The organism is Adhaeribacter rhizoryzae (genome assembly GCF_008629685.1).
Lineage (GTDB): Bacteria > Bacteroidota > Bacteroidia > Cytophagales > Hymenobacteraceae > Adhaeribacter > Adhaeribacter rhizoryzae.
This window is the reverse complement of the sequence record NZ_VWSF01000002.1, coordinates 318,043-375,713: the sequence shown is the minus strand read 5'-3', so window position 1 is coordinate 375,713 and position 57,671 is coordinate 318,043. Positions and strand designations below refer to the sequence as shown.

Sequence of the window (57,671 nt, the reverse complement as noted above, 5' to 3'; positions counted from 1 at the left end):
AAAAAGTTAGCGCACTTTACTCTTTAACTAAATATTCATACTCCGGGTGCTTTTGCAGGTAATTTTGCATATATGGGCATAGTGGCACCAGCTTCAACTTTTGGTCGGCAATATATTCTAATACAAATTTCGATAATGCTGCAGCTATTCCGCGACCTTCCAGTTCTTTGGGTACTTCGGTGTGCAGCACCGTTATTACGTGTGGCCGCAATTTATAATGTACAAAAGCAGTTTTGCCATCTATGGTAGTTTCAAACCGCTGATTTTCCGGGTTATTGATAATTTCTAACTCCACTATATTCAGGCTTAGCTTAAAGGCATTATTCAAATATGGTTCCTTTGGTAAATATTTGCCGGGCCAAGTTAATTTCTTGGGGCAGAATGGTATGGGGCCGACCTTTATAAATTTTTTTCGTTACGGCAGCGCCCATCTCTTCCATAATTCTTTCGGTTTCGTTTACCCGGCTTACCGGTACGTGCGGGTCAGGGTCGCCGGTAGTTATTAATACGGGTGTATTATTAAAATTACCCTGGTAATTGGTGTTATCGAGTTGCTGCCCGATTAAGCCGCCCGTAAACAATAGCAAACCGCCGTACGGTTGGGCATGCCGCGTAGCATATTCTGAGGCAAGACAAGCCCCCTGCGAGAATCCCAATAAATATATTTGTTCGCTGCGAATACCTTGTTCCTGAATCTTTTTAATTACTTCGTCCAGTACGGCTAACGCCGAATCTAAGGCTGGTTGGTTATGGGCTGCTGGCGCCATAAAGCTGTAGGGGTACCAGCTGTGGTTGGTAGCCTGCGGTGCAAAAAGCGTAAAATCAGCCACCGGCAAGTTATTTGCCAACGACAAAATGCTTTCGGCGGTGGCGCCCCGGCCGTGTACCATCACTAAAGCCTTTCGGGTTTCGGTTAAAGGCTGCCCTTGGGTAATTACTTTTTTTTGATGGGTGTACATAAATCAGGTTTTAGTTATTAGGGGTAACTTTTTAAGTTTAATAATAAGATTAAGCTTTTTCTTTTAGCGTAACGAAAATGGATTTCCGGACGGCGGACAATAAATTGCGGGTTCGGTGGCCTTTGCCGGTAGTATCTTCTACTAGCAAAATATCGCCGGCTTTAAATATTTGTTTCTCGCCCAAAGAAGTTTGAATTTCTATTTCGCCGTCGAGCAAAATAATATATTGTCGGGCCGGTGCCCGATGAAAGTCATAGTCATAAGTCGGCAGCACCTTCCTAAAAATAATACTTTCTACGGCTTCGGGCTCCGACAAAAAGCCAATATCGCCGGCTGCAGCCAAAGGTTTGCTAATATTTTCGAAATGGCTTTCACCGTTTTCGTCGGCGAAAACGCGGGTAATACTAAATTCTTCCATAGTGGCAAACTGGTTATATTACTTTAAAAACAAGCCAGATTTCAACTTGTTAAAGCATCTTGCCGGCCCAAATACCGGCAAGTTTTGCTTAAATAGTTTAATAATCCTTCGCAGAAAACAATTTTATTTATTGCTTAATCCAGTTTAGGCAACACGGCTTCAATCTGGGCGCGGCGTGGTTCGTACTGTGGCGGCAGTAATAAACCAGAACCTAATTTATCCCAAGGTTCATCAATGCCGAAGCCCGGATTATCGGTAGCAATTTCGAATAACACGCCACCCGGCTCCCGGAAATACAGCGAGTAAAAATAATTACGATCGATTTTTTGCGTGATGCTATGGCCGGCCTGGGCCACTTTCTGTTGGAACTGCATCAGCACGTCTTCGTTTTTTACCCGGAAAGCAATGTGGTGATTGGTACCAGCCCCGCCAATACCACGCGCTTCGTTTGGTAACTGCACCAAATCTACAATGCCCGCCGAATCAACAGCATCGGTAATGTAGCGGTAGCGGTTACCACTTTGTTCCAGCAACTGGTAACCAAAAATATCGGTCAGGATAGCGGCCGTAGCCGCAATATCTTTCAGGGTTAAGGTAACGCCGTGAAATCCTTTGATGGCTACCTCGGCTTTTATTTCATCAGTTTCCCAAGGCACCCGGTTATCGGCATTTTTGGGCACTACCAATTCCAGCTTTAAACCGTCCGGGTCAAGGAAAGTTAAATACGGCTCGCCAAATTTTTCGGAAGGCTTGTTGTAAATAACGTTATACTTTTCGAACCGGTTAATCCAGAAATCGAAACTGTTGGCGGGCACGGCATAAGCAATATTTGTAGCCATACCAGTACCGGCGCTGCCCCGGCGGGCGCCTTCGTACGGAAAAAACGTTAAAATAGTGCCCGCGCTACCTTTTTTATCACCATAATATAAATGGTAAGTACCCGGGTCGTCGAAGTTAACGGTTTTTTTCAGCAGCCGCAGGCCCAATACTTTGGTATAAAAATCTAAATTTTTTTTGGCCATACCGGCTATTGCCGTAATATGATGCAGGCCTAATATGTTGTTTTCCATGATTTCCAGATTTATATTTTATCAATTTTGTTTTACAAGCTGAACTTCAGCCTGAATTTTAATCTCGTTGCTTACTACTACGCTGCCGGCTTCGGTAACGGCATTCCAGGTTAAGCCAAATTCTTTGCGGCTGATTTTGCCAGTTACGGTAAAGCCGGCTTTGGTTTGGCCATAAGGGTCTACCACAATGCCGCCAAACTCAACCTTAACAGTTACGGGTTTAGTAATGCCCCTAATAGTTAAATCGCCGTGTAACTTATAATCACTGCCACCTACATTTTCGTACTTTCTGCCTTCAAACCGCAGTTTGCCGTGGTTTTCAGCATCAAAGAAGTCAGCCGATTTTAAATGGGTATCGCGCTGGTCGTTATTGGTGTTAATAGAGTTTACATCGGCGGTAAACACGACGCTTTCGGCGCTGGTAAACTGGTCATCGGCCGTTTCGGCTTCTACGGTAAATTGCTGAAAATACCCGGTTACGGTGGTAATCATCAGGTGTTTAACTTTAAACTGAACTTCGCTGTGTGTGGGATCTGCTACCCATTTTATAGTTGCCATAATATTTATTTCTTTTTGGTTTTACGTTCTATTTAATTTTCAATTCAAATGTACATACATTTAATGTATATACATATATTATTCCAAAAAAGTTTAAAATAATTTTTTATTCGTTTAAATCAGACTTGAATGCCGTTAACTACCGGCAAACCAAAGCGGTGCTTCGGGCTTATATACCCCACACATATTCTGGTAATACCGAAATAGAAATTTTATCGCCGCTTGTAAATTGGTTAGTATGGGTTTTTACCTTAATTATTGCATTCTCCGCCTCTATTTCGAGTTCATAGTAAGAGCCAAAAAATATTGCCTGGGTTATTTTTGCCGGCAGGCCTACTCCCCCATTTTCGGAAATCTGAATATGCTCCGGGCGAACTAAGATATTTTGCTTTGCGGTTGGCAGGTCTGTTAACCCGGTGAGCGGCAAAGTTAAAGCAGCGGGTAATAAATTGTAGTCGCCGAATAACGAAGCTACATATTCATTAGTAGGCCGGTAATAAATTTCTTGGGGCGAGCCTTGTTGTATTAATTGCCCGTCTTTCATTACCAGAATATCATCGGCCCACGATAAGGTATCCAGCGGGTCGTGCGAAATTAAGACCAGGGTAATGCCTAATTTTTCGCCAATATTCCGGATAACTTTTTTTAAGATTTGTTTATGGCCAATATCCAGGTTCGAAAAAGGCTCATCTAGTAATAACAATTTAGGCGCAGTTAATAATAATTTAGCCAGGGCAATGCGTTGACGTTCGCCGCCCGATAGTTGGTTGGTTTGCCGGGGCAGCAAATAATCGATGTGGCAAACCTGGTACAAGGTACTGGCTTCGGTGGCCGATAATTTATTGGCGTAACTTAAAACCTGCTCTACCCGCAAAAAAGGCGGCAATTCAAACTGCTGCGATAAATACGCAATGCCCGGATGGCCTGGCACCAAGGTTTCGGCCGGTCCCCATACTTTTTTGCCCTGGAACCGCACTTCGCCGGTATCGGGCTGCACCAGGCCCGCAATAATTTGCAGCAAAGTACTTTTGCCCGAACCAGTTTCGCCGGCAACGGCAATTTTTTGCAGCGGTTGCTGGGTAAAGCTAATTTCTTTTAAAGCAAAACTTCTTTCTTCGCGAATACTGATTTGGGATACGGTTAATAAACTCATAGGCAGCCGAAAGTAGTAATTGTGTTTTTACCGGCGCCGAATTTACCTAAATCTGCCCAAATGCAGTTATAAATAATTTATCTGTTCTGTATCCGGCATAGCAGTTTACTTTCTTCGAGAAAGAAAACGAATAGAAGGCTTTCCTAAATTTGCCAGGCAGGCATAAAGCAAACGGGTAAGAAGTAAGGCGGCAATTGCTTGGGGTTAAACTTTAAGGCGGTAATATTTTCTGCCGGCAACAGCAGTTCTACCCCGGAAGCCAAAAGCACCAGATTTGAGCTATTTTGCCAATATAAATATTGCTTAAAGCTGTTTTTTTAGTGCTATCCTCTACTTTGAATAAATTTTACTTTAACTTGCTAGCTATCAATTATTCGCATTTTAGAATATTTTATTAACCAATAATTATCTTAAAACTATGAACATTACCTTAGACCAAGCAAAAAACGCCATTAAGGCCGCCATGGCAAAAGCCGACGAATTAGGCGTAAAAATGAATATTGCCGTGGTAGATTCCGGCGCAAACCTTACGGCTTTTGCCCGCATGGACGGCGCTTGGCTGGGCTCCGTGGATATTTCCATTAAAAAAGCCCGTACTGCCCGCTTCTTTGATATGAACACCGGCGAAATAGGCAACCTCTCGCAACCCGGTGGCTCTTTGTATAATATTGAACACTCCAACAACGGCCTGATTACTTTTCCGGGCGGCATTCCCATCCGTGCTGGTTCCGGTGAAATTATAGGTGCCATTGGCGTTTCCGGCAGTACCGTAGAAGATGACCACGCGGTGGCCGAAGCCGGTATAAAGGCAATCAGCTAAATAATTACCTACAAAACCAACTGCACCTTCAGCGCAAATAATAGAACTTTGAGTCGAAAGGCCTGCGCCGCTAATTTATAATTAGAAACCGGCAAAGAAGCTTGAGTTAAGTCTTCTTTGCCGGTCTGAGCGCTTTTGCCAGGTACATTTCATTACTTAATTAATTATGCTAATGCTCCTTAACGATATTCCATAAATAATCTGGTCTTGCTGTTTATCTTTTGAAAGATTCCATCTTTCAATGCTGGGGTGCTAACTGTTAGTTGCTGTTTAAGTTTGCTCAAGGCCGCGAGGCCCCGTTTGGTCATTCGGGCTGCTCATCTTTCCTTTCCTCCTCCGTCGGAATGCTGCGCACCGGAAACCCAGAAGAGCATCTTCCAGAAGGCCCTCATCGCCCAAACTGATGTAGTTTGCTCCGTAGCTACGGCTTTTCTATAAATCATTATTAAAGATTAAACCTTACCAACAAAGCAAATCCGCACCTTTCCGGTTCGGCCGAACACCTTTCCTAATTTAGGGAAGGTGCCCGGAGGGCGGAAGGGTTAATCTGCCTTAGAAGAAAAACCGCACCGGCACAAGCTAAACAGGACGAAAAAGTACCACTCAATACCAAAGAACTCTGAATGCACAACAAAGAACCTTGATTTTAAAATAATGCCATAACAACCTTCCTATGGAATATTGATTATAGGAATTGGTATTACCTAAACGCGGTGGCTAGCTCTAGCAGGGCAAAAATATTTACTTAAACCAGTGCCAGCACACCTTAATTACTTAGCTGGTAGTTCATAAAGACTTACGTTTACATCTAAGCCATTGTACGTAAGTAACTCCTTGCCCATGCCCGAAAATTTATGCTGTAGCTTAACACCATCTACCAAATCGGCATAATAATAAGCTGGGGTACCTACTATTTCCCCTATTTTATTGGCGTAAAACTTATTATATACTACCCAAACTCTTTTATTCTTTTTTAGCCTGTCAAAATCAGGTTCTAACTTACGGAAATACTCTTCTGTACTCCCCGACTGATAACGCACATCTTTTCCTATGATGGCACTATATTTTAAGTTGCAGAAATCTTTGTAAAACTTATAAGTATGTTGGGCATTCCAGTAAATATAAACTACATCGCCGGGCTGGAAATGTTCGTTAATATACAGAAAAGCTTCGCGATGGTAAGCCTTTTTGTAGCCCCCAAATAAATGCGGGTTTATAACCTGATTAACAGAACTTATTAGGGGAATAACAAATAATAAAAATGGCAGACTATATAGTACCGTTTTGCGCGCCGGTAAAAGAGAAAGTAAGTAAGTTACCCCCGCAGCAATAAAAAGCACGAACAGCGGCGCCAGAAACACAACCAGCCTTTCGTAAAAAGGATAAATTTTGAGCCCGGATGCCAGGAGTGTTAAAAACAACGGCAGCAGCAGCACCCACAATAATTTTTGGTTTTGTTTATAAAAGGCCAATACGCCGGCTCCTAAAAATAAAAGCGGCAAAACCGGCAATCTGGCAACAAAATTTAGTATTGGGTTATGGAGGTGCGGTGCTTGCCATAATAACCCTAAAGGATAAAAAAGCATTTTGTATAAAGTACTGCCAAACCATTCTAAATCGGCCAGAGAAGTTGGCGGCAATGGCATAAAACCACCTTCATTCTGAAACCAGATTACCAACCACTCCGAATTGGCGTGTTCGTTGGTAAACAAGTAATAATTAAGGGCAAAACTGAGTAGCCAGATAATGCCGGTAGCTACGGTGCGGAAAAGCGCCCGCCAGTTTTTTTGGCTTAGGTAATAAATACCCATACCGCCAGCCATGCCGGCTAAAATAAATATAGCCGCATACGAAAACCAAATAAGAACAGCACCCCAACAACCCCACCACAAAGCAGCTTTTATATGTTGCCTGTAATGGTATTGGTTATACAAGTGCAGGGCTATAATGGTGGCCAGCAACTCTGTGCTGTATTGCTTTATTTCTACGGCATGGTAAACCAGTGGTGGCGCCAAAGCCAATATACCCACTGCCACTGCTACCCCCACGGGCTTAAGCAATTTCCGGCAAACCGATACAAACAAGAACAAAGACGCTATACCCGCCAATAATGGTACCAGGCGCAGCGCCATTTCGTGTTTACCCAAAATTACTACACAAAGCCGTACCAGCCACAAAAATCCAATAGGCGCTTTTTGTTCGTAATCCAGAGCCGGCGCGGTTAATTCCCAGAAACTCATCCGGGTTAGGCTGCTGGCCAGGTAAATTTCATCAACCCATAAAGATCGATTATCCAGAAAATGAAAAAGGCGTAAGCCAACGCCAAGAGCTAACCAAATTAGTACCAGGTATTTCCATTTACCCAACCAGGCATAAATTTTACTTTGCATGTATCGCACCAATGGTTCCTTTTATTCTCTTCCGGAACGGATAACGCGCGTATTTCTTGCCCTAAGTAATATTAAATTTATATTACTAAATCAGTAAATATTTAAAATTCAGTTAATTAACAGAAATATAAAGGCTGTTAAGTTCAGGCAAATACGGGGCTGTAGTTGCTGTTACGGCAATAAAGGAGCACAATAATTAAGGCAATAAGTACGTGCTGTGCCTGTAAATATAATAGGTTATAAATATGGGGTAAGTGGGTAACAAGCCACCGGGTTAAGCCGCTAATAATAAAAAAAACGCAATAAGCTTTAGGACTTAGACTTGAATTTCAAGGTAAGTTTAGATTTCTGCAGGGTAATGTAATCTAGTAAAGCATAAATAAAAATTACAATGCTTACCATTTCCAAGGACTCTTCAATGGTAGTAAATAGGTTGTAAACTAAATTCCTGCCGTAAAACTTTTCAATATAACCTTCTATTAATTCGCATCCAATCGCCCCAGAAACAAAAAGAAATCCTGCTAAAAAAAATAAATTCCTGGTTTTTACGGGTAAGGCCAGTACAAAACGGAAACAGTATACCACTACGCCTAAAAATAAAACAGAATACGGTATAACCCAGGCATAATACAGAAAACCAGGTAAATCAGGCACCCTGCTCCGGATAGTTAGAATTATTTCTTCGTGAATTTGCGTGGCTTCATCAAAGCACAGAAAAACGAAAATACAGCCTAATACAAACCAAAACCTTTTATTATTTCTGCTGGCCGTATTTTCAGAAATTCTGCGAATATAAAAAATAAGGCCGGCCGCAGCTAACAGATTTATAGCCGATATAAAAGAAGGAAAGTTGGCTTCGTTATTAAAATTAAAGTATTTATCTAATAAAATAACCACCCGATTGCTCTCCGGAATAGTAAAATTTAAGGTAAGCGCAACCACATGGGCAATAAACAATAACAAAATTATTAGAAGAAGAAATTTAGCAACTGCCTTCGGCGTTAAACTATACTTATCTTTTTTAGTTGCTTTAGCGGTATCTAAATCTGAAGCACTAATTAAATGAACCGAATCGAGTAAATTATTCTTCATACACAGGCACATTAAAATAATATGAATTTAAAAAATTTATTCTAATAAAAAATAAAAAATTCATATTTTACAAATATAGCTAATTAAATATATTTATTAACTATAAACAGGATTTTAATTTAGAAGTAGCTTAATACTAAGTTGGCTAAAGGTATATTACTATATAAAAGTATATAACCCTGCTTACCAAAACAACTTTTTCTGTTATTCCAAAGCTTTTCGGCGGTGTAGTTATTGGTACATTTACTTAAAACAACCTAACAACAGACATTTTGTTACAAGCATAAAATTATGCCTTTCAGCAGCTTATAACCAACATAACAACTTTCGCATAAGCAGGCTAATAACTTTAAACAGAATAAATATTATTTAAAACACTTCAGGTTTACAGTTAATATTTAACTTTTGAATGAAGCTAAAATTGCCATTACTATTCGCCCATATAAATTTAAAATAAATGCTGCTGTTCCGGCAAAAACCAACCAATGCCAATTATTATATAGGCAATAATTGACTAAATATTTAACTACAGGCATTTCTATTAAATATTGTGAACCCCACGCCGTTAATATTCGTTTTGTTCTCTTTGCCTGTAAGTACCCAAAATGAATCGAAAACAACATATAATTATAATACTGATTTTAGGAGCGCTTTCTACTATCAGCCCTTTTTCTATTGACATGTATTTGCCGGGCTTTCCGGCCATTGCCGCCGACCTGAATACAACCATTGATCAGGTGCAGTTATCGCTTACCAGTTACCTGATTGGCATTGCGGCCGGTCAGTTGTTGTATGGACCGCTGCTAGATAGGTTTGGACGTAAACGGCCGCTTTACGCCGGAATGGCTTTGTATATTTTATCTTCGTTAGGTTGTGCTTTAACCACCTCTGCCGAAACCTTAATATTAATGCGCTTTTTACAAGCAATTGGCGGCTGTGCCGGTATGGTAGCTGCCATGGCGCTGGTGCGCGATTTATTTCCGGTAACCGAAACGGCTAAGGTATTATCGCTGCTAACACTAGTAATCGCGGTTTCGCCAATGATAGCACCTACCTTGGGCGCTTATGTGACTGCTACGGCAGGCTGGCACTACGTTTTTATAATATTGGCGGTTATTGCGGCTTTAATTGTGGTGGGCATTTATACCGCTTTGCCCAACGGCGTTCAGCCGGATACTTCTTTATCGTTGCGACCCAAAGCCGTATTAACTAACTTTTACAGTGTCATAAAAAATCCGCAGTTCCTAACGTATACCTTGGCGGGCGGCATTGGCTCAGCGGCCCCTTTTGCCTACATTGCCGGTTCGCCGGATGTTTTCCTGAATATTTATAAAGTAAGCGAACAGGAATACGGTTGGATATTTGCTTTTCTGGCGGCAGCCATGATTGGTTCTACCCAGGTTAATACCTTGTTGCTGCGGCGTTTTACGAGCGAACAATTAATAAAAGTTGCTTTAACCGGCCAAACCATTATTGGCACTTTACTGGTTATAGGAACCATAGGCGGGTGGTACCAGCAATACAGCTTAATTCTGCTGCTTTTTTTGTTTTTATGCGGACAAGGTTTAAACGTACCGAACGCCTCGGCATTATCGCTGGCGCCATTTGCTAAACAAGCCGGTAGCGCCTCGGCATTAATGGGCAGTACCCGTATGGGTATGGGCGCGCTGGCATCGGCAACGGTAAGCTTTTTACACAATGGCACTACCCTGCCCATGGTTGGAGTAATGGCTTTTTGTGTTATTGCGGGCTTAATAATATTGCTAATTGGCCTTAAGCTTTCTGCTGCTGCTCCCGAAATAGTGGCCCAGATTGGTCCGCCGGAAATTAAAGAAGCAACGGCTTTAGGCGAAGTAAAATTATAAAGTAAGCGCCGGAAATTAATCTAGTTTAGTTTCTGCTGAACTCAACTAATTTAATTTCCGGCCCTAATTACTAATTAATTAAATGCCTTTCCGGTTAAGTTTTTCATCGTGGAGGTTATCCAGAGAAATAGCCTTTGCCTTCCAGAGAAGGTATTTGGTAATTTGGAGTACATAATAGCCGGCTATTGTACCAATGGTATTGTACATTAAATCATCTACATCGGCAATGCCCAGCGTAAACACAAATTGAATTACCTCGGCCAAAAAGCTGATTAAAAACCCGGATATTGCTACTTTTTTTAAGGTATTTAATTTATTAAAAACCAGCGGCGCTAGAAATCCCCAGGGCATTAACAGCACCAGGTTACCCAATACGTTCATTAAAAATATATCCCGAAATTCGCCACCGTGCGGGGTGTACCGGTACGTGAAATATTTTTTAAACATATCAAACGTACTGTGAAATGGCACGATATGGTCATCTGGATTAACAAAATAGGTGTCCCGGTCGGTGGTACCTACCTGAAAAAAAAGCACCCAAACAAGCGCTATTAAATAAAGGCACAAACTTACGGCAAAGAAAAACTTAAGCTGGTAATTACTTAATCCGGAATTAATCATTTTACTTACTTATAATATTTTCAGGCATTTGCCGGTGCTACCCTTTAAAATACCTGGCTGAAACAAAGCTGCCCGTAACCTTACCGGCAACAGTTGGCGCTGCTTTAAACCAAAACAGTTTAGTACTTATTATTTGGCTGCTTGGTTTTATTTTTTTACTGCTGATGCGGGTTAAAGTTGTGGCTGCGCGGGCCCAGCACGGTTTAGATTATACCTGCCCTATTCGCCCAAAAACCTGCTATTTTTAATAAACAGCCTATATTTTGCTGGCCAACAAAGGCATTGCTAAGCTTTTATGGTTTCGGGGAAGGCTTTGCGTTTAATTAACCCGAATATAACGGAGATAGAAGGCAATAAAACTTTTTCGGAATACAGAATATTGAAGGCTTTGTTTAATACCTGCCAGTTTTCTTTTTTTACCAGCCGCGGAATAACTTTTAAAATAACCTTTACGCAATCAGCCGCTTTTCTTTTAATTAAGGCATCTATATCAATTTCAGAAAAATCGAGCTTATAAAGGTTTTGCTTTTTAATGCCTTTGTAGAAATAATAATCTTCGAAATAATTGCTTAGGTTTTTCATTACCGAGGCCGTAGTCTGATTTTCGTGCACCCGGAAATAAGAAAGCGCTTCGGGAATAATGTAGCAATCTCCTACCGATAGTTGCCGCAGCCACATATCCCAATCGGTTAGGTAAGTAAATTCTGAACGGAAACCGCCTACAACTGGTAAGTTAGCCCGCCGGAACATAACCGAAGTAGGTTCACCTATCCAGTTTACATCGTTAAGCGAGTGGTAAGCAACCGTTTTACCTTTTTGCAGGTGCGTAAGCGGCAATTGCCAAATATAATTTTTGAATCCAAATATTGCCCGGTTAGACGTAACCAAGGCCACATTCGGGTATTGGTCCATAACTTGCACGTATTGTGCTAATAAAGCCGGATGAAATTTATCATCGGAACACAAATATTTAATGTATTCGCCCTGCGCATATTCCAAGCACTTATTAAAATTACCTACCAGCCCAATATTGGTTTTATTTTTATAGTAGGTAATCCGCTTGTCGCTTAAATAGGCAGCAATTACTTGTTCACTGTTATCGGTCGAGCAGTTATCTACAATTATTAATTCAAAATCAGTGTAGGTCTGATTTAATACACTTTGTATTGCTTCATCCAGAAAATGAGCTGAATTGTAGGTTGGGATTAAAACCGATACTTTGGGCGAAACACGCATTATTTTTTCTTATTATTTATAATATAAATAACATACTGTATAACTAAATTAATAAAAATCAATTTAAATATATAGTATATAGTTTAATTTATTAGCCGTTAAATTAAAACACCCTAATACTGGCCTGGTAAGAGCCTAATGGTAAGTTTATTAAATTAGCCGGTGCTCTTTACCCGGAGCAATATTTTACCACTTTTGGCATAAATATTAGCAACAGCTTTCCAGGCCATAAATTATTGGCTATTTTTTTCCTGTAAATTTTTAATAAAGCAGTTATTACCGTTTGTTTGCTTTTAGGTTATTAGCAAGCGCTTATTTTGGCAGCAGGTTGCGGCCGTAAAGCAACCCTTTAAGCTTTAATTTTAAACCATTGACAGGCTCTTCTATTTACTGCCGGCAATTACTTTGTAACCAGGGCCCAGGCTTTGTCTTTATCCGAAAGGATGGGGTTCTTTTCCAGCCAATTAATATTTAACGCCGGATCGTTCCACAATAATCCGCCTTCGGTACTTACATTATAGTCGTTGTCGGCCAGGTACAGCATAACGGTGTTATTGGTTAAGGTAAGGTAACCGGTAGCAAAACCGCGGGGTATAGCAACGGCTCTTTTGGGGTTATCGAGTACTACCGTGCTGGCTTGCAGATAAGTCGGCGAATCGGGTCTGACATCGACAAAAGCTACTTGTGCTGCCCCGTTTATTACCCGGAATACTTTAGACTCGGCATTATCGCCGTGCTGAAAATGCAAGCCCCGCAAAGTATGTTTCTCGGCGGAGGTTACATAATTAATCTGCTTTACCGTGTAATCGCTTAAAAAGCTGTTATCGGTATTAAATACTTTTAAAAATACTCCGCGTTCGTCTTCGAAATAATGCGATTCGAATAAAAAAGCACCGCCGGGAAATAGATCTAATTTTTTCATAACAAGCTAAAACGGTATTGGTAAATACTGTGGTTGCTTTACTGTCATCAGCAAACTAACTAGGATTTATACAGCAATTTCGTTCTAATATTTAGTAAGGTTAATTAATGTATCAGGTTGCTCGTGCCTTATTTCACACCGGGTAAAACAGCAGGAATTCTATCCTAAACTGACAAATCCGGCTTAAATTATTACCCATAAACCAGGCCGCACCGCTTTTGTAAAAAATTATTTGTAGCTGATGCAGCCTGGTAGTTATATGGCAATTATTTCAGGCAAAATCTTCAATAGAACGGGGTTAAGCCCGTTCTATAATTAAAGAATATTACCCTTCGATTAAGCAGTCAGGGTATCGGCTACCGGGGCGCTGGGCAATTCGGCAAAAGCGTAGCGGAAATCGAACAAACGTTTGCTGGTAATTAAAGCTTTGTTTTGCTTAAACTCGGCCCAACTGGTTAATAATACCAGTTCGTCGGCTTGTTCTACCAATTCGGGCAGGGTATCTACGTAAGTAATGGGTAAGTTATATTCTTTCGCAAATACTTCGTTGGCCATTGGGTCGTAAGCCAGAATTTCGGTGTAGCCTTTTTCCAGTAATTTCTCGATGATGAATTTACTTGGGCTCAGGCGCACATCGTCGGAACCGCTTTTGAAGGCTAAACCCAGAATACCAATTTTCCTGCTGGTTGGTACCACTGCCGCAATTTTATCGGCCACAAAATCTTTAATTTCTTCGTTAATCTGCAGGTTGCCTTCCAATATTTTTGGCATAAAACCGTGCTCCTGGGCAATGCTGCTGAGGGCAGCGGTATCTTTAGGCAGGCAGTAACCACCGTAACCGCAACCTGGGTATACGTAGCTGGCCATAGCCGCCGGCTGACCGCTCCAGCGCTTGTCCTGGTGCAAAATTTTAAAAGCACCCGGCACATCAATATCACCAATATGCTCGGCAATCATAGCCATCTCGTTCGAGAAGCTGATGAGCGTAGAAAGCAGCGTATTAGATAAATATTTAATAAACTCAGCAGAGTTGTAAGTAACGTAATGTACCGGTGCGTTGAAAGGCAGATACAACTGGTTCAGAATTTCTTTCGAACGCTCGTCTTCTACCCCAATTACCACGCGATCCGGGTTCATAAAATCGTCCCAGGCGTAACCTTCGCGCAAAAACTCCGGGTTAGAAGCCAAGCCGATTGGTTTGTTGTATTGGCTGTTTAACTCGTCTACGTAAGGTTTAACTTTTTTAGAAACCGTAGAAGGCGGAACGGTAGATTTGGTTACGATTACCTTAAAATCGCCCTGGCTTACTTCAAAAATGCTTTTAACGGCGTCTAACAAGTAAGTTAAGTTTGCGCTGCCATCGGGGTTGCCCGGCGTACCCACGCAAATAATAACGGCTTTGCTGTCGTTAACGGCCTCAGCCAAAGAAGCATCTACAATAAAATTCTGGCCCAGTTCGTCGCGCAATACTTCATCTAAGTGCGGTTCGTAAAACGGCACTTCGTATTTTTTAATGCTGTTTACCCGCTCCTGGTTTACATCAATTCCGTAAACTTTGAAGCCTTTTTTGCTGAAGCCTAAAGCGGTAGTTAAGCCAACAAATCCTAATCCTAATACTGTGATCATACTAATTTACCGTTGTTAATGTGCAAAAATTCTAAGTAACGCTTAATACCGTCTTCAACCAGCACGGCTGGGCTATAATTTAAGATCGTTCTGGCTTTGGTAATATCCGGACAGCGGCGGTTCGGGTTATCGGTTAAATATTCTTTATCAGCGGATTGGCTGAAAGAAATCTGGCCCTGGTAATCGAAAATTTCTTTACCGTTGCGGTTGAATATTTCGGCAAACTCGCGCACCGATAATTCCGGGTTGTCCATGCCAATATTAAATACATCAAACTCGCCGTGCAGCAACACTTTTAAATAACCGTTAATGGCATCGGAAATGTAGCAGAAAGTACGGGTTGGGGTACCATCCGATAATATTTCTAAGTCACGTCCTTCAATTACAGCTTTGGCAAAATCAGCGGGCAGGCGTTTATCGTTGATGTTCATTCCAGGACCGTAGTTGTTAAATGGCCGCGCAATGCCGATTGGCATGTTGTATTTCTGGGCGAACAGGTAGCAAAGGGTTTCGCCGAAACGCTTGGCTTCGTCGTAACAAGCCCGTGGCCCGATTGAGGCTACGTTACCGCGGTAATCTTCTTTGGTCGGAATAAATTCCGGGAACGGATCGCCGTAAATTTCGCTGCTGGAGAAGAACAGGAAGCCTCTTAATTGCTTTTCGGCATAAAAATCAAGTAAACGACGCAAGCCGGTAATATTGGCATCTACGGTTTCAATCGGATAAATCCGGTAGAAAGTAGGCGAAGCAATAGAAGCCATGTGAATCACAATATCGGCTTCGGCGGCACCCGGTACGTTTTCTACCGAATCGGTGATAACGTTAAATTCATAAAGTTTTATCAGGTCCGGATTGCTGTCTACTAAATTATCTAACCAATCTTTGGTGCCGGTCAGGAAGTTTTCGAGGGCGATAATTTGCTTAATCTGCAGTTCTTCGGCAAAATGCGAAAAGAAGTGCATGAAATAATAGCCCAGGAAACCACCGCACCCGGTTAACAGAATAGTGGAATTCCGCAGCTTGTCCTTTTCAGGCCCCGATAGCTTTTCGTAAATAGCTACCATGTCTTCTTGCAGGATCCGGTTATCGGTTCCGGCTTTTGTAGTTTGTATCATTTTTAAAGTGCTAATTTTTAATGTGCTGTTTTGTGAGTGGGATTCTGTTTTTGAGAATATTAACGGATAAGATATAGTCGCTTTAAAACCGCAACCAATTACCCGTTAAATTTTCAGAAAAAACATGGCCCTAAATAAAGTTTATGTTAAATGTTAAGCTTCTACGGTTTTGGCCTGATATTCTGGGAAAAATAATTGGGTTTGTTCGCGGTATAAGCGCTGTACCAGGTTATCGGCCGGCAATTCTATATCGTCGAAGGTAATTACATCGTCGCGCGATAAATCGCGTTTCAGGGTAGCGCCTTCTGCTAAACCAACCGGCAATAAATTTTCCTGGCGCGCGGTAGTGGCATTTTCGCATTGGCCATAAGTATCGTAACCGCCTAAACCATCCAGTACTTTACCGGCTTTTAGATCGGTTTTGGCAAAGGTTACTACTTCTACTACCGGACCAGCAATTGGCGCCATAATAATATCCTGGAACAATACCATGCGGGCAATTGAAATCGGAATTTCGAAGTAAATCAGGTGATACGGGGTATAGAAGCTATAAAGCGGACCAGGACCTAATTTGCCGTACTCTAAATAATGCTTGGTTTTAGGGTCGTCGGTAGTAGCAAACACGAATACGCCGGGTCCGGGTTTCGGACCAACTACGTAATCTACCACGCCGCCTTTACTTTTTAAATCTTCTATATCGTACATGGTTACCATGTCGTCGATGTGGCCGTTGTAGTTCAGGCCAATCATGCCGCGTTTGGCAACACCCATGCCGGTAGCATTGGCTACGCAGGCCTGCTCGATAGATATTTTAGTACCGTCGGCAAACTGGGTTACCATTTCGGGAGTAAGTTGCCAGCGGGCGGCAAAACTAGCCTGGGTAGTGGGGTTGCGGTAAAAATCCTGCAAGCCTTTAATATTACCGCAAATCAGCGGCGTTAAACCCAATCCTTTTACAAACCGGAATAAATTCATAATTACACCCGGCTGGTCACCGTCGGCGCCGCTCAGCATTACACTGGCTTTATCGGCGTAAACTTTCAAAATTGGTCCTACCAACGCATCAACCTCGGGGTTAAACAGCAATACGTGCTTTTTGTTTTCGATGGCTTTCATTACCAAGTTAGCCGCATAATGCACGGTACCGGTACATTCTACCAATAAATCAAGCCCTTCGAGTTCGCACAGCAGTTCGCCGTTTTCGGTTACGGCTAAACCGCCCGCCGAAACAACGGCCTGCAAATCGGCTAAATTATCGCAAACCTGGGCCGTATGGCCGGTATATTCGTAAGCTTCCTGGGCTTTGCTTAAGGTACGGTTGGCAATAACAGCAATCTCCATACCGGGGGTATAGCGCATTACCTGGTTTACCAGCCCTTTGGCCATTTCGCCGGCACCCCACAACCCTACCCGGATTGGCTTGCCTGCTTTTTCGCGTTCCTGTAAATATTTATCTACTATTATCATTCTATAAAGCGTTAATGCGTATGGTTAGGAAATGTATATTTTGTATGCGTAACTTCTAAATAATTTAAACTTAACTAAAGCTGTAGCCGCGTTTAATAGCCCGTAATGGTTTTTAAAATTACTTTCTCCGAAAAAGCAATAGAAACCCCTTGCCTCAGCAACGACCAATTTTTCTTTTGCTTGAGCTTTGGAATAAGCCGGTAAATAGCTCGCCCGCATTTAAAAGCCTTTTTCTTAATTAAGCTGTCAACATCAAGCTCCTGAAAATTCACTTTGTAGTCGTTCTGCTTTTTAATGGCTTTAAACAAGTAATATTCCTCAAACAAGTTCGATGAATTCTGCATAACCAATGCTGTTACCTGGTTGGCATGCAGCCTAAAGTAAGACAACACTTCCGGAATCATGTAGCAGTCGCCGGTGGTTAATAACCGCAACCACATATCCCAATCCGGGAAATATTTATAATCGGTTTTAAATAAGCCAACTTGTAAGCCCGACCGCCGGAACATAACGGTTGTGGGTTCGCCTATCCAGTTCCAATCCTGCAACGACCGGTATATTATTTCTTTACCCGAACGCAACCCCGTAAAAGGCGGCAGTTCCGGCTTAAAGCGGGTTTCCCCAAAATATTCGCGGTAAGAACTCACTAGCGCTACCTGCGGATTTTGCTCCATTACCGCCACAAACTTTTTAAGTAAGTCGGGGTGAAATTTATCGTCGGAGCATAAATATTTTAGGTAAGTACCCTGGGCGTATTCGAGGCATTTATTCCAGTTACCTACCATGCCCAGGTTGGTAGTATTTTTATAATAACAAACCCGCGCATCCTGCAGGTAAGGCTTTACTACGGCTTCGGTATTATCCGTCGATTGATTATCAACAATTATTAATTCAAAATCCGTAAAAGTCTGATTTAAAACACTTTGAATGGTTTCATCCAGAAATTGCGCATTGTTATAAGTAGGCACTAAAACAGAAACAACAGGCATGTTTCTCATAATATTCAATTAAAACTTACTGGGCACTAAACAAATAAAAGCTTTTTAAAACGAACCGGTATATAGCCCGAAAATTCGTTTTTCAGGAAAACCAGCCACACAAAAATTCCAAACGCGACAGAAAGCATAAACGCCAGCAGAGTAAAATTAAGCCAGGTAACTTCTACCCCTTGCATAATATTATTACTTACAAAATAAGCAGCTACCCCCAACAAACTTATACCGGCCATGGGCAGCAAAATGGGTTTAAATAAATATTCGAGTAAGTTTATGCGCATAAATTTAATGGCGGTATAAGGAATAAACCACATGGAGGTGCAGAAACCCGCAATAATGGTAGCCACTAAAATGCCTATAATGCCAAATTGTTTTCCCAGGAAAATAGTTAAACCCAGGTTAACGCCGGCCTCTATAATCGAAACTACACTAAAACCTTTAACCAAACCGGCGCCATTGAGGCAAACGGCACTTACGTGCTGAATAGAATGCGTAACCATTAACACCAGCGTTAAAACCAGTACGGTATACCCGGCAAAGTTGCTTTCGCCTACCCACAATTTTATAAACCAATGATCCAGAATAAGCACCAGCCAGAAAGCCGAAATAATGCAGCATACCGTAATAAGCAATAATTTCTGGTGTACTTGCTTAAACTTATCGCCGCCTTCTTTAGACACAATCTCGACCATGGCCGGATACGCGTTATCGGTTATTTTAAAAACCAGGTTCATGCAAATTTCCGGTATTTTGGCCGTTAAGTAATAAATAGTTACGGTAGTAAGCGAAACAAACGAACCAATAAAAAAACGGTCGGTAAAAAATATAATCTGAACGGCAATGGCATTTAAAAACAGGAAAAAGCCAAAGCTAAACATTTGCCCAAGCAGCTCTTTATCGAAATACTTAGGCCGAATGCGAAGGTACCCGTAATATTTCCGGAGCAGGTAAAAAGTAACGACTATGCTAATAACCGTACTAATAATATTGGTGTAAACAAAAGACCACAACCCTTGCTCGAAATAAAGAAATATTACCGGCAGTATTAAGTTAAGTAACCCAATAATAAAACCGGTTGTATTGGATAACAACTGCCGCTGGTGCGCATAAAAAATACTGCTAAACACCTTTAACGGAAACTGCAACCCGATAAAAATACTTAAGGTAAAAGCAATACTCACGGCTACATCGCTCAACCGGGCATTCATTTCGAAAAATTGCGGCAAAAAGGGCGATAACGATATACCCGCCACAATTACCAGAATGCCTAATATAGAGTAAGTAAAAAAGCTGGTTGAAATAATTCGGTTAACAGAAGTTTGGGTAGCTTCATCTTCGCCGCGGCTGGTAGCCAGGTACCGGGCAACGGCACTACCCAGGCCAAAATCAAACATCGATAAATAACCTACTATCTGAAAAAGAATAGTAGATAAACCGTATTCTTCCTTATCTAAAAATTTTAAAATAAAAGGGGTAGTAACCATACCCAGCAACATGGAAATAACCATGAACAACTGAGAAGAAACGGAACCCCAGAAAGCAGATTTTACCCTGGACATTTTTATTTATTGTAAACTAATATTAAAGCTGTTACTAAAATTTAGTAACAGCTTTAATATTTTATGAAAAATAGAGCTGTTACGCTTCTTTTTGTTTAAAAGATTAACAAATTTATTGAAGATTAACATATCTATTTCTTTTTTTATGAAGAACTTTACTATTATGCTAAATCCGGAACGGCCATCCGTGGTTAACACTGCTTAGCTTTATTCCGGTTACTAATTAATGCCTGGCTAAACTTCTTCCTGCGGCAATAACTAAATCGTCTTTTGCTTAAATAATATATTAATTAATAAGAATTAGCTCTGGCCAACGAATCAGAAAAAATGCGGCTGTACCAAGGCGCTTTGCCGCTCTGCCACATTTCTTCCAGCACTACTTTGTCGCGCAGGGTATCCATTGGCTGCCAGAAACCGGTATGCCGGTAAGCCGATAATTCACCGTCGCGGGCCAAACCTTCCAGCGGTTCCCGTTCCCAGGTAGTATCGTCGCCATCGATATAATCTATTACGCCAGGCTCCAGCACAAAAAAGCCGCCGTTAATCCAGGGCATTTCGCCGCCGGTTGGCTTTTCCATAAAAGTATTAATGCGGGCATCGCTGTTGCCTAAGTTAAAAGTACCAAACCGGCCCGGCTGCTGCACGGCGGTTAACGTAGCCAACGTACCTTGCTCCTGGTGAAATTTAATAGAAGCCGTAATGTCAATATCGCTTAAGCCATCGCCGTAAGTTAAGCAGAAGGTTTCGTTACCAATATAATCTTTAACCCGCTTCAAACGGCCGCCGGTCATGGAGTTTTGCCCGGTATGCACCAAGGTAACTTTCCAGTCTTCGGTGTTATTCTTGTGCACTTCCATGCTGTTGGTGCGCATATCAAAGGTTACATCAGAATTGTAGAGCGCGTAATTGGCAAAATATTCTTTTATCATGTGCCCCTTGTAGCCACAGCAAATAATAAATTCGTTGATGCCGTAAGAAGAATAAATTTTCATGATATGCCACAATATGGGCTTACCACCTATTTCTACCATTGGTTTAGGCCGTATGCCGCTTTCTTCACTAATTCTGGTACCATAGCCACCGGCAAGTAATACTGCTTTCATCTGAATATTTATTTTTTTAGTAAGTGTTTGTTGCTGATTATTAATATTATAGAGCTGATTTAAATATTATTCTGAAGTAATCAGGTTTGCTTTTTCTTTTACCATTACCAGCTTACACAAAATATTTTCTGGTTGTTTAACAAATTTATAATAATATATCTGTGTTAAAGCCTAAAGTTTAAGAGCCTAAATATAGCGCATTTCTAATATTATATCCTAATAAAATTAAAAATATTTTTGTAAAAGCACTAATCCGGAAAGAAATTATACAACAATTAACAGAATCTTGCTAGTTTTTCATAATACAACGCGTTATACAGGCTTAACAACTGCAACGCCCAGCTAACTTTGCTTAAACGTAAAAAAACCTGCTAAACCCAAAAGCATTTAAAAAACCACGGTTTTAACTAACACTTCTTTACTGAATTCGTATGAAGCCTGCATCTTAAGATTTTCCTGCCGTTTACCTGATTTCTTGTACAATGGTTTAACTTTTAATAAATTAAATTATGCTAATATTTTAATTTATTAATAATCAGTAAATTAAATTTGTGCGTTCGTAGGCTGCCTTAAGAAATTACAGAAGCAACATCTATTCTGTTTGGTTAAAAATTTGGTTGCTACCGGTTGTTTAAAAAATTGCTACCCGCCAGTGAAACAAAAATTTATTTGATGCAGTAAAGGTAAGAAAATAAGATTTAAATATTTAAATATTAAAATTAATTAATATTTTTGGTTACAAATTTATATCTTTACATTTGTTGAAGAATTATAAGTAGAACCTATTTTATACTTTTTATAAAGAATCTTTTTTTCGGCGGCAAGTACTGATAAAATTTATTAATTAAGCGCAACAGATTACAAGCTGCCTACAGAACAAAGCAGTATAGATTATTACCCCAATGTAAGCCAGCATGCTTCGTTAAAGAATAATTTAAACAAGCTTAATATTTTTTGAGCCGATTAGCTTAATGTGAATTAAAGCATTAAAGTTAAAAGTAATTTAAAAGAACGTACTATAAAAAATTATATTAAGGTAAAAACGGGGAAAGAAGTGTAAATTTGAACTTGCAATTTATATGAGATTCTTTCCGCAATATTTTAATGGGTAACCACAACTATAATTGCCTAAGCTTAATTATTAACCAATAACCACTAAATAAACCAAAAGTTAAATTCAATGAAATTATTAAAACAAGCTGTTTATTTATTAACTGCCTTACTATTAATTTCTTCGTGTAATTCCGGTAAAAAACTTATTTTACTCCAGGACCAACAAGCCGATGCCCTGAACCAGCAAAACGAGCTAATTAAATCTTTTACCTTAAAAGAAGCTGACTACCTGATAAAAGAAGAGGACCGCATGATGATTAATATATTCAGCATGACGGAAGAAAGATTTAACTTTTTACAAGACCGGCCCGATGTAGAAGTAACCGTAGACAGCAAAGGTCAGATTGATTTGCCGGTAATTGGTTTAGTAAAAGTAAGCGGCTTAACTATTGCCAATGCCGAAAAGAAAATAAAAACCGCCGCCACCGATTACCTGAAAAACCCCAGAATTGCCATTAAATTGTTAAACTTTAATTATACGGTTATTGGCGAAGTAGGCCGGCAAGGCACCATTAATGCCCTGGACCCTAAAATTAACGTGCTCGAAGCTATTGGCCAGGCCGGTGGTTTTACCGAGTTTGCCGACCGGGGAAATGTAAGATTAATCCGGAGCGAAAACGGTAAAGCCAATATTTACCAGTTAAATGTATTAGAAGATAACTTGTTGTTATCGGAAAAATTCTTTTTGCAGCCCAACGATGTTATTTTGGTAAATCCTACCAAGAAAAGAACCACCAACCAAGAGCGTTTAAGCACCATCAGCATTATTCTCTCTATTGTTACCAGTTTAAGTTTCGTGCTGTTACGGTTTAATAATTAAATTTACTTTTGCCTAAAATGTCGGTACAGGCTCCCGTAAACCAGAAGGTAAACTTATCTAAATACAACAACGATTGGTATAATCCGGGTGGTTCGGCTTTAAAACGCACCATCTGGTTTTTTATCAACGGGCTAATATTTATTAATCCGCTAGTGCCGGTAAATGGCCTTAAAATTTGGTTGCTGCGGCTATTTGGAGCTAAGGTAGGGCAAGGAGTGGTAATTAAGCCTAATGTAAATATTAAATATCCCTGGCTTTTAACTATTGGCAACCACGTTTGGGTTGGCGAAAAAGTTTGGATAGACAGTTTAGCACCCATTATAATACACGATCATGTTACCCTATCGCAGGGGGCTATGCTGCTCACCGGCAGCCATAATTACAAAGCCCAAACCTTTGATTTAATGGTAAATAAAATTATTTTAGAAGAAGGGGTATGGATTGGCGCCCAGGCAGTAGTTTGCCCGGGTGTTACTTGTTATACCCACAGCATATTGGCGGTTGGCTCGGTGGCCACCACCAACCTGGAACCTTATTTTATTTACCAGGGCAACCCGGCCGAAAAAAAGCGAGAACGGATTATTAACGCTTAATTATTAACACCCAATAGCAAGTACCCGTTTATAACAGCTAGCGCAAAATTATAACCCCATAAATTACAATAAATTTTAAGCCAATGTGAAGAAGCATTACCAAAACAAAGATTAAGCTTGGTTTAAAACCTGATTATTACAAGCATACTGTTTTTTAGCAGTTAAATCTTTTTTCTGAACCAGCAGAAAAAAGAAAATTTACAAAAACAGCCGGCATTACGGTTACTTGGCTTGTAAATTGCTGCAACAAAAACAAAAAAATAGAATTACGGCATCTGGTAAAAAGAATTTATTATTATTTAGCTTTTAACAATGGATTTATTGCAACCTCCCCGAGTCAATAAAAAGACCACCTTTAAAAACCGTTTGTTACTGAAAAGATTACTTGCCCACAAATATCTTTTTCTGGTAAGTGTTTTGCTTTTCCTGACAGGCGGCTATTTTCATAACCTGTATACCCCACCCGTTTATATGGTTAAATCCTCGGTGCTGGTAAAAGAAGCAGACCCCGGCCAGACCGATATGGCGCATATTTTATATGAGAAACAAGGCTCTGTGGAGGCTCCACCCAAAAACATGGCCGATGAAATTGCCATTTTAAAATCGTACCCATTTATTTACCGCACCATGCGGACATTGAATTTCCGGGTTTCTTATTACACCAAAGACCGGTTAACTACCCGCGAAATGTATGAAAAACTACCGTTCCGGGTTTCGTTTATAGATTCTACCTTAACCAATACGGTAACCGGCTCCCCTTTCCAGATTACGTTTATCGATAAAAATTATTACACCCTGGAAAACGAAGGTTACCAGTTAACCAAAGAAAATCCGCAATGGAAAACCCAGCACAAGGTGGGCGAAACGGTAACGGTAAACGGCAATCCTATTTTAGTAGAAGTAACACCTGATTTTGACCCGGCCCAGCATGCCCGTAAACCGTTCGAGTTTATTATTCACGACTGGAGCGATTTGGTAATGAGTGCGAAGGCCAATGTTTCTATTTTGTTTCCCGAGAACGAAAGTTCGGTACTGGATATTTATTACGAAACCAGCATTCCGCAAAAAGGCATTGATTTCTTAAATGCTTATACCCAGCAATATATAGATTACAAGTACGAAAACAAAAACAAGGCTGCTACCCAAACCCTCGATTTTATTGACGAACAGCTAACCGCTTTCAGAAGTACATTAACCCAGATTGAAAAACAAAAAGAAGCTTTTAAAGCCGAAAACACTTACTCAGAGGCAAACTCCATGACCGACCGCGGGCTTACAGCTTTATCGGAATTGGAGAATAGCAAAGCTGCCTTAATTGTTAGTGAGCGTTATTACAACTCTATTCTGGAATCGCTCCGGTCAGAGCGTAACTTAGATCGGTTGGTGGTTCCTTCGTCTATTGGTATTAACGATCCGCTTCTGAATAATTTAATAAACCAGTTAGTAGAGCTGCAAATAGAAAGAAACAGTTTCTCAAGTGGTGGCCAAACCAAAAACCCGGTTTACCAGGAGCTTACTATTAAAATAAATAATATTAAAAGAACCCTCCGGGAAAACCTGAACAGTTTACTGGCTTCTAACCGCATTCAAATAAACCAAATTAATTCCCGTAGCCGCACCTTCCAGGAAAGCGTAAATCAGGTACCAAAAGCCGAAAGACAGTTTGTAAACATCGATAGGTTGTATACCTTAAACAGCACTATTTACCAGTTGCTGTTGCAGAAAAAAGTTGAGGCTGGTATTATTAAGGCTTCGGCTACTATCCAAAACCGGGTTATTGAACCGGCTTATAACGAAAGTGGCGCTCCTATTCAGCCTAAGAAAACGAATACTTATATTTTGGCTTTGCTCTTAGGTTTAGGTTTGCCTTTTGCTTTTGTTTGGTTAAAAGGTGCCCTCAATAACAAAATTGTTTCTAAAGACGATGTGATGAGTCTTACGTCGATGCCGGTTTTGGGTACCATTTACCACAACACCACTTCCTCGCCGTATGCCATTACCACCAATTCCAGAACGGCTATTTCAGAGTCGTTCCGGGTGTTGCGGTCTACGCTTAATTCTATGAGTGTAAACAAGTCTTCGCAGGTTTTATTGGTTACTTCTACCAGCAGCGGTGAAGGTAAAACCTTTAACTCCATCAATATTGCTTCATCGCTGGCCCTGGCCCGCAAGAAAACAATATTGCTTAACCTCGACCTCCGGATTTACAGCCAGTTGCATAAATTAATGAAGCAGGAAGTTGGGATGAGTTCTTATTTAAACGGCGACGTGGCTATTAAAGACATTATTTTCCCGACGGATAACCCGATGCTGGATACCATTGCGACCGGCCCATTGCCAAATAACCCCGCTGAGTTAATTCTGGATGACCGGTTCCCGCTTTTAATTAACCACCTGCGCGATAACTACGACTACATTATCATCGATAGTCCGCCGCTGGGTATTGTTTCAGATCCGTTTATTATTGCCCGCTACACCGATTTAAATATTCTGGTAATTCGTCAGAACTATACGCCTAAAGATAAACTGGTTGAGCTGGACTCGATGTACCAAGAAGGCAGAATTAGAAATGTAGGTATTATTTTGAACGACGTACCGGCCAGCAACGATAAATACCAGTACGGTTACTTCTCTGAAGACAAAAAGAAAGTTAAAGCTTTATAAGCATTCACTTCTTACGTTGGGTATAAATAACCGGTAGGCAATATTTTTGCTTACCGGTTTTACCTAAAATATTGTGGTTAAGCTTTTGCATTAGTTTATATAATAAAATTTAAGGCCTTAGGCAAAATCTAATTTAAAAGATTACCTCAGCGCCCCTCCTTGCGGCAAGTTTTTTCTTTTACCCGAATGAGCATTTCTACTCCAACCTTTAACTTAAAAAGTTTTTTAACAGGCCCTGGTTTTTTGAGGTTGGTCTTAGCCTTAATTGTGGTTTTTCACCATAATACCAAATATTTAAAAATAGGCGAGTTTGCGGTATTTGCTTTTTTTATGCTAAGCGGCTACTGGATTCATAAGATGTATAAAGAAAAATACGACTTACTGGAAAGCCCTTATTATTCTTTTATTACTAGCCGCTGGCTCCGCATATATCCTACCTATATTTTTAATTTATTATTAGTATTCTTAATCATATTTGTTTTTAAGTGGTCGCCGGAAGGCTTGCAAGCTTACCAGGAAGGTGGCGATGCCCGTTTTTGGTTTAGCAATATTGCTTTACTCACTTACAACCAATTACCGGTACCGCTCATGTTTCTGGTGCCGGCCTGGTCGCTGGATATTGAATTGCAGTTTTATATTGTATTTCCGCTCATCTTTTTAGCTTTATCCCGCACCAAATCGGTTTGGGTATACCTGGCTTGTTTTTTAATCTCGGTTTTAGCCAATACCGTTTTTCACGATATTTTTAAAGGTACAGTTGTAACGGGTATTCATTTTTTCCTCGTCGGCTCGTTGCTGTACATTACCAATTACAAGCCTGGTAAAAACACCGTGTATATTTCGGCTTTATTATTTCTGGCTTTATTAAGCGTAAACTACCTGCACCCGGGTTTGCGGGCCAATATGTTTGCCAGTAACCGCGACCTGATGTGGCTGGGTATGAACTACCACGAACTATTTAATACTGCGCTGGCCATAGTAATTATTCCAATTCTGGCAGCTAACGTAAAGCAACCCAGTCCGCCCACCGACCGGCTAATGGGAAATTTATCTTATGATATTTACCTGTTTCACTGGGTACTGGCACTGCCCTATAATTTCTTTTTTGCGCACCTGCCGTTTGGGCAACGGTTGCCGTATTTCTTTATTTACTTTTTAATAACCCTGGGGGGCAGTTATCTTATTTACAAGTTTATTGATGAGCCGGTAGAACGCCTGCGCAAAAAATGGCTGAAAGAAACGAAAAAGCCGGTAAGCCTGGAAGTACAAGAAATAAGGTAACCTTAATTAAGCTATTTGTCAGCGGCATATTTGCCCCAATGCAGCATTCATGAAAACACCTGAAATTATATCATTTCATCCGGGGAAACAACATAATCTGGAACAAGCGTACCAGTTAGCCAAATCGTTTAAAAATTACAAGCATATAACCAGCCTGTATTTTGATGCGCAAACGGTAAAGTTCTGGGAAAAAGTATTGCCCAAAGTGGGCGCCAATCTAAAAAAGCGGTCGGCACCTTTGGCCGGCGCATTCGTAGATACCAATCCCTTACTGGAAGTTAAAATGCTGCTGAAGCGCAAGCTGGGTTATAAAGCCAAAAACGCCGATTACCTGGACCGGAACGAGAACTTTCAGGAATGGATTATTAGAAATTATGCGCCGCCCAAAATTTGCATTGGCTATGATACCTCCAGTTGGGTAGTTTTCGAAAAATGGAAAAACAAGTCTTTCCTGGTATTAGATTTATCAATTGCTATTCCGCAGTATAAATTAACCCTGGCCAAAGAATATAATTCGGATGCCGAATTTATTTATAACCAAACCAAAGACGATGGCCCGAGCTATGATATTTATACTAAAGAATTAGAACTAGCCGATTTAATTCTCTGCGGCTCTGAGTTTGTGCGGGATTCGTGTTTATCGGTGGGTACCGATCCGGCTAAGCTGGTAGTACTCCCCTACGGTGCCGATTTAAATAAATTCAGCAACAAAGAAAGTCAGCTACAAAATGAGGGCAAACTAAAAATTGCTTTTATTGGGGCGATTAATTACCGCAAAGGAGCCGATGTGGTGTTAAAAGCCTGGGGAAATATAGTAAAAGAATTTCCGCAAGCCGAGCTTCATTTTTACGGCAACGTGCAGATGGAAGTATCTGCAACGGTGGAGCGGGTAGTTTACCACGGCTTCATTCACCAGGATAGTTTGGTACAAGAGTTAAAAACTGCTCAGATATCTATTTTACCTAGTTTTTTAGAAGGCAGTTCGCTGGCTATTTACCAATCAATGGCTATGGGTTTAGCGGTAATTACCACGCCCAACACCGGCAGTATTATCGAGCATAACAAAAACGGCTTACTGGTGCGTTACGGTTCGGTAGCGGAAACCACCGATGCGCTGCGCCTGCTCCTGCAAGATAAATTACTACGAACCCGGCTGGCAACAACCGCCCAGGCCGATATTCAGGAATATTCCTGGGATACTTACGGTAATAAGTTAAACAGCTTGCTCCAGAGTGTACTGCAAAAACAGCGTATTTTAAAGTAATATTATTTGGCTACTAACCCGAAAAACAGTTACCAATATTAATAACAGCAATATATATTAATGCAAACCGCAGCAGAAACGATGCTGACTGCGCTTACCGGCAAATGGCAATTTTATAGTTACCTTTACAGCACCAAAATTACCCGACCGACCATTTTATTATGAGTGAATTATTTTTGTATTTATTTTTTTTCCTGTGCGGCGGCCTCTTTCTGAAAACAGTTCTGGAGCCTCGGCTCATTTTTGAATATCCTTATTTTCTGGCTGGTATCTTTATTATTTTTCTGGTACCCCAAATGATTATTCTGTACAACCAACCCTACCTGGTGCCCAACCGGAACTTAACGCCTATTTTTAGCATGAGTTTTTTATGTCTGGCCATGGGTACGCTGGGGTATTACGTAGCGCCGGCTATTAAACTCGGGAATAATTTAAATGTACCGCTAAACCTAAATAAGCTTAAAATAATTGGCGTGGTGTACATGCTTTTGGGCTATTTCTTTCTTTTCCTGATTAATCGCGAATTAGGTAACTCCGAAGAAGTAGAAACGCAGCTATCCGGTTCGGTTACCATATATTTTATGTTCTTTAACGTAATTTATATTGCCTTTCCTATATTTCTCTATTTTAGTTTCCGGAAGCCCAGTTTTATTAATATTTTCTTAACCGTATTATCGGCTTTACCTACCTTAAACCTTATTATTTTTGCCGGCCGCCGCGAACCAACTGCCCTCTTTGTACTATCTATTGCCCTTACCATGTTTTACCAAAGAGGGTTTACGCCGCCACGGGCCGCAATTGTAGGCATTATTGTTTTTGCCATGTTAATTATTCCGGCCATTGGCGATTACCGCGAGAAAGCCGAAGAAGACCCCTGGCTGGCCCTTACCACCTTAGATTTACAAAAAAGTTTTAAAAATTACTTTAAAATAGAAGAAGATGAAGTGCTGGAACTGGCAGTAGCGGCGCACGTACTGGACTCTTACTCTTTCCACGGCGAATATACCTACGGCGCGAGTTACTGGAACGAAATGGTATTCAGGTATGTACCCGGCCAGTTATTAGGCACCGACTTTAAAGAATCGCTGTACATTGGCGAACGATCCGTAATATACCGCAACGGTTACGAACGGCCGCCTGGCATTACCATTACCGGTTTGGCCGATAGTTTTCAGCAGTTTAGTTACTTTGGCTTTATTTTCTTTTTCTTTTTAGGGGGCCTATTCCGGTATTTATGGAAATTATCGGTAGAACATGGCAACTTGCTGGTGCAAATATTGTACATGCTCTGCTTTATTCAAGCCTTGCTGTCGGTGACGCACTCTACGGTTGTTTTCTTGCCCGGTATATTTTTTAGTTTTATTGCCCTTTGGGGCGCGGCGTTGTATGCAAAAGCCGAAACCGAAGATTAATTTTCAGGGGTGTGAATATTATTTCATTACCTGATTTAAGTTGCATCATGGTTTTGCCTGTAACTTCCCGTTTCATTAAAATTTAAATATTATTTCTTCCGAATGAAAGTAGCGGTTTTATTTGACCGGTTTGGTCCTTATCATATTGCCCGTTTAGAAGCCGCAGCTAAATATGTAACGGTTATTCCCATAGAAGTTTCCGGCGAAACCAGTGAGTACCAATGGGACAAAGTGGAAAGCAAAGTGCTGAAAAACCGCATTACGCTATTTGCTCAAAAAGAAAGCACTTCTATACCGGCCATTCAGTTGCGTCAGACTTTGGCCCAGGAGTTAAATAAAGTAAAACCCGATGTTGTGGCCGTTAACGGCTGGTCCGATAGGTCTGCGTTGAGTGCGCTGGCGTGGTGCCTCGAAAACAAGGTACCGGCCGTAGTAATGAGCGAGAGTGCTGCCGGTGACGAAAAGCGCAGCTGGTGGAAAGAATTTATTAAACAAAATATTGTTAGCCGGTTCTCGGCCGGTTTGGTGGGCGGCATCCGGCACGCCGATTACCTGCAGGAATTAGGCATGCCCAAACCAAATATTTTTATTGGCTACGATGTAGTTGATAATGATTATTTTCAGCGCGAAGCCGATAAAGCCCGCAGCCAGCGCGCTTTTTGGCAACAGCAAAAAAATCTTCCAGAAAACTACTTTTTAATTGTAAGCCGCTTTATCCAGAAAAAGAACTTACCCTTTGTTATAAAAGCTTACCACGATTACCTGAAAAATGCCAACGGCCAAGCCTGGGATTTATATATCCTCGGCGATGGACCATTAAAACCGCAGTTGCTGCAATTAACAAATGAGTTGGGCCTGCAACACAAAGTACATTTTGAAGGATTTAAGCAGTACAACGAATTACCTATATATTTTGGCTTAGCTAAAGCTTTTGTGCATGCCAGTACCACCGAACAATGGGGATTGGTAGTAAACGAAGCCATGGCCGCCGGTTTACCGGTGGTTATTTCGGAGCGTTGTAATTGCGTACCAGAGTTGGTACATACGAGCCGCAACGGCTACGTTATTGACCCCAACAACCAGCAAGCACTTACGCAAATAATGACCTCGCTTTCTAATGGCCAGGATAACCCGGAAAAAATGGGACAGGAAAGCCGAAAAATTGTAGCCACGCTAAACGCAGATGCTTTCGGGCAGGGAATCCGGAATGCTGCCCAGGCAGCCCAAAATACCCCCCGGAAAAGAATGGGCTTACTTTCAAATTTCCTGCTGAAAAGAATGATAAACCGGTAAAATATTGCCTTTAGAACTTACTATTAATTTTACAACACCATGACCGTGTCTTTTGACCGGCCATTTGCTTTTGAAAAAATGCTGCTCAAAATCAGGAACGGTGCAGGTCAGTATAGCAGTTTAATAAAAGGCTATATATTGTCACTAGGCTTAAAGCAAAGGAAATATTTCTCTACTCCCGCTTTTTAGCTTTGGCTTCCAGTACCATGGCATCAATTAAAAAACGGAACCAGAACCCCTGGAGTAAATGGAAAACCAACCCTATTTTGCCATCTAAAAAGCCTAGCTTAAAAAAGTAGCGGTAAAAGAAATATAAGAAGCTGCGCATAAACAACGGCGATTTCTGAAAAACTTTACTCTTAAACCACCGGCGCCGCTCAATTGGCGTCCCGAATAAATTAGCTTTTACATCGCCTTTTTCGGTGGTGGCCGAAATAATTTCGCTGGCTTCGAAAGCTGCCCAACGGGCATGGCCCATGGTAAAGTTCTGCAGCGTATCGGTTACAGTATCAATAATATCGGTACCGGCTTTCACTACTTCGGTTACGCCATCAACAACAAAGTGCTGGTCGTAAACTTTGTCTTCGCATTTGCCTTTGGTGGTGCGGTACAGCCGCAAATGATAATTCGGGTAATGACCGCCGTAACGAATCCATTTACCTAAAAACATAGTTCTACGGCTAAACATATAACCATCTACCTGGCGGGTAGGGTCAAAATTATTATTTAACCACTGCACCAGTTCGGGGGTAAAGCGCTCGCCGGCATCTAGGTGAAATACCCACTCGGTATTGTACGGGTTATTGGCTTGCGCCCAGTTGCGTTGTCGCGAATAATTTTCGAAAGGATTTTGTTTATAAGCCAAGCCCCGCTGCTCTATAATTTCTAGAGTGCGGTCTTTAGAGCCGGAATCCACAACAAAAATGGGAGCCTCTACCCCGTTCAGGCTGTCTAAACAAAGCGGTAAATTAGCCTCCTCGTTAAAACTAAGAATGATTATGGTAAATCGTGCATTCATATCTTCACACCAACCAGCTAAACCATGAACTAGATAAACTGGTTGCTCCTGTTTTACATTAAATCAGTAACCTGCCTGTTGTTATTAATCAAATAATATTGTTGCGGGAGCCTGGCCGCCATTGGCCACCCACTCGTAAACCTGTGCCATTTGCTGGGCAATTTTATCCCAGGTATATTTCTGCAGTACCAGGTCGTAGCCGTTTTGCCCTAATTCCTGCCGCTGGTCATCGGTTAACGAAAACAAGTGCTGTAGTCCGGCCGCAATGTTGGTAGGGTTTGGTTCTATTTTAATGGCCGCATTGGCCTCGTAGCCTTCGGGTATATTACAGGCCGGCGTTATTACGGCCGGCACTTTGTAAGACCAGGCCTCCAGAATGGCCATCGGTAAACCCTCACTCAACGAAGGTAAAATAAATGCATCGGCGTGCGTAAAGGCCAGGTGCTTTTCCTGGTTAAATAACGGCCCCGTAAAGATAATACTGTTTTCTAAACCCAGCTCCCGTACTTTGTTCTTCAACGATTGGGCATATTCATTATCGCCCCAGCCCGCTATTACCAGGCACCAATCCGGGTGCTGGCTTAAGGTTGCCCAGGCTTCCAGCATATTTTCGATGCCTTTTTTGGGGTGCAAGCGGCTAATGAATAATACTACTTTGCGGTTATTTGTTTGCGCGTACCAGGCCGGCTTTTGCGTTACGGGTTTCGTATCGGGCAAATCTACCCCATTCGGAATAATACTTACCGGATTGGTTAGCCCAAACTTACGAATGTCCTGGTATTCTTTGTAGGTATGGGCATGTATGCAGTTCGCGTTTTTCAGGCAACGCCCTTCGTACAGAAACGTTACGATCTTCTTTTTCCAGCCGGCATTTTGCAAAGCCCAAGGCTCCAGCATGCCGTGTATGGTAACCACGTAAGGCTTACCTGCACTAAACCAATGATTGGTAACCACGGAGGTATACATCCAAAGTACCTGCAAATGACCAACCTGGCAATTGCTTTTAACTACGGCATTTTTAAGCGCCGGCGAATACCGGAATGCGTGCGGACCAATAGAAGGATAGGTATAAACCTTAATAGATTCCCAGCGAGGTAAATCATGCTGGGTATTTTCGTCGTTCTGCCCGTAAACCTCTACTTCGCAACCCACAGCGGTTAGCGATTTTGCCAAGGCTAGCTCTACTTCAAAAATCCCACCGGAGCTTCTGGAAACAGACGGCGTAATAAAAGCAACTTTCATTAATATGCGTTATCCTGGTTTAATACTGCGCCTAAGTTTTGCAATAAGGCTTTGTATTAAAAGGTAAATTTATTATTTGTAAAAATTTAAGATTGATAGCGCCAAGTAATTTGCCAGGCCAATTTTAGATGTAAGATTACTAATTTTTTCTTTTAATTCAGAAGAATATTGTAATTAAAATATATTTCTTTCTGTTTTTGCTTGCTAACGTTAATTCTTAAGGCTGTGAAACTTAAATTGTTTAGTTATAAGCGTCAATAGTAAATATTAAAAACACTATAAAACGCTTTCCCGACTTTCTGTTTTAAAATTACAGCAAACTTCTAATTTCCAGAATTGCTTAAAATAACCAGCGCCCTGCAATTTAAATCTTAAGGCAATAACGAACGCTTCAAAAATTTATTAACAGATATACTATTTTAAATATATTAAATTTAAAATATTACAATTTTATCCACCCCTTCTTCAAAAATCTTTATTTTTAATCTATCAGCTTGAATAAAAGGCAAAAAAGCCCTTATTTTACCATCTAACTGGATTTATAGTTTATTTTCTGTAACTAATTTTAAGCCGGAACAGTTTAAGCGAAGTAAAATCTGGAAGTGTGCTCTTTTTAACTTAGCAAACACGCAAAAAAAGCACCTTCAGATTAACAAGGATTTTTCAAAAGCCATGCCGCCTAAGGTTCTAAATTATATAGAACCGGAAGAAGATTCTCGTTTAAAGATTGGATGAATCTGTCAGGACTAATCCTTATTTTGAAAAAGCTATGAATGATCAAAACTTAGTGGCATCTAAAACCCAATTAGATGATTTACTTACCGTTATTATTTCTACCAAAAACCGCTGGCCCGATTTACAAAAAGCCCTTTTAAGCCTTAGAAATCAAACCCTTAAACACCAGGTGCTGGTTTTAGATGATAATTCTGACGATGGCACTTATGAAAACGTAAAAAATCTGTTTCCGGAGGTAACCTTACATTCTTATACCGAATCGGCCGGGTACATTGTGCGCCGGAACGAGGCGGTTAAAATGGCCAAAACACCTTACGTATTATCTATTGATGATGACTGTGTTTTAGAAAATCCTACCATTTTATACCAGATTGCTGATTTTTGTGTTGAGAATAATTCCGCCGCAGTAGCCTGGCCTTACATAGATGCCAACTTATCGCCGGAGGTGCACGATGTAGCCCCCAACGATGGCTTATGGCAATCGCATTCGTTTAAGGGCTGCTCTTTTGTGGTTAAGCGCGATATATTTTTACAAGTAGGCGGCTTTAGAACTTCTTTCTTTCATCAGGGCGAAGAAGAAGATTATTGTATCCGGTTGCTGGACTTGGGTTACCCGGTATTTTTAGGGAAAGGCAGCGCCATTCATCATTACGAATCGCCGAAACGTAGCTGGGACCGCATGGATTTTTATGGCAGCCGCAACCTTATGCTGTTTGCCATATTTAACGTGCCGCTAAAATATTTACCTATTCAGTTAGCGGGCAGCGCTATAAAAAGTTTTATGTACGGCTTTAAAATTAAGCGGCCTTACCAAAAAACCCGGGGCGTATTGTATGGCTTTCTGGATGGGCTTAAACTGGCCATGAAAGAACGCAAACCAGTTTCTACGGAGACTTATTTAAAATACCGCGAGCTTAAAAAACATTATCAGCCCTACGCGTAAAAGCGCCAATATCACCAACTAATCAAAAAAAGCAAAAGCGGGCTGCCAGATACAAAATATCCGGCAGGCCGCTTCCCGTTTATACAACCAGTTAATTTTATCTAACTAATACCATTATTAAACAGGTCCTGCGCTTAGGTGTTTACTACTAGGTCATCCTGAGCTTGTCGAAGGATCTATCATAACTAAATAAAAGTAGATTCAGCTATTTCGACAGGCTCAACAGGACCGCTATATTTTAACCGCACTACCTAAATAATATTGGTACAATAATAATATTGGTACAATAAATCTACTACCGCAAAAATCAACCAATAACTGCTTAAACAGCGGCAGTAATAGATCGGGCCCTGAATATCCCTGTGGTATCAATTAAAAACTCCTTCAGGCGTACTTTCAGGTATTTAAATACGTCGGGTTTGTTAAGCTTAAAGTCAACGTATTTTTGCTGGGTGGCGTACGGCGAAAGCCGCAGGTAATCATGATAAATATACCTAAGGCGGTTAGTACAGGTCATGAGCCAAGGCTTATTTTGGGTCGTATAATGAATTATTACCTTATCCTGGATAAAAGCATCAAACTCCTGGCGGGTTAGGTATTTGGGGATGTCGTAAAAAGTAATGTTAAACCGGTTACTTACCTTTACAATATTATTTTGCAGCAAAGCATTTAAAGCATCCTGGTCGGCCCACTCAATCCGCTCCGGAAAATCATGCAAGTATTGCAAAGCTTTTTCCAGAATGTGCTGGCTTTTCCACAGCTCTGTGTTTATCAGCATTACGCCCGCATTAAAATAATGGCCTGCTGTATTTATGCCTAAATCGGGGCGCAAGCTTATTTTGGCATCAAGGGCGGCCGCGGCTGGTACTGCATCTACATTAACCCGGTACAGTTCTGCCAGGTTTCCCACTACCACGGTATCGGTATCAATGTAAAGGAGTTTTTTTATTTCCTGGGGTACCAGCGATGGGAAAAACAACCGGTAATAAGTAGCCGCTGAAAAATGCACATTATCTGGCAATACCAGCGTTTCTACTTTTGCTTTATCTAGTTCGTAAAAAAAAATCTGGCTTTGGTTCTGCTGAACAAAACGGGTTATTTTTTCCCGTTCGCGGGTATCTACGCCGGCGGCAATGGCGTGCAATACAATTTTATTCTCTTTGTTATTCTTAAAAATAGAAGTTATTAATACGTAAAAAGGAATAATAAAATTTTGGTCGAAAGCTAACGCTACGTGTATTTTGTTTTCTGGCACTACCATTTCAATTCTAAATCAATCACTAAAAACAAATTTAAATTAAAAGCGCTTTAATCAGCTTAAAATATTTACAAAACCTAGCCTTACACTCAATTTTAAAAGAATAAGCTTTTTTTAACGAAAGTAGCTACGCTCCACAGGGCCGGGTTCATTTTTTTACCCACTAGCTTTTTAATAATTTGCTTCGCCTCGTGCTCCAAGTTTCCCATACCTAATAAAGCAGCAAAACGCGCCTGTTCCAGCAAAGGTTTAGATTGCCACTGCCGATACCGTTGCATTACCGGCCCGGTTAAAGCTTCTACCCAAGCCTGGGCAATAGTTTCTTCGGTGTATAAAGCTGCTTTTCGCTGGCCATTCTGTACCAGTTTAGCATACAAAGCAGGGTTATCGCGTAATTTTAAAATAGCAGCTATTGCTTCGTCGGGGGTGGCCGCCAGCAAATAATCTTCGCCGGGAGTTCCTACTTGCTTAAAAGCCGAATCGTGCCCCCCGATAAACGGTATATTGGCGTGCCAGGCACCAAATAATTTAGTAGGAGGTTTGGTATTGAAGGGCTGCTTATCAAAACTGCGGATTCCTACCAATATATCTATGGTGCTTAAATCGTGCCAGGAGCCGCCCGCCAACGTAACAAATTCTATCTGGTGTGGCTCCAGTAAGCTCTTCCAGGTATCGGTAGTTCCGGCTAAATTGCCGTTAAAAGCTTCGCCGGCGTAAGCTACCCGCTTAACGCTGTTGCGGGCTGCATCTCTTTTTATAAGGCCGGGCTGTACCCAGTGCGGCAAAAAAGATACGTTATGACCTAACTGATTTTTATTTTGCACCAAATGATAATGTGCCCAGCGACGGCCCGGATAATCGGCTCGCACACACACAATAAACGCCGAAGAATCGCCTCTTTGCTGCAACAACTGGTCGGAATGAATAATATTAATGGCACCCGGCAGCATCCGGTTAGATAACTGAATAGGTAACTTGCTGCGCTTTAACAGAATATGGTAGGTTTGCAGGCACCAGTTTAAATCCCCACGGGTATATACTTTTACGGCAGATTCGGCATCGAGGCGCAAATATTCAGCTAGGGCAACATCTGAACAATCTATTACAAAATTAAACCTGGGGGAGGTCATGAACTAAATTAAGGTTGTTAGTACAGATTGATTTTGACAAAAGGCAGGCATACACAGTACTCCTGAAAATACAAATCAGCAATTAAGCTGAATGAAACGTAATAGGTTTACCATAAAATATTCTCTTCAACTATTAAGCGCAAGCCAATTTTTTTATTAAGTAAACAAAAACAAACCTGGTTTTCTTCCGGACAAAGATACACACCATCTGCAATAAACAGTATTTACCTAAAATCCGACATAAATATAGTTGTTTTTATATACTTACTTCAATTATTTATTATTTTTTTCATTTATTTTAATTAATGCTCTGCAAAATATCTCTGGAATTAACTTAAACAAACCCGGAACAAAACACTAGTATTAGTTCGGCTTTTGAAAAAGTCTTAAAACTTACATTAACTTGTTTTCTGGATTAACCCTCATAAGTTTAGCCAGGGAACAAGTTAATTATTACTTATTCTTTAAAACTCCTTCTTTACTAAAACGGGCTAATAAATTTTAAACCACTAGATAGAATTTAGGTTTAGATTTTAAATTCCTTATTGCTCCTTTACATTACTTACCTCCTCTTTCAATATTATAACGCTACCATCCTGCCGGTACCAGTTGGGCTCATTTAAAAATACCTTAAGTAGTTAAAGCAAATATTCATAAAAACCACATTCTACATTAAATCATATTTTCTTAAAACCTATAATTGGCTTTATATCACACAACCCCTTCTTGCCTTGCGTTAAAAACGTATTTTCTAACTTTAATCAAGCTCAGACAAGAGCTAAAAACAAGCATATTACGGATATTATGCGAATTATTTAAGCCTACTCGTTAGCTTAACAAAGCAGCAACACCGCAATACGGCATATAAACAATTTCAATTCTTTATATTAATCTCAAACCCCCCGTATATACAAAAAATTGCAATTTTCCCCTGTACTACAATTCAAATATTTCTTCCAAAATAAATTCTACATACATCTATTTCGTTGTAGCAACTTAAAAGTTACAATAGAAAATATAAATTTTTAAAGAAAATAAGCTTTTTTTAGCCATATTTTTGCACTATAAAAAATTAAGCTCTAGTTTAGAGCCGTGGAAACAAAATAAGCATAGGCTTAGCTTTAAATTTTAGTAAATGAACAATTTTAATATAACCATAATAAATATTTATACAGCTTCATAAAAATAATTATATTAATATATAAAAACCTGTCCAAACGCACTTTAAAAGCCAAATAAAAGCATCAAAATCAAGAATTATATAACAAAAGGCATCTAAATAATAAGCACACCTCAATTTAGTACAAATAAAATCACCTTAGTAATTAATTTATAAATAGATATTTCATGGAGCATACCTCTACAAAAACGTTTACTTCACTAACTAGTGGCCCTACCTTCCGGCCCAGCAACCGGAACAAAAAATACCAGAAGCAATCAGTTTGGCAGCCGTATTCGCGCATGTTATTGGTGTTTGCTTTAGTTCTAGGCAATGCATTTTATAGTTTGGCCCAGGCAACTTACCCTACCATGGCGCGGTTTGCTAAACCCAGCCCCGAACCAGCTGCCCCCGGCGATGCTTTTACGCCTCCTATGAGCGGTACCGCTCCGGCATTGGCTCCCCAAGGTGCTGAATGGACCCGCTCAGCCGGACCAGATGAATCTATTGTATTAACAGGTGTTAATTTATCGCGGCATGCCGGTACCGACGAAGGGAAGGATAGCCGCTTTTTGGTTTTTGGCCGCGGTGGTGTGCAAAAAGAAGCCCGCATTCAGCGTGTAGAAACCGATAAAGCTATTATTACTTTACCTAAAGATTTACCTTCCTGGTCGATGTATCTAATTTGGCCAGGTAACGAAGCTGGCTATGGTCAGCCGATTGCTATTAACCAGACCGATGCCTGGTGGGTTGGTCCGGACAAAGCTACCCAGGGACAGACAATATCGGTTTTTGGCCGGAACCTGGCGCAGAACAACGATACGTTACGTTCATATGTGTATATTAAACCAGTGGGCAGTGCCGGTCAGTGGGCAACTGTTACGCAGGTTAACCCTTATAAAGTAGATTTTACAGTTCCGGCTGGTTTAGGCAACGGCGAATACGAAGTTTGGGTGCATAACGGGCACGGCGGCCAGTACGGCTGGAGCGGACCACAAAAATTAACTGTTTATAACGGCCCACAATGGACAAACACTATTTTTAACGTTAAAAATTACGGTGCTACCGGCAACGGTTACACCGACGATACAGATGCTATTCGTAAAGCCATGTTAGCTGCCAGAAGCAGCCTGGGTGCTACTGTTTATTTTCCGGCTGGGGTTTATATGATGAGCAACAACCTGCAAGCCTACAGCAACATGCAATTAAAAGGCGATGGCCCGGATAAATCCGTTTTGAAATGTGCAGCTAACTACTCTTCATCGGCCATGTCGCTTATTTTTGGTTCGGTACAAACTTTTGCCATTACAGATTTAGGTTTCGATGGCAATAATAATTTTCGGGGTACGCTGGATAAACCTATTTTCCTGCGGGGCAGTACCGACATTTGGATTACCAATGCGCGCTTTGCATTTGCCGGTTACAACGTTATGGATTTACACAGCTGCCGGTACGTATTCTTAAACAAAACCGAACATATTGGTATTTCTTCCTTCCTGGGCGATTGTTCTCAATTATTTATTGATCGCAACAATATTAAAATGACCAACGATTCTGATATGGCGCTGCACTCCTGGAGTGGCTCCGGTATTAGCATGACCCGGACTACTGCCAGAGACTTAGATAATTCTAACCTATACAGTGGTGCTGGCTGGGGTAAAGGTCGTGTTTTTACCGGCAATGGCACTTGGGGCAGTAACCGCAATACCTATTTAGGCAATAACGTAACTTACGACCTAACGCCACGCCCGGCAGCCGATGTAGACCAGAACTCTGGTGAGCAATTTTTATGGGAAGGCAACCTGGGCCAGTGGGCTGGTTACGCCAGTTCTTCAACCGACATTACTACTAGCGTACCTGGCTACAGCATTACGGCTCAGAATAAATTGTACGCCGTAATTGTAAAAGGAAAAGGTATTGGCCAATCGCGCCGGGTTGTTGCCAACAATGGAGGTAATATTACTTTAAACGAGCCCTGGAACGTAATTCCGGATGCCAGCAGCTACATTGTTATAGGCCACTTCATCGACCGGATTGCGGTTTACAACAACTATTTAGACGGTAAACCACGCGCGGTAACTAACCCCGACCATATTGCCGCTGCCGGTATTGAGCCTTTTGGCGGTGCTATGAATTTTATTGCTGCTAATAATACCCTGCACGAATTGCGCCAGGGTGTAGCCAACTGGTCTACGCAACACGCTACCGGTTTAGACCCTAACTTTTTTAGCATGTATACCAATAATAAAATGGTAAACTGCCGGTGGGGTATTTACAACCAATTAATATTAACCCGCCCCGAAGGTACCGCCGTACTGGGTACTACTTACCGTAAAAACGATATTCAGGGCGCTGCCGTGGCTGGTATTCATACCTCTGTTTCTACATCTGCCAACAACTCGCTTAATGCCGATGTTTTTGAATTTAACTCTTTAAGCAATCTGCCCCAGGGCTTATCTTCTTCATCAACTGGTATTATGAACCAGTTCTTCTATAAAAATAACTTTAACGCAATAGGTGGTTATGGCCTGACCATTACACCTAAAATGGCCCTGCGGGAAAACACTTACCAAGGCGTAAGTGCCCTGTACAAAGGCGGTTTACAAGGTACTACCGTAGAAGCGCCCCTGCACGTAATTGATATGGCAGGTACAGCCGGCGGCGGGTTGGTAAAAACTGATTTTACGTTGAAAAACTCTACTATTGCGGCCATGAACTGGGTTGCAACCAGCAACGCTTCCTGGCTTACTATTGGCACCAGCAGTGGTACCATTCCGGATGAACGCTGCACCAGCTTGGTGGAATTAGTAGCGAACCCAATTGGTTTAACAGTTGGCACGCACACTGCTACCATTACTGTAACCGTTGGCGACCAAATTAAAAAATATACGGTATCATTAAAACTTACAACTCCGCAAAACGGGGTAACCATCACCGCTCCTGCTGCCAACAACGTATTTTCTACCGGCGAACAGATTACTATTACCGCCAATGCTACGGATCAGAATGCAGGGGTTACCAAAGTAGAGTTCTTTAACGGTACAATAAAATTAGGCGAAGATTTAACCAGCCCTTACAGCTTTACCTGGAGCAATGCGCCCGCTGGCACTTTTAACTTAACAGCCAAGTCTACGAACAGTGCTGGCGCCAGTACTACTTCGGCCGCGGTTATTATTACAGTGAGCGAAAACAAAGCTCCTACTGTAAATATTACTTCTCCTTTAACAGCTACTACTTTTGCCGCGCCTGCCAGCATTACCATTAATGCCAATGCCACCGATACCGATGGTACCATTAGCAAAGTAGAATTTTTTAACGGTACTATAAAATTAGGCGAAGATGTAACCAGCCCTTATTCTTTTAACTGGTACAATGTTGCTATTGGTTCGTACGTGATTACCGCTAAAGCTACCGATAACGCTGGTGCAGTTACGACTTCGGCACCTGCTATAACTACCGTTTTGGTAAATACCACGCCTTCTGTAGCCATAACCGCACCCGGTAACAACGCCCAGATTAAGGCCCCTACCAACGTTTATATTCTTGCCAATGCCGAACTAACCAATGGTAATATCAGCAAAGTAGAGTTCTTTAACGGCGCTACCAAAATTGGTGAAAAAACAGTAGCTCCTTACGAAATGTATTGGATGAATCCTGCAACTGGCACCTATACGATTACCGCTAAGGCAATTGGCAATACTGGTACTACCACTACATCGGCTCCGGTTACCATAACTGTAGTAAACAGTGCTACGCTTATTAATACCGCTCCTTCTGTAAGCATTGCTTCACCAGGCAGCACCACCAATTTTACCGCTCCAGCAAATATTAACATTAATGCAAATGCCGCAGATATTGATGGCATGGTTACCAAAGTAGAGTTCTTCTATGGCACCATTAAATTAGGCGAAGATGTAACTAGTCCGTTTAGCTTTACCTGGACTAACGTACCAGCTGGCTCTTATGCTTTAACCGCTCGGGCTACCGATAATACCGGCACTACGGTAACTTCTGCCCCGGTAAATATTGCCGTAAAAACCTCCAACACTACCAGCAACGCATTGCCAATAGTAGCAATTACTTCGCCAAGCACCGGCGCTGCCTTTACTGCCCCGTCTACCATTACCCTGAGTGCTAATGCTACAGATAATGATGGCACTATTAGTAAAGTAGAGTTCTTTAATGGTTCGGTAAAATTAGGCGAAGATGTAACCAGCCCTTACAGCTTTACCTGGAATAACGTAGCTGCCGGTAATTATACCGTATCGGCTCGCGCTACCGACAATACAGGTGCAATTGCTACCTCTGCCGGAATAAACCTGGTGGTTAATGCCGCGGCCGCTCCCGTAGCACCAACGGTAACGCTTACCAGCCCTACTACCAATACCAGCTTTACGGCTCAGGCAAATATTACTTTAGCAGCCAATGCCACTGACGCAGATGGTACAGTAGTAAAAGTAGAGTTTTATAACGGTGCTACTAAGTTAGGTGAAGTTGTAACCAGCCCTTATAATTTTACCTGGAGCAATGTACCGGCTGGTTCTTATACCTTAACCGCTAAGGCCTACGACAATGCTGGTTTAACTACCACCTCAAACATAGTAACCTTACAAGTTAATGCACCAGTAATTCCAGTAGCACCAACTGTTTCTATTACTTCACCGGTTACTGGCACCAGCCTGGTTGCTCCTGCCAACTTAACTATAACCGCCAATGCCGCCGATACAGATGGTTCTGTGAGTAAAGTAACCTTCTTTAATGGTGGTGTAAAATTAGGCGAAGACTTAACCAGCCCTTATACTTTCTCGTGGGCTAATGTAGCGGCCGGTAACTATACCATTACCGCTGTTGCCACCGATAATGCCGGACTTACCACTACCTCGGCAGCAGTACAAGTAACCGTAAAGGCGCCAGTATTGGTTGCCCCAACCGTAAATATTACTTCTCCTTTAACGGCTGCTACTTACACCGCCCCGGCCAGCATTATAATTAATGCCAATGCTACAGATAATGATGGCACTATCAGTAAAGTAGAGTTCTTTAACGGTACCGTAAAATTAGGCGAAGATGTAACCAGCCCTTACAGCTTTACCTGGAATAACGTAGCCGCCGGTAATTATACCTTAACTGCCAAAGCCACCGATAACAACGGGTTAACAGCTGATGCCGCAGGCGTTAATGTAGTAGTAAAAGCACCAGTTATACCGCTAGCCCCAACCGTAGCAGTAACATCACCAAGCTCTGGCGCCACCTTTACAGCTCCGGCTACAATTACGCTTACTGCCAACGCCGCCGATACTGATGGAACCGTAACCAAAGTTGAATTTTATAACGGTACTACTAAATTAGGGGAAGACGCAACTGCTCCGTATGCCTTCACCTGGACTAATGTTGCCGCCGGCTCTTACGTAATAACTGCCAAAGCTATTGATAACACAGGTTTAGTTACAACTTCAGCCGCAGTAAATATTACAGCCAAAGCTTTAGCAGCACCTAGCGTTGCCATCACTTCACCTTTGAATGCTGCTGTTCTTCAGGCTCCGGCTACTGTAAATATTGCCGCCAATGCCTCAGACGTAGATGGTTCAGTAGTTAAAGTAGAATTTTACAATGGTGCTACTAAAATCGGCGAAGACTTAACCAGCCCTTATAACTTTACCTGGAGCAATGTGAGCGCGGGTACGTATACCTTAACGGCTAAGGCAACCGACAACAACGGTCTGTTTACCACTTCGGCTCCGGTTACTATTACCGTAAAGGCTCCCGCAGCCCCAACGGTAGCGCTTACCAGCCCAACTACCAATACCAGCTTTACGGCTCCGGCAAATATTACCTTAGCCGCCAATGCTACCGACACAGATGGCACAATAATAAAAGTAGAGTTTTATAACGGTACTACTAAGTTAGGCGAAGATGTAACCAGCCCTTATAATTTTACCTGGAGCAATGTGCCAGCTGGCTCTTACACCCTAACTGCTAAGGCCTACGACAATACCGGACTAAGCAGCACATCGGCAGCCATTAATATTAATGTAGTAGCTAATAATGCCCCTAACTTTACTATTAATATTACCTCGCCACTTGCCGGCACCCAGTACAAGGGCACTACAAACATTTTAATTAACACCAGCATTTCTTCGGCTATAGGAACAATTAAAAAAGTAGAGTTCTATAACGGTAACGTTAAAATAGGAGAAGACCTTACCAATCCGTTTAGTTTTACCTGGAACAACTTAACAGCCGGCACTTATACCTTAACCGCTAAAGCCACCAATAAAGCTGGTCAAAGCGCAACATCACAGCCAGTAGTGGTAACCGTGAACACCGGTTTAGTAAATGGAATTATCTCACCAATAGTAGATTCGAATTATAAAACAGCTACTGGCGGTATATCGTGGCAATATTGGAATAATGTACCAGGCTGGTACGGCCCAGGCCAACTACCTGTAAACAATACACCTACGGGCAGCAAAATATTAACTTCATTTGCAGCACCGGTTAACATGGGCGATAATTATGGTACCCGCATAAGAGGTTATGTGATACCGCCTACCACCGGAGAGTACGTGTTTTACATTGCCGGCGACGACCAAGCCGACTTATATTTAAGTACATCAGCAGATCCGAATCAGAAAAAAATGATTGCTTACTTAAGCCGGCCAACGGCGGCTAACAAGTTCACCGACCATGCCTCACAACAATCTAAAACAGTTACCCTGCAAGCTGGCAAACGGTACTACATCGAGGCTTTACACAAAGAAGGTACTGGCCTTGATCACGTATCGGTTGGTTGGAAATTGCCAAATGGCACCTTACAAGGTCCTATTGCCGGAACTTACTTAGCACCTTTTGAAACTGGTTTAAATATTGTAGCCACAAGCAACCAGTCTGCTGAGCAGTTAAGCGCATCTGTTAATACGGCCCAGGTTAGTGCGTATCCGAACCCGGCTCAGAGCAGAACTACAATTGAGTTCACGCTGGTGCAGAACGAAGATTACAAAATCCAGATTTTTGACCTGAAAGGTAACTTGATAAAAACCTTGCAATCTGGCAAAGCCAAGGCAAACGAAGCAGTAAAAGTTACCTGGGAAGTTGGCAATTTGCCAAAGGGTATCTACAATGCTACTGTAACTACCAACAGCCAAGTTAAAACTACTCGGATTGTAATTCAATAACCTAAGCAGCCGGTCTGGCTATTAAACACAAGCCCTAACCAATAAATTTTGGTTAGGGCTTTTTGTTTATACCTACCTGGCCACCTTAAAATATTTATTTACGTGGTCAGCAGCAGAGAGCAAAAAACTTCATAGAAAAAATAGTGCAGCTAAATACATAAGTCAGCGGTCTGCCTGTACGGGCGTCTTTTAACAGCCAAAACATAATTTAAGCAGTTGTTTAACTTGGTGAATCCGGGTATGTAAAGCTAATAATTGGGAAATTAGGCAGGTAAACCAAGTTGCTTATGTTCTTAGGACTGCCTTACCAACATTTTTAATCTAATTTTAATCTAATTTTAACACCAATGCTATTTACCCGCTAATCTAAATTTTTTCAAGAGAAAGTAATCCTTACTTAACCCATTTAATCCCCATAACAATATTAAAATATTCAATAAAAAGTATTTTCTATTTAAAATTTTACAATCAGACTAAATTTAAATACTTATCTAATTATAATAATTTTCGCTTATATAATTGAAAGAATCTTTTAGGCTAATTTCGGCTTAAAATAAAAATTGTAGCTTAAAAAGTATAGCTATTTTCTATATCTACAAATCCTTTTTTAGTACTATATCTTATTTTATATTACTAAATTCTTGTATGAACAAATAAAAATATAATTTTTCTATAAACATATAATATTTAGATACTTATATATTATACTTAAAATCAAAGACACATTTCCCCAATATTTTTTCAGATGTAGCTGATTAAATTTTTACAAGTAGCCATTCTACATAAATTATAATAAACGCCCTGTTTTTTGCATTTTTTTAAAAAATTTACTGGCATTTTGGTTTTAATTTTTTATACAGTAGGTTTGCGGCGGTAAAATCAAGGCTATCATAGTTTACAAACTTTTAATTTACGTTATGTACTATGTAAAGTTTCGACAAAGTCGATACGGTTAAAAAAAAATAAAAAGTGCAATCAGTAATCGTTAAAGGGCACCAACCCGATTTATTGCTTATTTACTGAAACAGAAAAGCTTACAAAAAAAGGCGCTAAATATTGTTTCAGCATTTTTTTTAGCTCTGTTCAGAATTTCAGGTGCGGTTGCAACCTTTAAATGCATTAGTTTTTCACCGCTTATTTTAAGAACTCATTTTTTATTTACAGAAAGACTAACCGGAATTAATCTTTATAAGGAGAAGCAAGAAATTTACCATCAGGCTTTCCCTTGGGGTTAAACCAGTAAAACTAGAGAATATCCAAATTACCCTTACCCAATACTAAATACTTAAGCTATCGAAAAAAACCACTACACAAACCTAAACCTTAATTAAAACCCGTTCTATAATGTCCTTAATACTACCCAAAACACAGCCTGGCAAACGACAGCAAAGCCTACGCCTTTTAATCGTTCTGCTACTCACTTGGGGCAATTTCCTAACCCTTGAAGCGCAAACTACTTACCCTGCCCCACAGCGCTTTACTAAACCTAGTCCCGAACCAGCCGCTCCCGGCGATGCATTTACCCCTCCCGTAAACGGTACTGCTTCTACTTCCGCTCCCCAAGCCGCAGAGTGGACCCGCACTGCCGGCCCCGATGAATCTATTGTTCTTACCGGGGTAAATTTTTCGAGGTACACCGGAGCCGATGCCGGGAAAGACACTCGCTTTATGATCTATGGCCGAAATTCTACCCAAAAAGAGGCCCGCATTCAACGCTTAGATAATGACAAAACCATCTTAACCCTTCCGAAAGATTTACCGGGATGGTCGATGTATTTAATTTGGCCGGGCAACGAAGCTGGGTACGGCAACCCAATTGCGGTAAATAAAACCGATGTTTGGTGGGCTGGTCCCGATAAAGCTACCCGCAACCAAACGGTTTCGGTATTTGGCCGGAATTTGGCGCAAAACAACGATACACTCCGCTCTTATATTTACCTGAAACCAGTAGGTGGTGGCGGTCAGTGGGTTAATGTAACCGATGTAAACCCTTACCGGGTAGATTTTACTGTACCAGCCGGTTTACCGAACGGCGAATACGAAATTTGGGCGCACAACGGCCACGGTGGCCAGTATGGCTGGAGCGGTCCTCAAAAAATAACTATTTACGACGGCCCCCAATGGACCAATACTGTTTTTAACGTAAAAAATTACGGTGCGGCCGGTAACGGTTATAATAACGATACTGATGCTATCCGGAAAGCCATTGATGCCGCCCGTCAATCGCCGGGGGCTACGGTTTACTTTCCGGCCGGTACTTACATGATTTCCAGTTACCTGCACATCTATAATGATGTAAAGTGGAAAGGAGATGGCAGAAGCAACACCATTATTAAATGTGCTCCTACCTTTAACTCCGAATACGGCATGGTATTCGGTAACGTGGCCCGGACTTTCTCTATTAGCGATATGGGCTTCGATACCAATAATAATTTCCGGGGCAACCGCGATAAACCAGTAATTCTGCGCGATTGCCAGGATGTTTGGATACACAATGTGCGCTTTAATTTTAAAGGCTTTAACCTGCTGGACCTGCACAACAGCCGCCGAGTATTTATGACGAATACCGACCACATTGGTATTTCTACCTTCCTGGGTAATTGCTCCCAATTATTCATTGATCGGAATAATTTTTACATGACCAACGATAGCGACATGGCCCTTCACACCTGGGGTGGGGGTGGCATTAGCATGACCCGCTCTACCTGCCGCGACTTAGATAATTCAAACCTTTCGAGCGGCGCTGGCTGGGGTAAAGGCCGTTTCTTTGTGGGTAATGGCTCGTGGGGTAGCAACCACCTTACGTATTTAGCTAATAATATTACCTACGATCTTACCCCCCGCCCGGCCGGCGATGTAGACCAGAACTCCGGTGAGCAATTTTTATGGGAAGGTAACCTGGCCTCTTGGGCGGGCTATCCGTCTTCTTCTAGCGCTACTTCTACTACCCTGAATGGCCTGAGCGGTTATACCAACGAATCTAACTCTAAGTATGTAGCTATTGTAAAAGGAAAAGGTTTGGGTCAGACCCGTCGGATAATTACTAACAGTGGTGGCGTTATAACCCTGGATGAACCCTGGAACGTGATTCCGGATGCCAGCAGTTACATAGTAGTAGGTGATTTTGCCGACCGCATTGCCATTTACAAAAATTCATTCGATGGCAAAGCCCGCGCTTCTACCAGTCCTACCCACGTTGCGGCAGCGGCGATAGAACCATTTGGAGGCTCTTTTAACGTAATTGCCGATAACAATACAATGACTGATTTACAGCAAGGTATTGCTAACTTTTCTACGCAGCACACCACGGGTATGGACCCCAACTTCTTTAATTTATTTACCAATAACACCATGCGCAATGTAAAATGGGGCATGTATAACGAAGTAGGGCGTTTCTCCAGAAATGAAGGCACCTTTATGCTGGGTATAACTTACCGGAATAATACCGTAGAATCGGCGGTCTCGGCTGGATTTTATAACAGCTTGCCCCAGTCTGCCGATGTTTTAAACGCCAGTGTTTACGAACATAATGCCATTAACAATGCACCAGAAGGTTTAATAACTTCTAAAGAAGGCTTATCTAATTTGCTCTTCTATAAAAATAACTTTAATGGTGTAAGCAAAGCTTTACCTACTACTACTAAAATGGCTCTCCGGGAAAATTCTTATGCCGGCGTTGGTAAGTTTTACGATGGCACACTGCCCGGAGCTATAATAGAAGCACCCTTACACGTTGTTGAAATAGAAGGTAAAGCCGGCGGCAGCGTTGTAAAGAGCAATTTTGTGCTATATAACTCTGGTTATACCGCCATGAACTGGGCCGCAACCAGCAGTGCTGGCTGGCTTACTTTATCGGCCAATGGTGGTACTATCGAAAACGAACGGGAAATTGCATTAATAGAGCTAAGTGCTAATCCGGCTGGGTTACCGGTAGGCTTACACAGAGCTACCATTTCGGTAACTGCCGGTGCCATTACCGAAAAATATACAGTTGAATTTGATTTAACGGCACCTACCAACGGGGTTACCATTACTGCACCAACTGCTAATGCTACGTTTGCCGCATCCGATCAAATTAATATTACCGCAACTGCCACAGACGCTAACGCAGCAGTAACCAAAGTTGAATTCTTTGCCGGTTCTACCAAATTAGGCGAGGATTTAACCAGCCCGTACAGTTTTAACTGGACCAATGCCCCGGCCGGAACCCACGCGTTAACCGCTAAAGCTACTAATAGCACCGGACAGGTTACCACCTCAGCCGTAGTTAGTGTAACTAAAACCAATAATAACGAACCTACTATTACGTTAACGGCACCAACTGGTGGCAGTAAATTTGCCGCGCCGGCTAGTATTACTATTACGGCTAATGCTTCTGATACGGATGGTACCATTGCCAAGGTTGAATTTTACAACGGCAATACAAAAATTGGCGAGGATACCTCCAGCCCTTATGCCTTTGACTGGTATAACGTTGATATAGGAACCTATGCCATTACTGCTAAAGCCATTGATAATGCTGGTGGCTCCGCAACTTCAGCCCCGGTTATGGTTTCGGTGTTAACGGCTACCGTACCTACCGTAGCTATTGTTACCCCCGGCGAAAACAGTACCCATTTTTACCCGACCAACGTGCGTATTTTAGCAAACGCAGAATTAACGAACGGTAACATTAGCCGGGTAGAATTTTACGCAAACGGTAACAAAATTGCGGATCGGGGCTATGCTCCTTTCGAAATTCACTGGATGAATATTCCAACGGGTACTTATACTGTTACGGCCCGGGCTATTGGCTCTAACGGCGTGGCCGGAACCTCAGCCCCCGTAAAATTTAATGTTGTTAACCTGGGTACACTTATAAATACAGCGCCAACCGTTAGCATTGCCTCTCCTACTTCCACCAATAGCTTTAAAGCACCAGCCGGTATTAATATTACCGCCAATGCATCCGATGCTAACGGTTCTATTAGTAAAGTAGAATATTTTTATGGCACTACTAAACTAGGAGAAAGTACCACCGCACCTTATACCTTTAACTGGAGCAACGTAACTACCGGCACTTACGAAATAACGGCCAAAGCCACTGATAATGCTGGTACTTCAACTACTTCTGCGCCTGTGAAAGTAACGGTTGGCACATCTAACACCATAAGCGCTGCTTTGCCTACGGTAAATATTACCTCGCCAACCGCCAGCACCAACTTGTTAGCGCCGGCTGTTGTTACTATTACCGCCAATGCAGTAGATTCCGATGGCACCATTAGTAAGGTTGAGTTTTACCAGGGCGGCATTAAACTAGGCGAAGATACCAGCAGTCCGTATAGTTTTACGTGGCTTAACGTGCTAGCAGGCGTTTATCCAATAACTGCTCGGGCCATTGATAATTCCGGACTATCGTCCACTTCGGCCCCAGTAAATATTACCGTACAGCTTCCTATATTAACGCCAGCTCCTGCTCCGTCGGCTCCGGTAGTAACGCTAACCAGCCCGAGTGCCAACAGCAACTTTACGGCGCCAGCCAATATTACCATTGCGGCGAATGCCAGCAGTACCGATGGCAGCATTAGCAAAGTAGAGTTCTTCAACGGCAGCACGAAAGTAGGCGAAGATATAACTAGCCCGTACAGCTTCACCTGGAGCAATGTTAGTGCCGGTACCTATACCTTAACCGCCAGAGCCACCAATAATGTTGGTCAAACCACTACATCGGCTCCGGTTAATGTGAATGTAAACGCAATTAAGGCACCAGAGCCTACGCCAGAGGCAAACCCAGATTCGGCACCGGTCGCAGAAGGCTTGTCTGTGACGCTTACAGCTCCTATTGCAAACAGCACCCAGGTAATACCAACAAATCTTTATTTGTCAGCCAAAGTTACTTCAGACGAAGGAACCATCCGAAGAGTAGAGTTTTATAATGGTACTACCAGATTAGGCGAAAAAACCTGGGCCCCTTACGAAGCTTATTATATAAATGCACCTGCCGGTAATTATAGCATTACTGCTAAGGTTACAAGCTCAACCGGTGCTACAGCTATTTCGGCTCCGGTTACAGTTACAGTTTTAACGCAGAATGGTACCACGCCAGCTCCTGCTCCGTCGGCTCCAGAAGTAGCACTAACCAGCCCAAGTGCCAACAGCAGCTTTACAGCACCAGCCAGTATTACCATTGCGGCGAATGCCAGCAGTACCGATGGCAGCATTAGTAAAGTAGAGTTCTTCAACGGCAGCTCAAAGGTAGGCGAAGATTTAACCAGTCCTTATAGCTTTACCTGGAGCAATGTTAGCGCCGGCAGCTATACCTTAACCGCCAGAGCTACTAATAATGTGGGACAAACCACTACATCGGCCCCGGTTAATGTTAATGTAACACCGGTTATAACACCGGCTCCAGCCCCGGCTCCTAGCACGGCTTGTTCGGGTACCGGCAGTATATCCTGGGATTATTGGGCCAATGTTCCGGCCTGGTATAACATAGACCAAATACCGGTTAACAACACACCTACTGCTTCCAGAAAAATGACTTCGTTTAGCAGCCCAACCAATATTGGCGATTATTTTGGTGCCCGCTTACGCGGCTATATTTGTCCGCCGGTATCTGGTAACTATGTGTTTTACATTGCCGGCGACGACCAAGCTGACTTGTTTATCAGTACCGACGATAATCCTGCCAATAAAACCCATATTGCTCATTTAAGCAGTACTACCGGTATTGAGCAATACGATAAAGATGCTTCGCAGCAATCTAAAACTATTTATTTGCAAGCCGGCAGACGCTATTATATTGAAGCCTTACACAAAGAAGGCGTTGGTTTAGATAATGTAAGCGTAGCCTGGAAATTGCCGAATGGCACCATGCAGGCCCCTATTGCCGGTGCCCACTTAATGCCATTTGAATCATCTAGCTTACTAAGCAGCAGAAGTGCCGATTCTTCTTTGGAAATTTTCGCTGGCGGTACAACGGGTCAAACGTTAAGCGCTTACCCTAACCCGTTTAGCAACGGTACGTCTATTCAGTTCTCCTTACCTACCGAAGAAGCTTATACCTTAAGTATTTTTGATATGAAAGGCTCGCTGATTAAAACCCTGCAACAAGGCAAAGCCAAAGCCAACGAATTGGTTCAAGTACAATGGGAGGCCGGCAATATTCCTGCTGGTATTTATATTGCTAAACTCGTAACCAAAAGCGGTGTTCAGAATATTAAAATTGTACGGGAGTAGTTTCTAACCTTGTATTTACCGGTATTTAACAAACAGCCGGTATATTTCTAAAAAAGCCCTAACCCAATAAAGTGGTTAGGGCTTTTTTTATGGTAGTCGGGCAAGAGAGCAAAACCAAATTCCTGAATTAAAATACGGCTGTTTCTTTAATTGTGGTTCACACCTGCTTTAGCCACAACTTGCTTTAAACAGATTTTTACGGCCTGTATAAACCTGGTTGAACAGAGTAATGCCAAATAGAATAAAAAGCCTTGCATAGAGAGAACTCAAATCATTGTAGCCCTTCCAGTCATTCTGTTAAGAATCTTCTGCTTAGAAAGGGTTACAGGTAAATTCCAGGCTTGGTTTATTACCTGTTTATCCAACTCATACACAAGATTCTTTTGGAATTCTTTGAATTCTATAGAATGACTGGGTGTGGAGGAAAGCCATTTTCTAGGCTGCTATGGAACAGCATATTTACTATTTGGTATAAGCTTCAGATGCGGAAAGGGGAATATTTATTTCTTAATTACTGTTCAGTTTTAAAAACACTTTCTTGCCGAGGAATATTTATTCTTAGTAGCAGGAGAATAAGAAATTATCTGCCGCCAGTAATTAACTGGTAAAAAGAAGTTGCCTTTTGCCGCAGAAATGTTCCTACCATAAGGCTAATTATAATGGTAATAATTGGTGCCAGAAAATATACCAGGATAGACGTAAATTCAGTATTGCCAATCAGGAAAATTAGTCCTTTTTTAAAAATAGTCAGGATTGGTTCATGAAAAGCAAAAATGAAAAAAGACAAGGAAAACAAATTGAAATATTTCTTATCGCCAAAGCTTTGGCCTTTAAATAATACATCGTAGAAATACCAGATGGCAAATACCCCAAGCGCAGCGCTGGTTTTCTGGAGGGCAACGTAAGTTGTTAAAGGTACGGCATCTATTAAAATGGTTTGTACGAGTAGCAGCACCAACCATAATATTAACGCTACAATACCTGCTCTCGGGAAATAACAGGCCAGGTAATTTTTATGCTGTAAACCCAGGAAAGCACCCAATGAAAAAAACACCACGCCCAAGCCAAACTCAAACCCAAGCACCAGCGGGTACGGAAAATTAAAAAACCACAACAAAGCCGCCAGCACTATCCAAACAAGTTTTAAATATTTGGTTAAGAAGTAAATTACCGGCGATAATATTACCAGCACCAGTAAAGACTTAATAAACCAAAGCTGATAAGGAACAGGATTTAACAAAATGGTATCGGCTAGTTTTGCCCCAGAAAAGTTTTTAACTGGTTCGTTGCGGAAAAAATTTTCGGCGTAAGGCAGATTTTGTAGCGTAAAAAACAAAAGCAATCCAAAAACAGACCAGAATAAATAAGGAATAACCAAAGATTTAAAACGCCGGCGATATTTGGTTAAAATGCCTTGCAGCGAAAAGTCGGGCTTTAAAAAAAATAAATACCCCGAAAGTAAAAAAAACAGGGGCACCGCTACCCGGGCAATGCCATTGGTAATAAAATTCTGGACAAATAAATTTACTTCGTTTTCGGTGTGTAAGGTTTCGGTTTTAAAATTTACTATTACATTATAAGAATGCAGAAAAACAACTAAAATCATTGCAAAAAACTGAATGACTTTAATTTTTTCACTTAGGTATTTATTCATGCCAAACTATTTTCTACCCCGCTAAAAGGCAAAGCAATATTATTGCTCCAAACCGGAGAAACAATATTGCTCTAAAAATTTAATTAATTTATATATGCGTTTTTAGTGAACAAACCGCTAAAACTACTGGCCAGCTATTTTTATAAAATAAGCATGTTATAAAATTACTTAACTATTGCGTTTAGCCGGCCTTATGCGCTACCCTTTCATTTTCTCGACTGGTATGGCCAAGGTGTTAGAGGATGCTTCTTTTATTTTAGAGAAATTTTGCAGATCATCGGCATTGTACATGACGTAATTATTGTCGTTAAATAACTTCGAAATATAACCAACGTTTTCATCGCCTACTTCTACTAAAACTTTAGGCCGGGCCGTTTGCATGAGTTCCTGGGCACCTTCCAGCACAAATTTTTCGGCTCCTTCTACGTCAATCTTCAGGAAATCTGGTTTAGCATAATGCTGCAGTAAATAATCCAGCGTAACGGTAGGTACCTTGTAAGTTTCCCGTACACCTCCGGTTTGGTTAGAACCCTGTGAAGTAACTATGTGATTGGTAGCCCGGGCTCTTTCGGCAATATTAAATTCTACCAAACCATTATAATTAGAAATAGCGAGCGGCAAAATATCAACGGTATATTCGCGGTTTAGGGCAGCCGATTTTTTTACCAGATTAGCCATTACAATATCGGCTTCAACTGCCAGACACTTACCGTTCCGGCCGGCTTTAGCTATAGCAGCAAAGGTAAACAACCCAATATTTGCGCCAATATCCCAAATTACATCGTCTTGCTGAATAAAGTTAATCGCAATGTTATAAAGCATGGGATCAATATTATCCAAATTCAGTTTCCAGTATTTCAGGCCGCCTTCGGGGGTTACAAACATGGGTAAAGAGTTAAACTCTTTAGGAAGATTACGTTTTAATATTACTCCCCTGCTTAATCTTTCTGTAATTGTTCTAATCATATAGTTTAGCTATAACTAAAAGCTTTTTTAAATAAACTTATTATTTAATGCGTTTTTTAAAACATAATACGTTAAACGCTGAATCTTTTATGCTAGTAAAATATATTTTTTACCAAGCTTTATTTTTCAAATTCTGATTTACTAAACCTGAATTTTACTTGTTTACAATTTAGTGGTGTCTTAAAAAAAGGTTTAGGTTCGGGCGAAATATAAAATAAAAACTATATTCCGTTTTCAATATTACGTACAAAATTTGAATTTCACGAAAAGATTTTATTTTACGCTACTAGAATTCAAAATAAGTTTATCTGCTCTGGCATTAACCAAACCGAAGCAATCTGCTAAATATTTATTAGCCAATACGTTACTAATATTATGACTAAGCATTAATAACCGTTCCTTTCTTAACTTCCTGCTTATTAATATACAGCAAAACTTTAGGAATGCTTATTAAAATATAGCCCGCCAGTACTACTATCAGAAACAAATAATTAATGCTAAAATGAAGAAACCCCAGAATGCCAACTATAAAAAACAGGTTAAAGCAATATAAGGTACAGGAAGCAGATTTATGGTTTAGGCCGAGGTTCAGCAACAAATGATGAATATGGTTTCTATCGGCGTGAAACGGCGATTTTCCGCTGAAAACCCTTACGATAAAAACCCGCAACGTATCGGCTAGCGGCACAATAAGAATAGCCATTGCAATAACGGGCGTAGGCAAATATAATTTGGCTGATGCATCGAGCAAAATAGGGGTATCTAGCAATTGCACGCACATAATGGCGAGTAAAAAACCAGTAAACAAAGAGCCGCAATCGCCCATGAATATTTTAGCGGGCGCAAAATTAAATTTCAGGAAGGCCAGCAAAGCGCCTACCAGGGCAAACGCTACGGCTGCCCAGCCAATTTGGCCGCTATACCAAAATAAAGAACCAAATGCTCCCGCGCTAATAATACCAATACCGCCGGCCAGCCCATCGATGCCATCTATTAAATTAAAGGCGTTTATGATTACGATAAAGGCAAAAAGTGTTAACCCAAAACTTACCAGATACGGCAGTTCATACAGGCCTAGTAATCCCTGCAAATTATAAATCCGGATGTTGCCGTAATAAATAATTAACCCTGAAGCTACCAGTTCGCCTATTAATTTCTTTACAGGCCTGATTGCAACAATATCATCCTGAATGCCAATCATAAATACGATTACCATTGATAAGATGAACCATCGCATTAAATTGGCCGGAATAAGATCGACCCAAAACAAAACGGAAAAAAAAGTACCGGCAAAGATGGCTATACCTCCCAAGGCCGGAATCATTTTTTGGTGGTGTTTTCTTTCGTCCGGCTCATCAAATAATTTACGCGTATGCGCTATCCGTATTACTGATGGAATTACAAAATAGGTAATCAGAAATGCGGTTAAAAAGCTGGTAAAAATTTCAAACATAATAATTCCTTAAAAACCCTCTACATTACTTTATGCCAGCAGCAAAAAATTACTGGTGTTTACAATTGCTAATATTTATTTTTAAATATATAGCTTATCACCAGGCGCAAGCCTTTCAGGCTTTTTATTCACCAAGAAGATCTAACTTCTTTTTGAGTAGCAGTAGTTTTAGAAAAAATACGGGTAACTTGTTTAAGCATGCGCAGTTCAGGCGAAACAATGGCAAACTGCTGCAGTTTACGCAAAGGCTTCAGCATTAAGGTATAAAGCTTCGGGTTCAGCTTGTTGTACTCCCAGGCTAATCTATCTTC

Annotated in this window: 36 protein-coding genes and 1 pseudogene; 12 read left to right on the top strand and 25 right to left on the bottom strand. The window is 41.3% G+C overall.

The window, feature by feature from the left end:
• Nucleotides 1–16: 16 nt before the first annotated feature.
• From F0145_RS04620 to F0145_RS04595, 6 genes are all read right to left on the bottom strand, one after another.
• Complete coding sequence (locus F0145_RS04620) at nt 17–295, bottom strand: GNAT family N-acetyltransferase (protein ID WP_150087126.1); 279 nt, start codon at nt 293–295, stop codon at nt 17–19.
• Between the two features lie 25 nt (nt 296–320).
• The gene (locus F0145_RS04615; protein ID WP_150087125.1) at nt 321–959 is read right to left on the bottom strand and encodes an alpha/beta hydrolase; all 639 of its coding nucleotides are present in this window, start codon (nt 957–959) and stop codon (nt 321–323) included.
• Nucleotides 960–1,008: 49 nt separating this feature from the next.
• Nucleotides 1,009–1,377: a cupin domain-containing protein gene (locus F0145_RS04610; RefSeq protein WP_150087124.1), complete on the bottom strand. Its 369-nt coding sequence runs from the start codon at nt 1,375–1,377 to the stop codon at nt 1,009–1,011.
• A 134-nt stretch (nt 1,378–1,511) separates the two neighbouring features.
• Nucleotides 1,512–2,447, bottom strand: coding sequence for a ring-cleaving dioxygenase (locus F0145_RS04605; RefSeq protein ID WP_150087123.1), 936 nt, complete (start codon nt 2,445–2,447; stop codon nt 1,512–1,514).
• A gap of 21 nt (nt 2,448–2,468) precedes the next feature.
• Complete coding sequence (locus tag F0145_RS04600) at nt 2,469–3,005, bottom strand: YceI family protein (RefSeq protein ID WP_150087122.1); 537 nt, start codon at nt 3,003–3,005, stop codon at nt 2,469–2,471.
• 169 nt (nt 3,006–3,174) lie between these two features.
• The gene (locus F0145_RS04595; RefSeq protein ID WP_150087121.1) at nt 3,175–4,158 is read right to left on the bottom strand and encodes an ABC transporter ATP-binding protein; all 984 of its coding nucleotides are present in this window, start codon (nt 4,156–4,158) and stop codon (nt 3,175–3,177) included.
• A gap of 418 nt (nt 4,159–4,576) precedes the next feature.
• On the opposite strand from F0145_RS04595, the gene F0145_RS04590 reads away from it, so the two are divergent.
• Nucleotides 4,577–4,978, top strand: a complete 402-nt coding sequence (locus tag F0145_RS04590) for a GlcG/HbpS family heme-binding protein (protein WP_150087120.1) — start codon at nt 4,577–4,579, stop codon at nt 4,976–4,978.
• A 770-nt stretch (nt 4,979–5,748) separates the two neighbouring features.
• Here the strand turns inward: F0145_RS04590 and F0145_RS04585 are convergent.
• Nucleotides 5,749–7,368, bottom strand: coding sequence for a glycosyltransferase family 39 protein (locus F0145_RS04585; protein ID WP_150087119.1), 1,620 nt, complete (start codon nt 7,366–7,368; stop codon nt 5,749–5,751).
• Nucleotides 7,369–7,677: 309 nt separating this feature from the next.
• Nucleotides 7,678–8,460: a multidrug transporter gene (locus F0145_RS04580; RefSeq protein ID WP_150087118.1), complete on the bottom strand. Its 783-nt coding sequence runs from the start codon at nt 8,458–8,460 to the stop codon at nt 7,678–7,680.
• 605 nt (nt 8,461–9,065) lie between these two features.
• Here F0145_RS04580 and F0145_RS04575 point away from each other — a divergent pair.
• The gene (locus F0145_RS04575) at nt 9,066–10,325 is read left to right on the top strand and encodes a multidrug effflux MFS transporter (protein ID WP_150087117.1); all 1,260 of its coding nucleotides are present in this window, start codon (nt 9,066–9,068) and stop codon (nt 10,323–10,325) included.
• 78 nt (nt 10,326–10,403) lie between these two features.
• Here F0145_RS04575 and F0145_RS04570 read toward each other — a convergent pair whose 3' ends face one another.
• The 9 genes from F0145_RS04570 to rfbF form a co-directional block, all read right to left on the bottom strand.
• On the bottom strand, nt 10,404–10,946 hold the full coding sequence (locus F0145_RS04570; protein WP_150087116.1) for a VanZ family protein: 543 nt from the start codon (nt 10,944–10,946) through the stop codon (nt 10,404–10,406).
• Between the two features lie 285 nt (nt 10,947–11,231).
• On the bottom strand, nt 11,232–12,182 hold the full coding sequence (locus tag F0145_RS04565) for a glycosyltransferase family 2 protein (protein ID WP_150087115.1): 951 nt from the start codon (nt 12,180–12,182) through the stop codon (nt 11,232–11,234).
• A gap of 400 nt (nt 12,183–12,582) precedes the next feature.
• Nucleotides 12,583–13,104 carry a dTDP-4-dehydrorhamnose 3,5-epimerase family protein gene (locus F0145_RS04560; RefSeq protein WP_150087114.1) on the bottom strand — a complete coding sequence of 174 codons (522 nt, stop codon included), beginning with the start codon at nt 13,102–13,104 and terminating at the stop codon, nt 12,583–12,585.
• A gap of 336 nt (nt 13,105–13,440) precedes the next feature.
• Nucleotides 13,441–14,730: a UDP-glucose dehydrogenase family protein gene (locus F0145_RS04555; RefSeq protein ID WP_150087113.1), complete on the bottom strand. Its 1,290-nt coding sequence runs from the start codon at nt 14,728–14,730 to the stop codon at nt 13,441–13,443.
• Complete coding sequence (locus F0145_RS04550) at nt 14,727–15,845, bottom strand: NAD-dependent epimerase/dehydratase family protein (protein WP_150087112.1); 1,119 nt, start codon at nt 15,843–15,845, stop codon at nt 14,727–14,729. Before F0145_RS04550 ends, F0145_RS04555 begins: the two co-directional genes overlap by 4 nt.
• 153 nt (nt 15,846–15,998) lie before the next feature.
• On the bottom strand, nt 15,999–17,312 hold the full coding sequence (locus F0145_RS04545; protein WP_150087111.1) for an NAD(P)H-dependent oxidoreductase: 1,314 nt from the start codon (nt 17,310–17,312) through the stop codon (nt 15,999–16,001).
• Nucleotides 17,313–17,404: 92 nt separating this feature from the next.
• A complete protein-coding gene (locus F0145_RS04540; protein ID WP_150087110.1) occupies nt 17,405–18,310 on the bottom strand; it encodes a glycosyltransferase family 2 protein in 906 nt (301 codons plus the stop codon).
• 26 nt (nt 18,311–18,336) lie between these two features.
• On the bottom strand, nt 18,337–19,866 hold the full coding sequence (locus F0145_RS04535; protein WP_150087109.1) for an oligosaccharide flippase family protein: 1,530 nt from the start codon (nt 19,864–19,866) through the stop codon (nt 18,337–18,339).
• 290 nt (nt 19,867–20,156) lie between these two features.
• Nucleotides 20,157–20,969 carry a glucose-1-phosphate cytidylyltransferase gene (gene rfbF, locus F0145_RS04530; protein ID WP_150087108.1) on the bottom strand — a complete coding sequence of 271 codons (813 nt, stop codon included), beginning with the start codon at nt 20,967–20,969 and terminating at the stop codon, nt 20,157–20,159.
• 1,180 nt (nt 20,970–22,149) lie between these two features.
• On the opposite strand from rfbF, the gene F0145_RS04525 reads away from it, so the two are divergent.
• The 7 genes from F0145_RS04525 to F0145_RS04495 all read left to right on the top strand — a co-directional run bounded on the left by F0145_RS04525 (nt 22,150) and on the right by F0145_RS04495 (nt 31,409).
• Complete coding sequence (locus tag F0145_RS04525; protein ID WP_150087107.1) at nt 22,150–22,902, top strand: polysaccharide biosynthesis/export family protein; 753 nt, start codon at nt 22,150–22,152, stop codon at nt 22,900–22,902.
• 17 nt (nt 22,903–22,919) lie between these two features.
• Entirely contained in the window at nt 22,920–23,495 is a 576-nt protein-coding gene (locus tag F0145_RS04520; RefSeq protein WP_150087106.1) for a WcaF family extracellular polysaccharide biosynthesis acetyltransferase, read from the top strand.
• Nucleotides 23,496–23,861: 366 nt separating this feature from the next.
• Nucleotides 23,862–26,159 (top strand): GumC family protein, encoded by a 2,298-nt coding sequence (locus F0145_RS04515; protein ID WP_190277470.1) that lies wholly within the window; start codon nt 23,862–23,864, stop codon nt 26,157–26,159.
• Between the two features lie 243 nt (nt 26,160–26,402).
• Nucleotides 26,403–27,440 carry an acyltransferase family protein gene (locus F0145_RS04510; protein ID WP_190277469.1) on the top strand — a complete coding sequence of 346 codons (1,038 nt, stop codon included), beginning with the start codon at nt 26,403–26,405 and terminating at the stop codon, nt 27,438–27,440.
• 49 nt (nt 27,441–27,489) lie between these two features.
• Nucleotides 27,490–28,704 carry a glycosyltransferase family 4 protein gene (locus F0145_RS04505; protein WP_150087103.1) on the top strand — a complete coding sequence of 405 codons (1,215 nt, stop codon included), beginning with the start codon at nt 27,490–27,492 and terminating at the stop codon, nt 28,702–28,704.
• A gap of 161 nt (nt 28,705–28,865) precedes the next feature.
• Nucleotides 28,866–30,116: a hypothetical protein gene (locus F0145_RS04500; RefSeq protein ID WP_150087102.1), complete on the top strand. Its 1,251-nt coding sequence runs from the start codon at nt 28,866–28,868 to the stop codon at nt 30,114–30,116.
• 102 nt (nt 30,117–30,218) lie between these two features.
• Nucleotides 30,219–31,409, top strand: coding sequence for a glycosyltransferase family 4 protein (locus F0145_RS04495; RefSeq protein WP_150087101.1), 1,191 nt, complete (start codon nt 30,219–30,221; stop codon nt 31,407–31,409).
• A 172-nt stretch (nt 31,410–31,581) separates the two neighbouring features.
• Here the strand turns inward: F0145_RS04495 and F0145_RS04490 are convergent, their stop codons facing one another.
• Nucleotides 31,582–32,427, bottom strand: coding sequence for a glycosyltransferase family 2 protein (locus F0145_RS04490; protein ID WP_150087100.1), 846 nt, complete (start codon nt 32,425–32,427; stop codon nt 31,582–31,584).
• 84 nt (nt 32,428–32,511) lie between these two features.
• Nucleotides 32,512–33,669 (bottom strand): glycosyltransferase, encoded by a 1,158-nt coding sequence (locus F0145_RS04485; RefSeq protein WP_150087099.1) that lies wholly within the window; start codon nt 33,667–33,669, stop codon nt 32,512–32,514.
• Nucleotides 33,670–34,438: 769 nt separating this feature from the next.
• Between F0145_RS04485 and F0145_RS04480 the strand changes: the two genes are divergently transcribed.
• Entirely contained in the window at nt 34,439–35,347 is a 909-nt protein-coding gene (locus F0145_RS04480) for a glycosyltransferase family 2 protein (RefSeq protein WP_150087098.1), read from the top strand.
• A 322-nt stretch (nt 35,348–35,669) separates the two neighbouring features.
• Here the strand turns inward: F0145_RS04480 and F0145_RS04475 are convergent, their stop codons facing one another.
• Entirely contained in the window at nt 35,670–36,608 is a 939-nt protein-coding gene (locus F0145_RS04475; protein WP_150087097.1) for a glycosyltransferase family 8 protein, read from the bottom strand.
• A 92-nt stretch (nt 36,609–36,700) separates the two neighbouring features.
• Nucleotides 36,701–37,735, bottom strand: a complete 1,035-nt coding sequence (locus F0145_RS04470; protein ID WP_150087096.1) for a glycosyltransferase — start codon at nt 37,733–37,735, stop codon at nt 36,701–36,703.
• A 1,347-nt stretch (nt 37,736–39,082) separates the two neighbouring features.
• On the opposite strand from F0145_RS04470, the gene F0145_RS04465 reads away from it, so the two are divergent.
• The gene (locus F0145_RS04465) at nt 39,083–46,069 is read left to right on the top strand and encodes an Ig-like domain-containing protein (protein WP_150087095.1); all 6,987 of its coding nucleotides are present in this window, start codon (nt 39,083–39,085) and stop codon (nt 46,067–46,069) included.
• Between the two features lie 1,344 nt (nt 46,070–47,413).
• Nucleotides 47,414–53,287, top strand: coding sequence for an Ig-like domain-containing protein (locus F0145_RS04460; protein WP_150087094.1), 5,874 nt, complete (start codon nt 47,414–47,416; stop codon nt 53,285–53,287).
• Nucleotides 53,288–53,867: 580 nt separating this feature from the next.
• Here the strand turns inward: F0145_RS04460 and F0145_RS04455 are convergent.
• The 4 genes and pseudogenes from F0145_RS04455 to F0145_RS26080 form a co-directional block, all read right to left on the bottom strand.
• A complete protein-coding gene (locus F0145_RS04455; RefSeq protein ID WP_150087093.1) occupies nt 53,868–54,941 on the bottom strand; it encodes an acyltransferase family protein in 1,074 nt (357 codons plus the stop codon).
• Nucleotides 54,942–55,139: 198 nt separating this feature from the next.
• Complete coding sequence (locus F0145_RS04450; RefSeq protein WP_150087092.1) at nt 55,140–55,907, bottom strand: FkbM family methyltransferase; 768 nt, start codon at nt 55,905–55,907, stop codon at nt 55,140–55,142.
• 379 nt (nt 55,908–56,286) lie between these two features.
• Nucleotides 56,287–57,360 (bottom strand): MraY family glycosyltransferase, encoded by a 1,074-nt coding sequence (locus tag F0145_RS04445; RefSeq protein WP_150087091.1) that lies wholly within the window; start codon nt 57,358–57,360, stop codon nt 56,287–56,289.
• 128 nt (nt 57,361–57,488) lie between these two features.
• Nucleotides 57,489–57,671: pseudogene (locus tag F0145_RS26080) on the bottom strand (hypothetical protein); the annotation flags it as partial.

Excerpts from the sequence above, each read along its gene's own strand:
- F0145_RS04570 (WP_150087116.1), bottom strand. The coding sequence starts at position 10,946 with ATGATTAATTCCGGATTAAGTAATTACCAGCTTAAGTTTTTCTTTGCC.
- F0145_RS04490 (WP_150087100.1), bottom strand. The coding sequence starts at position 32,427 with ATGAATGCACGATTTACCATAATCATTCTTAGTTTTAACGAGGAGGCT.
- F0145_RS04495 (WP_150087101.1), top strand. The coding sequence starts at position 30,219 with ATGAAAGTAGCGGTTTTATTTGACCGGTTTGGTCCTTATCATATTGCC.
- F0145_RS04540 (WP_150087110.1), bottom strand. The coding sequence starts at position 18,310 with ATGAGAAACATGCCTGTTGTTTCTGTTTTAGTGCCTACTTATAACAAT.
- F0145_RS04595 (WP_150087121.1), bottom strand. The coding sequence starts at position 4,158 with ATGAGTTTATTAACCGTATCCCAAATCAGTATTCGCGAAGAAAGAAGT.
- F0145_RS04460 (WP_150087094.1), top strand. The coding sequence starts at position 47,414 with ATGTCCTTAATACTACCCAAAACACAGCCTGGCAAACGACAGCAAAGC.
- F0145_RS04480 (WP_150087098.1), top strand. The coding sequence starts at position 34,439 with ATGAATGATCAAAACTTAGTGGCATCTAAAACCCAATTAGATGATTTA.
- F0145_RS04555 (WP_150087113.1), bottom strand. The coding sequence starts at position 14,730 with ATGATCACAGTATTAGGATTAGGATTTGTTGGCTTAACTACCGCTTTA.
- rfbF (WP_150087108.1), bottom strand. The coding sequence starts at position 20,969 with ATGAAAGCAGTATTACTTGCCGGTGGCTATGGTACCAGAATTAGTGAA.
- F0145_RS04600 (WP_150087122.1), bottom strand. The coding sequence starts at position 3,005 with ATGGCAACTATAAAATGGGTAGCAGATCCCACACACAGCGAAGTTCAG.
- F0145_RS04550 (WP_150087112.1), bottom strand. The coding sequence starts at position 15,845 with ATGATACAAACTACAAAAGCCGGAACCGATAACCGGATCCTGCAAGAA.
- F0145_RS04560 (WP_150087114.1), bottom strand. The coding sequence starts at position 13,104 with ATGAAAAAATTAGATCTATTTCCCGGCGGTGCTTTTTTATTCGAATCG.
- F0145_RS04450 (WP_150087092.1), bottom strand. The coding sequence starts at position 55,907 with ATGATTAGAACAATTACAGAAAGATTAAGCAGGGGAGTAATATTAAAA.
- F0145_RS04580 (WP_150087118.1), bottom strand. The coding sequence starts at position 8,460 with ATGAAGAATAATTTACTCGATTCGGTTCATTTAATTAGTGCTTCAGAT.
- F0145_RS04545 (WP_150087111.1), bottom strand. The coding sequence starts at position 17,312 with ATGATAATAGTAGATAAATATTTACAGGAACGCGAAAAAGCAGGCAAG.
- F0145_RS04575 (WP_150087117.1), top strand. The coding sequence starts at position 9,066 with ATGAATCGAAAACAACATATAATTATAATACTGATTTTAGGAGCGCTT.
- F0145_RS04585 (WP_150087119.1), bottom strand. The coding sequence starts at position 7,368 with ATGCAAAGTAAAATTTATGCCTGGTTGGGTAAATGGAAATACCTGGTA.
- F0145_RS04525 (WP_150087107.1), top strand. The coding sequence starts at position 22,150 with ATGAAATTATTAAAACAAGCTGTTTATTTATTAACTGCCTTACTATTA.
- F0145_RS04465 (WP_150087095.1), top strand. The coding sequence starts at position 39,083 with ATGGAGCATACCTCTACAAAAACGTTTACTTCACTAACTAGTGGCCCT.
- F0145_RS04520 (WP_150087106.1), top strand. The coding sequence starts at position 22,920 with ATGTCGGTACAGGCTCCCGTAAACCAGAAGGTAAACTTATCTAAATAC.
- F0145_RS04475 (WP_150087097.1), bottom strand. The coding sequence starts at position 36,608 with ATGGTAGTGCCAGAAAACAAAATACACGTAGCGTTAGCTTTCGACCAA.
- F0145_RS04500 (WP_150087102.1), top strand. The coding sequence starts at position 28,866 with ATGAGTGAATTATTTTTGTATTTATTTTTTTTCCTGTGCGGCGGCCTC.
- F0145_RS04485 (WP_150087099.1), bottom strand. The coding sequence starts at position 33,669 with ATGAAAGTTGCTTTTATTACGCCGTCTGTTTCCAGAAGCTCCGGTGGG.
- F0145_RS04445 (WP_150087091.1), bottom strand. The coding sequence starts at position 57,360 with ATGTTTGAAATTTTTACCAGCTTTTTAACCGCATTTCTGATTACCTAT.
- F0145_RS04590 (WP_150087120.1), top strand. The coding sequence starts at position 4,577 with ATGAACATTACCTTAGACCAAGCAAAAAACGCCATTAAGGCCGCCATG.
- F0145_RS04505 (WP_150087103.1), top strand. The coding sequence starts at position 27,490 with ATGAAAACACCTGAAATTATATCATTTCATCCGGGGAAACAACATAAT.
- F0145_RS04605 (WP_150087123.1), bottom strand. The coding sequence starts at position 2,447 with ATGGAAAACAACATATTAGGCCTGCATCATATTACGGCAATAGCCGGT.
- F0145_RS04535 (WP_150087109.1), bottom strand. The coding sequence starts at position 19,866 with ATGTCCAGGGTAAAATCTGCTTTCTGGGGTTCCGTTTCTTCTCAGTTG.
- F0145_RS04610 (WP_150087124.1), bottom strand. The coding sequence starts at position 1,377 with ATGGAAGAATTTAGTATTACCCGCGTTTTCGCCGACGAAAACGGTGAA.
- F0145_RS04565 (WP_150087115.1), bottom strand. The coding sequence starts at position 12,182 with ATGCGTGTTTCGCCCAAAGTATCGGTTTTAATCCCAACCTACAATTCA.
- F0145_RS04455 (WP_150087093.1), bottom strand. The coding sequence starts at position 54,941 with ATGAATAAATACCTAAGTGAAAAAATTAAAGTCATTCAGTTTTTTGCA.
- F0145_RS04615 (WP_150087125.1), bottom strand. The coding sequence starts at position 959 with ATGTACACCCATCAAAAAAAAGTAATTACCCAAGGGCAGCCTTTAACC.
- F0145_RS04470 (WP_150087096.1), bottom strand. The coding sequence starts at position 37,735 with ATGACCTCCCCCAGGTTTAATTTTGTAATAGATTGTTCAGATGTTGCC.